The organism is Flavobacterium sp. ENC (assembly GCF_020991415.1).
GTDB lineage: Bacteria > Bacteroidota > Bacteroidia > Flavobacteriales > Flavobacteriaceae > Flavobacterium.
This window is the reverse complement of record NZ_JAJMOY010000002.1, coordinates 1-57671: the sequence shown is the minus strand read 5'-3', so window position 1 is coordinate 57671 and position 57671 is coordinate 1. Positions and strand designations below refer to the sequence as shown.

The window sequence follows — 57671 nt, the reverse complement described above, 5'->3', positions numbered from 1 at the left end:
GTTGCTTTTAAAAACATATTAAAAAAATACAAAGGAAAAACTTTGGTTATCGAAGTTTGGGCTTCCTGGTGTGGTGATTGCGTAAAAGCAATGCCAAAAGTAAAAGAACTGCAAGCGAATAATCCTGATGTTTCTTATCTTTTCCTTTCTGCTGACAAAACCGCTGATAAATGGAAAATCGGAATTGAAAAACACGAATTAAAAGGAGATCATTTTATGATGAATGACGGTATGAAAGGTGTTTTTGGAAAAGCAATCGACTTAGACTGGATTCCAAGATATATTATCGTCGACAAAAAAGGCAAAATTGTTTTATACAGAGCTATCGAAACCGATTTTGATAAAATCAATGCCACTTTACAAGGATTAAAATAAGTGCAATAAAAATTGCCCTTTCACCTAAACAAAAATTAAAAGAATAATAAAAACTACCAAAATGAGAAAAAAGATTGTTGCAGGAAACTGGAAAATGCATAAAAATGCCGCACAAACTGAGGAATTATTAAACGAATTAATTACCAAAATACCAGCACAAACTGCTGCTCAGGTAATTGTTGCACCAACATTCGTAAACTTACAGGCAGCTGTTGCCAAAGTAAAAAACACAACGATTGGTGTTGCTGCTCAAAACGTTCATCAGGCTGAAGGCGGTGCCTTTACAGGAGAAATTTCTGCAGACATGTTAACCAGCATTGGAGTAAACACCGTAATTCTTGGTCACTCTGAGCGCAGAGCTTTTTTTCATGAAACAGATGCTTTAATCGCAAGTAAAGTAGATACTGCGCTGAAACATGATCTAACTGTTATTTTCTGTTTTGGAGAAGAATTAAAAGACCGTCAGTCCGATAACCATTTCAACATTGTTGAAAACCAATTACGTGACGGATTATTTCATATCGCAAAAGAATCATGGTCTAAAATTGTTTTAGCTTACGAGCCGGTTTGGGCAATCGGAACAGGAGAAACTGCTTCTCCGGAGCAAGCACAGGAAATGCACGAATTCATCAGAGAAGTGGTACGTAAAGCTTTTGGAGCTGATATCGCTGACGAAGTTTCTATCTTATATGGTGGTTCTGTAAAACCGGATAACGCTAAGGAAATTTTTGGTAAACCAGACGTAGACGGTGGGTTAATCGGAGGTGCTGCTTTAAAAGCAGAGGACTTCCTAGCTATTGTAACTGCAATATAATTTTAGATTTATATAAAAATCAAAAGCGGTACTTCGGTATCGCTTTTTTTTAGGTCTAAAAATTAATAACGTTCTGCCGGATTTGTAAACAACTTCTGCTTTGGATTCTTACCTTTGCAAAAAAAATCAGTTATGTCGAACATATATTTAGGATACCATTTTACCATTGAACCCAAAGAACCGGGTTCAGAAATTTTAATTGCAGAATTAGGCGAGAAAGCGTTTGAGACTTTTACAGAAACAGAAAACGGAATTTCGGCTTTTGTGAAAAAAGATTTGTGGGATGAGAATATCCTGGATGACATTTATATTTTAGAATCGGAAGAATTTAAAATTGAATATACCATTGAAGAAATCGATCAGGTAAACTGGAACGAAGAATGGGAAAAGAATTTTGAAGCCATTGATGTGGATGGAAAATGCCATGTTCGTGCGCCTTTTCATGAAAAAACCAATGCGGAGTTTGATATTATTATCGAGCCAAAAATGAGTTTCGGAACAGGTCATCACGAAACAACGCATATGATGATTCAGCACTTGCTTGAAACGGATGTGAATGGTTTGAAAACACTGGATATGGGTTGCGGAACTGCGATTTTAGCTATTTTGGCAGAAATGAAAGGGGCTCAGCCTATTGATGCCATTGATATCGACAACTGGTGTTACCTGAATTCAATCGAAAATGCAGAACGCAATAATTGTAAACACATTACCGTTTATGAAGGCGATGCTGCGCTGTTGGCCGGTAAAAAATATGATTTGATCATAGCGAATATCAACCGTAACATTTTGTTAAACGATATGCAGGCTTATGTAGATTGTTTAAATCCAAAAGGGACTTTACTGTTAAGCGGTTTTTATGAGGAAGACATTCCGTTTATTGATGCTTCGTGTACAGAAAAAGGCCTGACATATGTTAAAAAGTTTCAAAGAAACAACTGGGTTTCATTAAAATACGTAAATTAGATAGCTAATTATCTAAAATTTAATTGCCCGCAGATTAGACAGATTAACACCGATTTAGCTTTTTAAAACTGCTGAATTGTAAATCTTTTGATAAAGAAAAATAGTAATTACAACAGTACAAAAACTTAAAAAAAAATGAGTACTAAAGAAAAAGTAAGAGAAAGAGTCCGGGAAAAAGAAGCTACGGCTTTCAATAACGAAATCATTGTTTACAATGATGATGTAAACACTTTTGATCACGTAATCGAGACTTTAATGCGTGTTTGCAGTCATACACCTGAACAGGCGGAACAATGTTCCCTAATCGTACACTACAACGGAAAATGCACTGTAAAGACGGGCCCCATGGACAAATTGAAACCACAGTGCACACAACTTCTCGAAGCCGGGTTAAGCGCCGAAATTGTTTAAACTGAGAATATTTTAAAAAACATTCAATTTTATCTATATTTGATAAAAATTGAATGTTTTTTTTATGGAAGAATATGGAAAAATATTAATTATCGCCACACCTGTTTTTTTAGTATTAATTATAATCGAAAAAATATATGGCATTTACAAAAAGGACGATACTGCACCTTTAATAGACAGCGTATCGAGTATCAGTTCCGGAATTACCAATTCGGTAAAGGATGTTTTAGGATTGAGCCTTACTTTTATTTCCTATGAATGGCTCGTTTCTAAAATTGCGGTTTATCATCTGGAAGCCAACATTCTCTCCTATTGCATTGCCTTTTTTGTGATCGATTTTTATGGCTACTGGAGCCACCGCTTAGCGCATCAGATTAATTTTCTGTGGAACAAACATGCGATACATCACAGCAGCGAAGAATTTAATTTAGCCTGTGCACTGCGACAGCCTATTGCAAGCTTAGTCAATTTATTTACTTTTTTACTGATTCCTGCCGCATTGCTGGGCGTTCCTGCTACTGTCATTGCGATTACCCTTCCGCTTCATTTATTTTTACAATTTTGGTATCATACCAAGCACATCAAAAAAATGGGTTTTATTGAACACATTTTGGTAACTCCCTCCCATCATCGTGTGCATCATGCCATAAATCCGGAATATTTAGACAAAAATCATTCACAAATCTTTATTTTCTGGGATAAGCTTTTTGGGACTTTTCAGGAAGAATTAGATGAAGTTCCGCCTGTCTTCGGAATCACGAGACCCGCCAATACCTGGAACCCGATACGAATTAACTTTCAGCATTTAACTTTACTCATTAAAGACGCCTGGCGTGCTCCAAAATGGAAAGACAAACTTACCATCTGGTTTAAACCAACAGGCTGGCGTCCGGAAAATTTCGAAGAACTATTCCCTGTAAACAAAATCGAGAATGTTTTTGAGTTTGAAAAATACGGCACACAAAATTCCCAAAAACTGGTTTATTGGTCGGTTGCACAGGTCTTAATCACACTTTTGTTTGTCACTTATTTATTTGATAATATTGCCAAAATTGGTTTGCCGAATATCTTTCTTTACGGTTTTTTTATTCTGGTGACCATTTACAGTTACAGTGAACTTATGGACAAAAGTAAGTATGCCCCTTTCTGGGAAGGTTTTCGTTTTGTAACAGCGATTGGAATAATTTCTTATTACGGAGACTGGTTTGGACTGAACACTATTTTTCCATTTGCCAATTATGTTATTATTGCTTATTTGACTTTCTCCTTTTTTGTTTCAGTGTATTTTGTTCTGATTGATTTTAAAACTGCCCAAAATCAACTTATCCATTCATAATCCCCCAAACTATGAAAAATACTTTATTTCTTAAAATCTATATTGGTTTTAGTATTGTTTACCTGCTGATTTTACTTTTAGGATATGAGAGTTTTGATCTTTTCTTAAAACCAATCCTGATTCCTTTACTGGGATTTTCTGTTTATCTTCATAAAAAATTTCCAACCAAAAATATCATTCTAAGCGCCCTGCTATTTTCCTGGATTGGTGATGTCATTTTACTTTTTGCAGATATAGACGAGATTTATTTTATTCTCGGATTGGTTGCTTTTCTTATTTCCCACGTTATTTATTCTGCTCTTTTTAATAAACAAACCAAAATTCGTTCTAAAAAAAACAAAGCCGCTTTTTTAATTGGAAGCCTTGTAATTGCATGTTATCTAATGGGCATGTTATCCCTTTTATTACCGACTTTAGGAGATCTGAAAATTCCTGTAATTGTTTACGCAACCGTAATTTCGTTAATGTTATTATTTGCATTCAATGGATTTTTAACCTGGAAAAGCCCCGGAAATCAGTATGTTTTTATGGGGGCGATCGTCTTTATTGCTTCCGACAGTATTCTGGCAGTAAATAAATTTCACACGCCAATTGAAAAAAGTTCTTTTTATATCATGTTAACCTATCTTGTGGCACAATATCTGATTGTAACTGGTATTTTAAAATTGAATTCAAATGGGAATCTGAAAGCAGAGAATCCGAAGATTTAAAATTTAATTTACGCATTTCAGGTCATAATTTTCTTAATGCAGATTATTTTAAAAATCGTTTTTACCGCTTACATTTGTACTACAAAATACATCATTAACATGAAAAAAACAGCTCTGTTTATCGTTTTGCTTATTTCGGTAACTTCTTGTATCAGCACCAAATCGACTTTGAAAAATGTAGATGACAATGCTCCGGATTTAGTTTTGAAAAAAGACAATACATTTGTCATTACGTTATTCAGCAATGATAAAAAATACGGTTACGATCCGGATTATCCGGTGAATATCTTTTACCGGAATACCAAAGATGAGGCGCTGAACGAAACCCGTTTTTTAAATGCGCTGGCCGGACCAAACGGAGAAAAAATCACCTATACCCGACTGGAAACCTGCTGCCCTTTCCCGACCAAAAGAAGCGATATGGGAGCCGGATTCCTGAATGTTTATGAACTGAAATGGGACGGACAAAAGAAACCCATAAAACTGTACCTGAACATTTATGAAAAAGGAATTTTAATGGTTCCGATGGGATTGCGTCTGAAAAAAGATTAATAATTATTTTTTAGTAAAGGTTTAAAACTGAATAAATATATTAGAAAATCAACGATTTGAAAAAGAAGATCATTGTATTTGGTGTAGTAATTTTACTACTGCTTTTGGGATTCATTAGCGGGGGATTGTACTTGGCAGAAATTGAAGATCATTATGGTGATTTACAGGAAATTTATTTTGATTCAAAAACTGGTGATATTATTATAAATAAACAAACTGGAAAATTTGGACTAATTACAAAAAACTGGAAAAGAGCTTATGTTATAGCAAAAGAAAATGACACTTTAGATCTATATGACTTAATTTATGTAAATCAACACGAAAATAAATATGAAGTTTTAAGAAGTGATAAAGATTTAAAAATTAAAGATTTAAGTTTTGAAAAAATAATCCAGTTAAAAAAAGATAATCTGATAGAAACGATTATAAAGAATTAAAAATTCATCTACGAACAACATCTTACTATTTTCTTTCAATTGATGCCCATTACTATAAAAAGACAAAGCAGGAAATTAACTTAAATTCTCATAATTCCACTAAACTTCAGTCACAATAGAAATGAAAATCATTTTTATTCAGGAAACCCTGTTTTTTCAAGTGAAAAATACCGGAGTAAATCGGTGTTCCGATACGTAACGGAGTCATAAAAAAAACTTAAATCTTCATCTGCGATTCATAAATCATAACTACCTTTGCACAGTCAAAAAAATCATACTATGAACATACAACATATTCCACAAATTAAGCATACTGATAGCGGAAATTTCTTTTTACTAGCCGGGCCTTGCGCCATTGAAGGAGAAGAAATGGCACTTAGAATTGCTGAAAAATTAGTTGGTATTACCGACAAACTTGAGATCCCTTATGTTTTTAAAGGATCCTTTAAAAAAGCAAACCGTTCCCGAATTGATAGTTTTTCCGGAATTGGTGATGAAAAAGCATTAAAAATTTTAAGAAAAGTTTCAGAGACCTTTCATATTCCTACCGTAACAGATATTCATACCAATGAAGATGCTGAAATGGCAGCACAATATGTAGATGTTCTACAAATTCCTGCTTTTCTGGTACGTCAGACAGATTTAGTTGTGGCGGCTGCCAATACAGGAAAAGTGGTAAACCTGAAAAAGGGACAATTCATGAGTCCGGAAAGCATGAAACACGCGGTTCAGAAAGTCTTGGACTGTCATAATGAAAACGTGATCGTTACGGATCGTGGAACGATGTTTGGCTATCAGGACATGATCGTTGATTACAGAGGCATCCCGACGATGCAGCAATATGCTACTACGGTTCTGGATGTTACACATTCTTTACAGCAGCCAAATCAAACGGCTGGTGTTACGGGAGGACGACCTGATATGATTGAAACTGTTGCCAAAGCCGGTATCGCAGTTGGAGTTGACGGTATTTTTATCGAAACTCATTTTGATCCTGCTAACGCGAAAAGTGATGGTGCCAACATGTTACATTTAGACTATTTTGAAGGTTTAATGACCAAATTGGTTGCTATCAGAAAAACAGTTAACGCATTTTAAATTTAATACATAAGTTCATTGAAAACTAAATTTTTATTTTTTGTCCTATTAGGTTTTTCATTAAACACTTTTGCACAAGAAGAAATCGCAGTAGAAAGATACACCGCTCACAACAAAGGTAAATTCTTCGTTTCCTGGGGTGGTAACAGAGACAGTTACACCAAATCTGATGTCAACTTCAGAGGTAAAGATTACAACTTTACGGTGGCAGATATGAAGGCGCATGATAAACCAAAAGGATGGCATATTGATTATGTAAATCCGGCTAATATGACAATTCCGCAGACTAACTTTAGAATGGGATATTTTATTAATGACCATTACAGTGTTTCGATTGGCTGGGACCACATGAAATATGTAATGACTCAGAATCAAACGGCTAATGTGACGGGCTATATTAATTTACCCGCTGATCAGGCCGGATCTTATTATAACGGAGAATATAATAACCAACCTGTAGACATGTCTTTAAATGGTGCTCAGGAAGGTGGTTCTGATGTTCCTCAGGGAAATCCTCCTGCTTTTTTAATGTACGAACATACAGATGGTCTGAATTATGTGAATACCGAGGTTTCCAGGCATGATGATATTTCTAAATTGTTCGGGTTACCGAATACAGATAAATTTCAGATTAATCTAACGGAAGGTTTAGGTGCCGGAGTTTTATATCCTAAAACCAATACCACACTTTTAGGAAAAGAACGTCATGATGATTTTCATGTTTCCGGTTATGGTTTATCTGCAAAAGCAGGTATTAACTTTACGTTTTTCAAATACTTCTATATTCAGGGAGAATTAAAGGGCGGTTATATTGATATGAAGGATATCAGAACTACCACAAGCAGTGAAGATAAAGCTTCCCAGCATTTCCTTTTCTTCCAGCGAATTATTGCTTTCGGAGGAATTTTCAGAATCTAAAACCACTTTACTTTATATTTAAAAAAATAGCTGTCATTTTATTTGGCAGCTATTTTTTTTATTATTTACTTTGTAATTCAAAGTACTTTAATTTATACTTCATGAAATCTAAAAAATATCTATTTCCGTTACTTACATTCCTAATCAGTTTTGGATTAGCATTGTTTATTAGTCTGAAGGTTTTTCCAAACAATCCATTTACGGGAAATAAACTGGAAAAAACGGTATCCGGCAAATACAAAGATGGCGATATAATTTTTCAAACTTCAGAATCTAAACAATGCGAAGCCGTTCGTATCGCTACTAATTCAAAGTTTTCGCATTGTGGAATTATTTACGATATAAACGGAAAATGGTTCGTTTTTGAAGCCATTCAGCCCGTAAAACTTACACCACTTGAAGATTGGATCAAACACGGAAAAGACAGCAAATATGTGGTGAAACGATTGAAAAACGACAGTGTCCTGAAACCTGAAGTACTTCAAAAAATGAAACAGTACAGCCAACAATTCGATGGTAAAGAATATGATGCTTATTTCGAATGGACCGATAACAGGATCTACTGCTCTGAATTGGTCTGGAAAATTTATAAAAATGCAGCAGGAATCGAATTATCAAAACTTAGAGAATTGAAAGATTTTAATCTAGCTGATCCGAGAGTTGGAAAAATATTAAAAGAGCGTTATGGCAATAATATTCCCCTAGAAGAAAAAGTCGTTGCCCCTTCTGACCTTGCCGATTCTAAACTTTTAATAACGATCCTCGATAACTATTAAAATCAAAAAAGCTGATTGAATCTTCATTGGCTTTTTCTTTTACTTATTCACTTTGAAATTCAAAGAACTTTTAAAAAATAACCAACTTATGAAAGACCGGATTATTGAAAAAATATACGAATACAGCAAACAGCCTTACCAAAAGTATTTCAAAAAAAATAAACCGTGGGAAATTGACCAGACTGCCTTATTACACTATCCGGAAGGAAGTTTAGGTTTTGGATTAGGAAACTTTCTTTCTGAAAATGATTTTGATATGCAGCCTAAACTCGAAGACCATGATATCATTCACGTCCTGACCAATACCGGGATTTCGGTACGCGAAGAAATCGGAATGCAGTATTACCTGTGGGGAAATGGTAAAAAAAGCCTGTATTTAATTCTGGTAATTGCTTCCGGAACGCCCTTCTACCTTAAAGAAATCAATTATTTTATGCAACAATACAAAAGAGGCAAAAAAGCATTACCGTTTCATTATCTGGACTTTTCACAAATGTTGTTTACACCCATTCATACGATTCAGAAAACTTTTAATATTTAGACTCATGAAAACTATTGACAAAAAAACTTTCGATGAAACAGCATCCATTGACTTAACGATCGGATCGTTTACAATTAGTACACTGCTGTTTGTCCTGTACATTCTTTCGAATGAAAATTCAAATGTTCTGGTGATAGCAAGTCCGTTTGTGGTTTCGGCCATTGTGCTGAATACGATCATGCTGTTGCACCTGACCGACCTTTTTATACGAATGCCGGAACTGCGAAAAGACATTGGAATTAAAATCCTGATTTTGCTTTCTAATATTCCGGTCACCTTTTTGTATTACTGTATTGTCATGAAAATCTGATTACTTTCGATTACTTCCAAAAAAAAGCTGCAAGTAGGTCACTTGCAGCTTTTATATTTATTTCTGAAATCTTAATTGGCCTTAGGCGCATCGATTCCGTTTTGGTCCATCAGGTACATCAGAGCTGTCATTGTAGCCGCTCCAAGTTCTAATTCTCTTTTGTTGATCGCATCAAATTTATCGTTTGCTGCGTGGTGATAGTCAAAGTAACGTTGTGAATCCGGTTTTAAACCAGCTTTTACAATAGCTTTAGACGTTAAATGATCAATATCCGATCCTGCGTGTCCAATGGTGAAACTGTGCACTAAATAAGGCTCAAAAAAGTCTTTGTATCCTTGTATTTTTTTAACATTGGCATCATCTGCCTGTATTGAAAATCCTCTTGGGCTAAATCCACCGGAATCACTTTCTAAAGCAAAAATATGGTTCTCATTGTTTTTCTTTGAAACTTCCTCGTATTTCGCTCCGCCTTTTCCACCATTCTCTTCGTTCATGAATAACACGACACGAATTGTATTTTTAGGTTTGTAGTTTAAGTTTTTCAGAATACGGATTACTTCCATACTTTGTACTACACCAGCTCCATCATCGTGTGAACCGTCTGCCAGGTCCCAGGAATCCAAATGCCCGCCGACAACCATAATGTTTTCAGGGTGTTCTTTTCCTGTCAGTTCACCAATTACGTTATACGATAAAACGTCCGGTAACGTTTCGCAGGATTGTTTGAAATAGAATTTTAAAGCCGGATTGTTTTTTAGTGTTGTACTTAACAATTCTGCTCCGTTGGTACTAATAGCAGCTGTTGGAATGTACTGCTCTTTTGGTAAATCACCATAGCTTTGCGCTCCAGTATGAGGAAAATCGTCTAAACGTAAGTTCATCGAACGAACAATTGTTCCTACTGCCCCTAATTTTGCAGCTTCTTTTGCTCCTGCAAATCTCTGATCGACGCAAGCTCCGTAAGATTTAAAAGTTTCGATATTTTCAGGATCCATTGGTCTGTTAAAAAACACAATTTTTCCTTTTACCTTATCTGCTCCCAGTTCTCCTAATTCTTTAATTCCCTGTACTTCGATGACTTCAGCGGTAAGCCCTGTTTTTGCCGTTGCCACCGATCCGCCCAAAGCACAAATCGGAACTACTGTTTTGGTTTTATTATCCAGAATATAAGCCGTTTCTTTTTCACCTCGTACCCAATGCGGCACCATTACTTCCTGAAGGTATACTTTATCAAGTCCTAATCTTTCTAATTGTGTTTTGGTATATTGAACTGCCGCTTCAGCAGTTGCAGAGCCGGATAAACGGCTTCCGATATCGTTCGACAAATATTCAAGCCAGGTATAACATTTGGACTCGGTTAAGGCTTTTTTGTAGAATAATTTAATGTTTTTTTCATCGTTTGATTGCGCAAAAGATGTCAATCCGTTTAAAACTAAAACAGTTAAAAGAATCGTTTTTCTCATGGTTTTTATAGCATTTTGGGTTATTTGCCCGCTTTATTTGCGAACAACGCAAAGGAACAAAATTCTTTACAACCCACCCTATTTTTACAAAAGCTTTTCTCAAAAAAAAACGCTGATTAACAACTTTTTTGTTGCAATCAGCGTTTTAAAAAATTCATTCTGTAAAAAATTATTTTACCTCGATAATCTTACCCTTTGTACCGATTCCGTTTTCATTAAAAGGCTCAATGGTAAAGTAATATTTTGTTCCTTTATCCAAACCTCTGAAATCATAAGAACTGTCTGCGTAGACCATTATGCTGTTGTATAATTTATCCGGAGTAATTCCATAGTAAATATTGTAGCCGATCGCATCTGCCTGTTTTTTCCACGAAATCATCGCATTACGGGAATCGGCTGCATTTCTTTTGACTTTAAAATCAGCCACTGACTTTGGTTTTTCTTCTAATCCGTTTCCAAAAACCCTGAAATCTGAAACCGCAAACATTCCCGAAGCATTATGAATGTTTACCATCTTAATATAACGCGCTTTTATGGCTTTTGTCAGCTCCACATAATCGTGGGGCACATCTTTATCATTATTTGATTTATCGACTACCAGAGTCCAGTTTACGGCATCATCGGACATCAGGATTTGATACTGATAATACATGTCCATCGCTTTATTAAACTGTGTGGCTTTATGATCGGCATAATTGACTTGCAGCGCGTTGATTTCCATCTTTCTGCCTAAATCCAGCTGCAGCCACTCGCCTCGTTTATCGGATGTGGCTGACCAGTAGGTCTGAATATTTTCATCGGTTAAGTTGGCCGCATCGTAACATATTTTCTCATATACTTTTTTCCCGCCATGATCCATTCGGTGTGTTTCGACCTCTTTGCATTCTTCAGCAGAAGAAACAGTCACTGGTTTTTTATAAGACAATAACATCCAGCCGGAAGAGGCACCTTTGATCTGATCTCTCTGGGCCGTTGGCAATACAATAGGGAAATCGCCATAAGCCGTAATGGAATACATCACATCGTCTTTATCGAATCCTGCGGGGAACATGTCGATACGGCGTTCGAAGCGGTCTTTGATCGAAATCTTACACGTCCCGGTATTCCAATAATTCCCATAATTGTCGGCAAAAGTATTTCCGTGTCCGGCACCAATCACAAATCCACCGGGTTTATACGACATCGGATTGTGCTTTTGGTAAACGAATGGTCCTAAAGGATTATCCCCCACGTGAACACCATTGGCATAGCCTTTAAACTCGGTAGCCGGAGCTCCGTATTGCATGTAATATTTTCCGTTGTGTTTGGTCATCCACGCTCCTTCGATAAAATTGCCCCAGGGTGCCGGTTCCATATCATTGTTGGGTCCGAAACGTTCCCAACCGTGTGCCGCAGGATCTAAACCTACCACGGCTTTTGCCTGTCCGTAAGGTTTCTGAATGTCCTCTACTTCTGTTGCAGCGTATAATTTGACATAATCGGCCTGATTGCCTTTTGGAAGCCAGGTGTTGTAATCTACTTCGACGCCTACAAGTGGTAATTTTCCGCTTGAACCGTAATACATATATACCTTTTTGTCATCATCCTGAAAAATCGCGGGATCCCAGGTGGGCAGCATGGCCGTGTTCACATGTCTGGTCCATCTTCCTGATTTCGGATCGGCTGTTTTCCAGACCGGATGATCTTTTTTCCAGGTCGAACCTACGTAAAATAAAGTATCATTTACGACCCAGGCTGCGGGTGCGCACTGATCATCATCACCCGGATTTCTCTGGAAACTTCCATAAACGAATTTCCAGTCGGACATGTCCTTGCTCCAGAAAAATCCTGCCTGATTCGTGGCAAACAAATAATAGTCGCCTTTATAAGTAATAATGACAGGATCTGCACTCGACCGTCGGGATTCGGGAATGCCATTGTGATTCTGAGTCGTGTAATTGTATCCGATGTTTATGGGGTTACAATAGGTGGTAGCGGGCTTCGCCGGATCAAACCAAGCTGTTTTTCCGGGAACATTCTGAGCTGAAGTGCTATTTACCAGCCCCAGAAGAAACAGCAAAATCGGTATGGAACACCATTTATTTATTTTCATTTTGATCTTATTTTGTTATGAATACTTTGCATTTTTAGCTAAAAAAAGCCCCTCGGTTAACCAAATCCGAAGGGCTAATTACTAATTAACAAACCAACTATTTAGTTAACTCAAAACTAACTTTCTTATCGGCGTTTGAATTTGTTCCAACGAAAACATCAAACTGCCCCGGTTCTGCTACGAATTGTAAATCAGAATTATAAAATTTTAAATCTTCTACTGTGATCTCAAAAGTCACCATTTGTTTTTCTCCCTTTTTTAAGGCTATTTTCCGGAATCCTTTTAGTTCTCTGACAGGTCTTGTCACTGATCCGACTAAATCCCTGATGTATAACTGAACGGTTTCTTTTCCGTCGAAATTTCCTGTATTGGCAACATCAACGGTCACCTTTACTTTTCCGCTAAAGTTCATTTTATCGGATGAAATTTTCAAATTCGAATACTCAAAAGTGGTATAACTTAAACCAAATCCGAATGGGAATAAAGGTTCGTTTCTTTCATCGATATAATTCGATCTGAATTTTTCAAATTTTCCTTCTGTGTTGGAAAGCGGTCTTCCTGTATTTTTGTGTGCGTAGTAAATCGGCACCTGTCCTACGCTTCTTGGGAAAGTAGCAGTCAGTTTTCCGGATGGATTCACATCTCCAAACAAAACATCTGCGATCGCGTATCCGGCTTCACTTCCGGCGAACCAGGCATTTAAAATAGCCGGAACGGTTGCGTTTTCTTCATTTAATACCAACGGACGACCATCGAATAATACTAAAACTACCGGTTTTCCAGTTTTAATCAACGCCTGCAATAAATCTTTCTGTGCCTGTGGAATTTCCAGATTGGTACGGCTGCTGGATTCTCCGCTCATTTCTGCAGATTCTCCCAGTGCTGCTACAATTACATCAGACTGATTGGCAATTTTAAGCGCCTCTGCTAACAATTCTTCTTTTGAACGGCCGTCACGGTGTAAGGTTTTACCAAACATCGTTGCATTGGTTTCAAAAGTTTCATCGTAATCCAAATTGCTTCCTTTCGCATATAAAACTTTAACGGAAGGTCCTGCCACTTCTTTAATTCCTCTTAAAAGCGATACTGCATTTTCCATTTTTGTAGCGACACTCCAGGTTCCCGGCATGTTTTCTTTTGCATCCGCCAATGGTCCGATCAGTGCAATAGTTCCTGATTTTTTAAGCGGCAATGCCTGATTTTGATTTTTTAATAAAACCAGTGATTGTGCCGAAATTTCACGTGCTTCTTTTCTGCTGGCTGCCGTAAAAATTTCTGTTTTTGCTCTTTTTTCGTCGCAATATTTATAAGGATCTTCAAACAATCCCAGGTCATATTTTGCTTCAAGAATCAGTTTAACCGCATTATCAATTTGCTGGATTGTTACTCTTTTCTCGTCTAATGATTTTTTCAAAGTGCTTAGAAAACCTTCCCCTACCATATCCATTTCAACTCCGGCATTTAAAGCCAAAGCGGATACGTCCTGAAGATTCCCCATTCCGTGCTCGATCATTTCCGGAATTCCGGTAAAATCGGTTACTACGAAACCTTTAAAGCCCCATTGTTTTCTTAAAACATCGGTCATTAACCATTTACTTCCGGTTGCAGGGATTCCATCAACTTCATTAAAAGAAGCCATCACAGAACCTACACCTGCATCAACTGCCGCTTTGTAAGGTGGAAAATAGTCATTGAACATTTTGATATGACTCATGTCAACTGTATTGTAATCACGTCCCGCTTCCGGTGCTCCGTATAACGCAAAGTGTTTTACACAGGCCAGAATGGTATTGTTTTTTGATAAGTCTTTTTGCTGGTATCCGTTAACCATCGCCTTTGCAATCTGGCTTCCTAAGTACGGGTCTTCCCCTGAACCTTCAGAAACTCTTCCCCAGCGCGGGTCACGTGAAATGTCTACCATTGGCGAGAAGGTCCAGTTGATCCCGTCTGCACTTGCTTCCTGAGCGGCAATCTGGGCACTTCTTTCGATTAAATTCATATCCCAGGTACAAGACAATCCTAAAGGAATCGGGAATGTTGTTTCATAACCGTGAATAACATCCATACCAAAAAGCAATGGAATTTTTAAACGGCTTTGTTCAACGGCAATTTTTTGTACTTCCCTGATTTTCTGAACCGATTTTATATTGAACAAACCACCTACTTTTCCTTCAGCAATATTTTTTGCAACATTAGAACTATTAGCTTGTCCTGTAGTAATATCACCGGATGTTGGTAAATTTAACTGTCCCAGTTTTTCGTCTAAAGTCATTTTTGAAATTAACTCGGCTACAAACTCAGATTTCGGTTTAATTTTTACTGCATTTTTAGTGTTCTTTTTTTGGGCATAACCCAAGACAGCACATCCTAAAAACAGTAAGACTAATTTCTTTTTCATTCTATTGTTTTTATTTATTTGTATTTATTTTAATCTGTTTAAACATCCAGCTATAAATTTCAGGGTTATCGTATACACGTGTCCAGCTATCGTGACCGGCATCATCAAAAATGGTCAGTTGAACATCTTTAGCATTACACTTTTTTAGTTCTTTATAAATCGTGACAGCGTAATCTACGTTTACAACATCATCCAGTAAGCCGTGATAAATTCGCGTTGGAATCTGGGCTATTTTACACGCATCTTCCAACTGGATTAAATCGATAAAACCTGAAATCGGCACAATTGCCGCAAACAAATCGGGATGCGAAAGCGCTAAATTCCATGCGGCCCAGCCTCCAGAACTTAAACCTGTGACATAAATTCGGCTGGAATCAATATTATGCTCTTTCTGAACTTTTAAAATCAATTGATAGATGGATTCAATATCCCAGTTTTCATCTTCCTTACATTGCGGTGCCAGAACATAGGCATCCAATGCATGCGATTTCAGATATTTTAAAGGGCCGTTAATTTTGACTTTTTCAAGGTCAGTTCCCTTTTCTCCATCACCGGATATAAAAACGATTAAGGGCTTTTTATCTTTGGTATTGGCCGGTTTGTGCAATACATAACCCAGCTCGCACCTGGTCACCACAACCGTTTTAAAATTTCCCGTTGCCTCGCTTTGTGCAAAACCAATTGCTGAAAAGAGCAGAAATAGGAACGTTATTTTAAATTTCATTTAATGACTGTTAGAATCCGTATTTAGTTGAACTAAATCCAAGTTTGATTAACCCTTGTTTGGTGTCTGACGCATTCATAAACAACTTCCACAACAAACCACTTCTGTAGTTTTCGATCATGGGTGCAATGGTTCCCTGATCGATTGCCAGATAGCGGGCGGTTACCCAATTGTATTGTGGCGAAAAAGCATCGTAAGGACCTGCAATTCCAACATATTTTGATTTATTATCATCGTATAAATAATGCAAAAATTTCATAGACTCTATTGGCGTATATGGAAAAGAAGATAAGGCAGCGGTAGGCGAAATAACCCCGTTATCATTGTTAGGCTGATGCGCTGTATAACCCGTTGTTCCATCAGGATTACGAGTGTAACTTGCTGTTAATCCCCAGCATTTATCTGAATAATCCTTAAAACCTTTTGGATTGGCAACACTGTACTGAACCATTATTTTTGCATGGTTTTGTGTTAATGCCCAATAATCAGCATATTTATCTTTTAGATTAGTTGGATCCAAACCTAAATACGAATAGTGTGACCAGAACATTGGCCCTACATTTCCTGTCGCGCCATTGTAATTTAAAATAACCGGAATTCCGTACTGAGAGCCAGCATTTACAATTGCTCCGCTTCTCGCCCATGCTTTATGATAAGCTTCGGCAGAAATTGGGTGTGTCGGTGAAGAAGCCGCCATTACGTAGGTAATAAGACATTCGTTATAGCCTTCTAATTTAAAGTTCATTTCCCAACCATAATTGGGAGACCAGTGCCAGTATAACGCATCCTGTCCCTGGGTGTACCAGTCCCATTCTACGCCTTTCCAAAGTAAATCGGCTTTGGCTGCCAATTCTTTTTCGGCTGTACTTCCATTTTTAAAATATTCTCTGATGGTAATTAAAGCCTGGCAGACAAAAGAAGTTTCTACTAAATCTCCTCCGTTATCTTTTGTTCCGAACGGAATCACTTTTCCTGCTTTATTATCCATCCAGTGTGGCCATGCACCGTGAAAACGGTCTGCTTTTTCAAGGAAAGTTAAAGCTGTGGCAAGTCTAGAAACAGCTTCGGCCCTTGGCAAAAAACCTCTTTCTACTCCTACTACAATACTCATCAATCCGAAACCGGAACCACCTGTTGTAATAATATTAGATTCAAAATTCGGATCTTCGGTAAGGTATCTTTCACGAGCCAGTTTTGAATTAGGATCAGCATAATCCCAAAAATATTTAATGGCATCTTTTTGAACCTGATCCATTGCTTCAGCATCTGTCAAAGGTTTGGTTGGTAATGTCGGATTTGTTGGTAATGGTGTTCCTCCGCTATTTCCTCCTTCTGGTGAAGAAGAAGAACAGGACATAAAAACACTTAACAAAAGGGGGATATAAAAACTGCTTTTCATTTTTTTAATTGTGATATTAATAGTAAAAAATACACCCGGAATTTTTTCATCCGGGTGTATTATAAAGATTTCTATCTTTTATCTTTTTCAAGTTTATATAAAGCTGAAACCTCACTACTTGCAAGAGCCGAATCATAAATTCTGAATTCATCCATTAACCCTGCGTAACTAGTAGCCCAGTCTTGTTGTGAACCATTGTTTAACGGAGGTGTTGTTTCGAACTGGTGATTTCCAAAAACCACTTTACCATTTGTACCTGTCATTTGGAAAGCACCATATTTCGGAGCATTTTTAACGTTAGCATAAGTACCCGGATCATCAGCATACCATATTGCAGTACCTACAACGCCTTCTGCAGGAGCAAACGGGAAACCTCCAACATTTGCACTTGGTGCACCGTTCGTATAACAATTGATAGTACTGGTTTTAGAATCATAGGCTAAAACAATATGAACCCAGGTATTTAAACTGTTATCAAGGTTTACGATAACACTTTGTCCTTTCCACATTACTCCGGTTCTTCCATTCTCTACTCCAAGTTTTAATCGCAGTCTGTTTGGATTAGCACTATCGGGATTTTCCAAAAACAAATTAATGCCTCCCCAAAATTCAGTTGGTCTGACGATTGAAAAGATACCCTGTGCCCCTTTTCCCTGTCCGGGGCTTCCACCGTCCGGAACTGTATTGGCCGTATTCATCCAGAATGAAATGGTGTAATCATTAAGAGACGTGATTTTTGCAGTAGCATTTCCTACAGCGTAACGGGCAACAGCACTGGAACCCTGATACGCATTTCCTTTTACACCATCCGCGTAAGCTACATTCATCCCTTCAAGACCTGTAATATTGCTTTTGCTATCGTTTAAATTGCCATCAAAACTAAATTTAGAAATCAGGTGAGTTGCAGCAACTTCATCAGAATTCTCATAACCTCCAATTGATTCATACGGAATTGGGGCATTGTCCTTATCTATACTATCTTCGCAGCCCACAAATACTGTTGCAGCCAAAACAAAAGAAAGCAAGAAAATAGATTTATTTTTTTTCATTTTTATGGTCTTAAAAATTAATAATTAGGATTTTGAGCTGATAAGCCATCTGCTTGTTTGATAAAAGAAGCCGGAATCGGAAACACTTCGTTTTTACCTTCCGTAAACACTTTTCCATCAATGGCAAAAGCAGCTTTGGCCTGACCCGTGCGAACCAAATCAAAGAATCTATCGTGCTCAAAAGCCATTTCTACTCTTCTTTCTCTCCAGATTGCCGTTCTGATATCACCCTGCGATGAATAAGTTGTATTCGCTAAACCTGCTCTGTTTCTGATTTGGTTTAATAACGGAATAGCATCCGGTGTCTGACCTAATTCGTTAAGAGCTTCTGCCTTCATTAATAAAACTTCAGCATATCTTATGTATTTAATATCAACATCTGTTTCCCAGGCATCTGTATAGGCAGACGAATAGGCCTTGTAGTTATATCGTTCGTTTTCAACTGTAGTCGGAATTACTCTTCCATCATACAAAGTGGTACCTCTAAAGATAATAGTTGCATTTTTTCTTACATCACCCGGCTCATACGCATTTACTAAACTTTGGGATGGCGTATTGAAACCCCAGCCCCATCCACCGGCACCACGTGCACCTTGTGTGTTTGAATAGCCTTCGATTCCTTTAGCTGGTACTGCACCCTGAGCATAAATTTCGAAAATACTTTCTGAATCGAATTTACCTGCTACCCTAAACATACTTGCATAATCACTAACAATCGAGTAGCCCGTAACTTTATTACAATTGTCTACTACTTTCTGCCAGTTTTTCTGATATAAATTTACTTTTGCTAATAAAGCATAAGCGGCTCCTTTTGAAACTCTTGATCTCTCATTTGCAGCATATGCCCCTTTTTCAGGTAATGCGGCAATAGCATCATTTAAGTCACTTTCGATAAAAGCATAAACCTCTGCACTTGTTTTGCGGGTTAACTGCATAATACGATCAGAATCTGAACCCGGAACCGGTAAGTGATCTACAATTGGAACTCCTCCATAACATTTCACTAAAGTAAAATACATAAAAGCTCTTAAAAACTTCGCTTCACCTGTCAATCTGGCTCTCAGAGCCGGACTTGCTTTATCCAGTTTCGGAAGAATATTCAAAGCCTGATTACATCTGTTTATTCCATCGTAATTAGCGGTAAAAGTACTTTCGGCAGAAGGGTTGGAAGCATTGTACGTTAAAGCATCCAGAACGTCTTTATCGGTTCCGGTATCACCAGGAGATGACCCTTTATCGGCATCGTCAGAGGTAATACTTGACAGACCAATCCAGCCGAATGAGGTCATATCCCAGTTTAGAAATTTGTTATAAATTGAAGTCACAAATTGTGTTGCTCCCGCGTCATTATTGTATAATTCAATATCATCTGTAGAAACCGATTCTGTTTGATCTACATCTAAATAATCGTCTGCACAGCCTGTAAAAAAGAATGCTGATACTACAAACGCTGCTATATATATCTTTTTCATAATTTTAAAATTTTAAGTTAACTCCCATAACAAATGATCTCAAAGTTGGATAAGCATCCAATTCCACTCCCTGAGTTCCGTAAGGATTTCCATCTCCGTTTAATTCCGGAGAGAATCCTGAGAATTTTTGTGTGATAAACGGATTTATAGCATTTACATAAATTCTGCACGAAGTAATAAAACTCTCGCTTTGCAAAGGCAATTTGTATCCTACCGTAATGTTGTTGATTCTAAAGAAATCACCTGATTCCAAATAATACGTAGAAGCAACCGGTACCTGATTGAATGGTGCAGGATTTGAACCTGTTACATTGTTAGAGGTCCAGAAATTACCTGCAAGAGAATCTTCGATGTTTTCTCCTGAAAAACGCTGTGCTTTTTTACCATTGTACACTTTTGCACCGTTTGTTCCGTAACCGTCTACAGAGACATCAAAGTTTTTATAATTAAATCCTAAAGACACTCCATAATTAGATTTTGGCATGCTTGATCCTACATATTTTTTGTCTGTAGTAGCATTTAGTGCATCCTGAGTTACTTTATTACCTGCAGCATTGTAATACAACATTTTTCCATTTGCAGCATCAAAACCTGCATAATCGTAGATATAGAAACTTCCTAACGGCTGACCAATAGTAGTATTATCCAGTAATTTAGTATCTTGTCCGTTGCCTAATCCTCCTCCGATAAGCGGAGATAAAATAACATTTTTCAGACCTGTAAGTTCATTTTTATTATTCGAAAAGTTTCCACCAATAAAATAGCTGAAATCCTCACCAATTTTGTCATCCCAGCGTAAAGAAATTTCATAACCTTTGTTCGAAACCTCTCCTACGTGTGCCGGAGATACATTTGTTATTCCGGATGTAACATATGGTTTTGTATTTAAAATGATGTTATTTGTATTTCTGTCATAAACATCAACAGTTCCCTTTAATTTGCTGTTTAGCAATTCAAAATCTAAACCAACAGAAGTTTCTTCCGTAACTTCCCAGGATAAACTTGGATCAATTTGCGAGTTAATAGTGGTTCCCTCATTTAAGATAGAACCTCCTAAATAAGCGGTTTGACCCGATGTATAGCTTGCTCTGTTTAGTGGTACGTTCTGGTTTCCTAATTTACCCCAGCCTCCTCTTAATTTTAATAAATTAATTGTTTCTGAATTTGCTAAGAAAGACTCTTTGGAAACAACCCATCCCAGACCAAAAGCAGGAAACGTACCCCAACGGTAATCTTTCCCAAAATTTGAAGATCCGTCACGTCTTACCGTTCCGGTAACCAAATATTTATCCATCAATTTATACTGGAAACGGCCTAAATAAGATGCCAGTTTTACTTCATTGAAAACTTCGTCCTTATAGCTCGTGATATTTGCAGCATATTCTACATCTTTCAGAGCCCAGTAGTTCGAATCAGAATTTACATTTTTTCTTTTGATCGTAAGCTTTTCCCTGTTACCTTTCACACTTGTTTCAATACCGGCTACTACTTCAATATCATGAATATCGTTGAACACCTTGTTATAGGTCAGGTAGTTTGCTAAATTCCAATTGTAATAATCTTCTCTTCCTTTGGTTAGTAAATTAATATTAGCATTTGGAAATTCTTTTTCATAATCACTTGCTACTTTATTAGGATTTGCCGCAAGCCAGACATTTTTGGTGTCTTCAAAATTATATTGTTTCCAGGTGTAGTATTCTCCATTAAACTGAGAAGTAAATTTTAAGGATTTTAAAATTTCATAGTCTAATTTCAGACCACCCTGCAGCGTTATACTTTTTTGTTGCTCATCAAAAAAATCAAGTTGTGCCACCGGATTTCCAACATTGTTAAATGCTGATCCTGTTTCGTTTGCAAAACCGTCTGCACCAACTCTTGGCACTCCGTATTTTCCATCAGGAAAAAAAACAGGTACTATTGGTGATTGTTTGTAAGCGTTTGTAAAAGCTCCTAAAGGTTTAGGAGTCGATTTTGTAGACGTAAAACTGAAGTTTTGATTTAACGTCAATTTTTTAGAAATTTTATATTCATTATTATTTCTAAAAGTAGTACGGCCATAACTTAGTCCGTTTAGAATTGCTTTCTCTTCGTAATTTCCCAAACTGAAAAAATACTTCACATTTTCAGAACCTCCCGAAACAGAAATGTTGTTTTGCGTATACGATCCGCTTCTTGTAATTTCATCAAACCAGTCTGTATTTACAGGCTGATCTTGTGAAAAAGTAGTGTTTTGCAAGGCTGCATTGGTATAATAGGCGAACTTATTACTACCCGCCATTTTAACTTTTTTAAGCGGCTCTCTTACACCCGCAAAGCTTTCTATTTCTACAGAAACTTTATTATCACCTTTTCCTTTTTTGGTCGTAATAATAATAACCCCATTTGCTGCCCTTGTACCATAAATAGCAAGTGCAGAAGCATCTTTCAGGATATCGTAAGAAACAATATCGTTTGTATTAATATTATTGATATTCTCGGTTTGCATTCCGTCTACTACATATAATGGAGTTCTTCCCCCTAATGCAGTTCCCAAACCTCTAATGACAACAGACGGTGTACTCCCCGGTAAATCAGAAGAGATAACCTGAACACCGGCCGCTTTACCCTGAATAGCCTGTGAAGCATTCAATACTTTTGTTTTGGTAATTTCTTCCGATTTAATTGAGCTTACTGCAGAAGTATTATCAATTTTCTTTCTGGTACCGTATCCAATCACTACTACTTCTTTTAAGGCAGTATCACCGGATTCTTTTAATGTAATGGTCATCACTCCTGCAGCTGCGGGAACGGAAACAGGCTCAAAACCCAACATGGAGATCTTTAACATCTCTCCTTCTTTGGCATTAATACTAAAATTACCATCGAAATCAGCGTCGGCAGAAGTTCTGGACTGAGGTGCACTGATAACAGCTCCCGGAACTCCCATTCCGCTGCTATCTAATACTTTTCCTTTAATTGTCTGTCCGGACATATAAGCCGGCAACAATAAGAGTGCTAAAAAACTAAAAATAAAATTTTTCATACAGTTTGTAATCGTTTAAGTTAGTAGAGCCAAATTAAACAATTACAACGTTGTAGTACATCAGATACCACTACTACATAGCTACATCACTACATCAAAAATACTTGGTAAACAATTATAAATAAAGACTTTAACTTATTTTAATTTTACGTTAACATAACGTTATGATGTAGTAATGATGTATTGGAATTATATAAAAAAAGAATGAAAAAATTAAACTATGTTTAAAAAACGAATACGAATCTTACACAGTCAATAAAAATTTTGACAGGTTTTCGTCCTGAGTGAGGTTTAATTTCTTTCTTAAGCGATATCTGTGTAATTCTACACCTCGGAAAGAGATGTTCATCATAGGGGCAATTTCTTTGGAAGAGAGGTTCATTTTAAGGTACACACACAGTTTTATATCTTTTGGAGTGAGGCTTGGAAATTTCTTTGTCAGATTAATAATAAACTCATTATGAATCTGGTTCAGATTGGTTTCGAAAGTTTCCCATTCGTGTTTGTTCACTTCGTTGATTTTAATGGCCTTTTTAATTTCGCTTTTCAGTTTATTAAAATCTTTCTCCGAATCTAAGATATTCTGTATGTTTTCAATCATTTCACTTTGCTTGGCTATCGACAAGGATTTTCCGGCAACTTCAGACGATTTTGTCTGTAATTCAAGTTCCAGAATGTGTTTTTCGTATTCCTGAACATTTAATTCATTCTCGGCTTTAAGTTCCATCTCCAGAATTTCTCTTTGATGCTTTAATTCCTCTGCCTGTAATTTTAACTTTTGTGTATATCGGAATTTATTCCATTTATAATAAAAGAACAACACTGTTCCAATCACAAATAAATACAGTAAAATCATCCAAAATGAAAAATACCAGGGCTGAGCCACTTTAAAAGAAAACGCTTCCACTTTTTCATAACTGGCTCCATCATGTTTGTAAATCACAATAGAATGAGTACCACTGCTTAAATTATTCAGTAAAATTACGCCATCAGAAACAGGCGTAAACTCTTTGCTTTTATTTAGTTTATAAAACAAATTGGGTTTACTCGCCCCATAAATCCCGGAGATTACATTTACTTTAAGCTCTTTATTGAATTTAATTTTAGAATTATCCGCAATCAAAACATTATCACTAAAAGCTTCTACCCTCAAGGCTTTATGTTGTTCGTTTTCATATTTTAACTGAAGGGAAATAAATCCATCATCAAGATTTAACAGGTAATGATTGGCGTTTTTAAAGATTCTGAGGTTTTCGTTAATCAGCTTTCCTTTATAATATTTCTCCTGAATAATGTTCCAGAGAAATTTATTGCCGTTTGCATAAATATGATATAAAATCCCGTTCTGAAGTACCATGAAGTGATCTTCGTCTATGCCCACAATATCAGAAACATTACTGAAATTGGCATTAAACAATTCATTTTCTTCCAGTTTATTGGCAATCGAATTATAAGTGTACCAGGAATTATCGATTAGAAAAAGTATTTCGTTTCTAAATTCAAAAATCTTGATACCAAAATCATTTTTTATTTTCGCCTGCTGTGTGACATTTTCTACTTTTTTTGTTTTATAATCATCGTCCAGCAAAACACGATATAAACCACGATAATTATCCGCTGCCCAGATTTCATTTTTTTTATTCTGGGCAACATATTTTATAGGTTTGGTCAGATCCTTTATTATTTTGTAGTGCGACAGGTTTGATAAATCATCATACACCAGGATACCGCTGTAAGTAGACTGAAAATAGGTATTGTTAATACTGCTTTTGGATAAATTCCATCCACCGCTTACCCCATTAATTTTAGTGAGGGAACCATTATCATACGAAAATGTTCCGTCATTATGTCCAATAATATATTTAGTACCGATTTTGGTAATGTTCCAGCCCTGCCCCTGCGTATTGGGCAGCATATTAAACCTGCCGGAGCCAAATTCAAAAATACCATGATTGGAAGCAATAAGATAACCCTTATTGGTGGTTGCTACCGAATAGACAGATCCTAATATGCCTGAGTTATCATAAAAAAAGGATATTGGAGAATTGACCTCAACATGAGCAATTCCGTTATCAAGACCCAGCCATAAATCATCTTCTTTATCAAAACCAATACTCAAAATCGAATTGTTCATTAAAACATTATTACGGTCAATGTTTTTATACAAATTGGAATCTAAGTCTAAAATTATAACGCCCTTATTACCGGTACCGATTATGAGTTTATTGCCCTTAATAAATTTGGCAACATTAATAGTGGTTGACTTTAAGGTTTCGTTCAATGGATTATTCCAGGGCCGTAGTCCATTCTTCTCAACTACAAAAACTCCTTTTTTCTGCGTGAAAATATAAGTTTCGTTTTTGTATTTTTCGATAGCGTGAACTACCGTATTTTTGAGAACATTCCATCCTTTTGGATTTGCAATTCTTTTGCCGTTCATCTTAAAAATACCGTCCTGAACAGAGGCCACGTAAAGGTTTTTGTCTATGAAGAAACAGTAGGATATCAGAAATGGAAATTTTATTTTTTTAATGGTTTTTCCATTATAAATAAAAACATCATTGAAGGATTGAAAATAAAGTGATCCATTGAACCTGAATATTTTCCAGATTTCTTCATTGTCTTTTTCATCAAATAAACGCAGGTTTTTGGTAATCGAAACGTAATGCATTTTGCCTTCTTTACGGTACCAGTACCCAAATTCTTTATAAGAGCCGGAATATATTTTGTCGCCTTCAATTAAAATGGAACGAATAATTGTTTTGTTGGGTAAAGTGTATTTCTCCCATATCACACCATCGTAGCGCAACAGGTAATGATTATTGGCAAAATACATGGCATTATCTTTTCCCTGTGCCACATTCCAGATCTGATTATCGCCCTGATAATCTGATTTACTGTAATTTTCAACAAAGGGAAGTAATTCTTGTGCCTGAATTTGTGAAGCTATGAAAAAGAAAAAAAGTAATTTTAAAAGTATCGATTTCAAAATATTCGGATTTATATTCAAAGATACTGACAAATATTTAATTTTTGAATGTAAAAAAAGCTCCCGACCGGGAGCTTTTTTTACGCATAAAATATTTTTTTTTAGTTCTGAAGCAGTTGGTAAACCTGATTCGCAATTTCATATTCCTCATCTGTCGGAACAACCAAAACTTTAGCTTTAGAATTGGGTTTGTTGATTTCCCTGATTTCTTTCGAACGAACTGCATTTTTTTCATCATCCAGTTCAATTCCGAAATACTCCATATCGGTACAAACCAGTTTACGCATATAGGAAGAGTTTTCTCCAATTCCTGCGGTAAAAATAATCGCATCCAAACCATTTAAAGCAGCGGTGTAAGAGCCAATAGTTTTTTTAATTCGGTACGCATTCATCAGCAAAGCCAATTGACATTCCTTATTTCCTTTTTCAGCTTCCGATTCGATATCGCGCAAATCACTGTAGCCTGTAAGGCCAAGCATACCACTTTGTTTAAGCAAAATAGCATTTACTTCATCAGCCGTATAATTTAGATTCCTGATCAGATAAAAAATTACGGACTGATCTATATCTCCGGCACGGGTTCCCATTATTAAACCATTTGACGGAGAAAAGCCCATCGTCGTATCAATACATTTTCCGTCTTTAATAGCCGCCATGCTGCAGCCATTCCCTAAATGAATGGTAATTATTTTTGAATTGTGCTCTAAAAAACCAATTGCTTTTTCAGAAACATATTTATGACTGGTTCCGTGAAAACCATAAACACGGACTTTATTCTCTGTTAAAAGATAATTCGGAATGGCGTATTTAAAGGCTGTTTCGGGCATTGTCTGATGAAAGGCGGTATCAAAAACAGCAATTTGCTCTGCCGAATTAAAAATTTCTTCGGCCACATTAATTCCTTCTAAATTCGCAGGATTATGTAAAGGTGCCAGCTCAAAAAGCTGTTTGATTTTTAATTTTACTTTCTCATCAATTTTTACGGTATCCGTGAAATCACTTCCGCCGTGAACGACACGATGACCAACAGCAGCAATTTCCGAAGTTGATTTTATAACACCTTTTTCCGGGTCTAAAAGCATTTCGGCAACTTTCTGTAAACCCACTTTATGATTCGGAATCGGAAGTAATTCTTCTAAGGAATCCGACGCTGTTTTAAACGCAATATTTGAAATTTCCAAACCAATTCTGTCAATCATGCCCGAGCAAATTACTTCGTTTTCCGGCATAACCATTAGTTGATATTTGATGGATGAACTTCCTGAATTTATAATTAGTATTTTCATTTTTTTTAGGTGCTAAGGTGCTAAGTTTCTAAGCTGCTGAGTTTTTTTTAAAAATTTTACTTTTACCCTGAGTGAAGTCAAACAAAATGGGGCTTCGACTCCGCTCAGCCTGACATATCTTTTTTAATTTACTGTCACCCTGAGCGAAGTCGAAGGCTGGTCAAACAAAAAGGGGGTCGACTCCGCTCAGCCTGACATATTTTTTTAATTTACTGTCACCCTGAGTGAAGTCGAAGGCTGGTCAAACAAAAAGAGCTTCGACTAAGCTCAGCCTGACATATCTTTTTTAATTTACTGCCAACCTGAGCGAAGTCGAAGGCTGGTCAAACAAAAAGGGCTTCGACTCCGCTCAGCCTGACATATTTTTTTTAAGTAATAAATCATAACGCAAAACTCACAATTTACAACTCATAATTCACAATTAATTAAAGTCCCTGTGCCTGAATGGCAGTAATCACGACTGTGTTTATAATATCATCTACGGTGCAACCACGGCTTAAATCGTTTACGGGCTTGTTTAAGCCCTGTAACATTGGTCCGATGGCCAAAGCTCCGGTCTCTCTCTGAACGGCCTTATATGTATTGTTTCCTGTATTTAAATCCGGAAAAATTAAGACACTCGCCTGACCTGCTACTTCAGAATCCGGCATTTTACTTTTCCCGACGGTAAGGTCAACTGCAGCATCGTACTGAATGGGTCCTTCGATTTTTAAATCAGGGCGTTTGGCTTTTACAATTGCAGTGGCCGCTCTTACTTTATCAACTTCATCACCTTTTCCTGAAGATCCGGAAGAATAAGAAAGCATCGCTATTTTGGGTTCAATTCCGAAAGCCAGGCTTGATTCTGCCGACGAAATTGCAATTTCTGCCAATTGTTCAGCGGTTGGGTTTGGGTTTATGGCACAATCTCCGAAAACGGAAACCCTGTCTTCCAGGCACATGAAAAATACAGAGGAAACTACAGACGAATTCGGTTTTGTTTTGATGAATTGCAATGCCGGTAAAATAGTATGCTGCGTGGTATGTGCGGCTCCTGAAACCATTCCGTCTGCATGGCCTTTGTATACCATCATGGTGCCGAAATAAGAAACGTCTTCCATTAAATCCCTGGCCATTGTGATACTTACGTTTTTCGCTTTTCGAAGTTCGTAATACGTATTGGCATAATCCTCATAACGTTCAGATTCTATCGGATTGATGATATTTACTTTCGAAAAATCAAAAGTAATTCCGAGTTCCGCAACTTTACTTTCAATTTGTTTTTTATCTCCGATAATCGAAATATCTACCACATCCATATCTAATAATCGTGACGCTGCCATAATAATCCGGTCGTCATTTCCTTCCGGCAGGACGATATGCTTGCGATGCTGTTTGGCTCTTTTCACCATATTGTACTGAAACATCTTTGGCGTCATTCCTTCTGCCACAAAAGTGATCAGTCTTTCCGACAAAGCGTCAACTTTTACATATTTTTCGAAAGTACTGATCGATGTTTCAATTTTATGCGTGTTGTTGGCATAGATTTCAGATCTGATGCTTCCAATTTTATTGGTGATGTGGTAGGTTCCTCCGTCAACTGCAATAATTGGAACAACTGCGGAAAGTCCTTCAATAAGCTTTAATATACTTTGCTCGGGAATGATATTTCCGGTCAGGATAATTCCGGAAATCGTCGGATAATTGGCCGACTCGTTTGCCTGTAGTGCTCCTAAGATAATATCCGAGCGGTCACCCGGCGTAATTACCAAAGCATTATCCTGCAGGTGAACCAGATAATTATGCAATTGCATGGCGCCAACACTATAATGCCCGATTTCATTGTTTAAATAAGTTTCTCCAAACAGCACTTTGGCATCCAGTAAATTTACAATTTCCTGCATCGTCGGGTTGTTCAGACTTGAAATCAACGGAATGGTATTTATCAAAACATTCGCCGGCAGGCTTTTTTGCAGGCTTTTGGTTACCAGTTCTATGTTTTCGGGCTGTACTTTATTAGCAAAAACAGAAAGCACCTCAACTTCTTTTACTTTAAAGGAATCGTAAACAAGGTGCAGGCTATCTATTAATTCATCCAGCGTTTTTCCAATACCGGATCCTATAATTATGGTTGGAATTCCGAGATTTTTCGCAATTAAAACGTTGGTATCCAATTCAATTGAAGTGCCTTCTCCGGTAAAGCTGGTTCCTTCAACAAGAACAAAATCAAAGCGTTCTTCCAGCCGTTTGTATTTCTCTATAATCAGGTCCAGGACCTCTCCTATCTTTCCTTTATTTTTCTTTTTGATCAGTTTGCTTTTCGTAATCGCATAAGCGTCTTCGAACTTAATATCAAGGTTAAAATAGGAAAGAACTGTTTCGATATGGTTGTCTACCCCGCCATCGATAAAGTCTTCAACAATGGGCCTGAAATACCCTACCTTGGCCGTTTTTCCGATCAGAATGCTCATTAATCCGAGTGTAATAATCGATTTCCCGCTATTCTGATCACTTGTGGCTATATATATCGCTTTACTCATTATGAATGTTTTGAAGTGTAACAAATGTACTTAAATCGTCGTTTTTATAAAGGCAAACAAACGTTAAAACCAGCGTCTTTTTTTGAAGTAAATAATCAGGGCAATCACCAGCAAAAACATACTTCCCATAACGATAAAATAACCGTTTTTGGAGCGAAGTTCCGGCATATAATCAAAGTTCATCCCGTAAACTCCGACAATAAAAGTCAGCGGAATAAAAATCGCCGAAATGATCGTCAGGGTTTTCATGATTTCATTCATTTTACGGCTTTGTTCCGAAAAATAGAAATTGGAAGCACTTTCCAGTGAACTCATATCGGACTCAATCTGCTCTAAAAGCTCTAAGCTTTTCTGATGTAAACGGATAAAAAAGTTAAAGGTGTCTTTTTGGATCAAAGTACTCGTATCATCGTCTTTTATCGTTTTTAAATAAAATAACGAATCCCGAAGCGGAATTATGGAACGTTTTAAAAAATTAAAATTATCCCTGTGGTTTTCAATCTTTTCCAATATTATCGGATCAGCTCCTTTTTTAGTTAAATTGATTAATTCTTCAATTTTTTCTTCTTCATCTTCTATTGTAATGTAAAAGTTTTCGATAACGGCATCCAACAACAGGTAAAGGAGGTAATCTACTTTTTTCGTTCGCACAATTCCCGCATGCGTGCGAAGTCGCTCCCGGATGTGCGTAAAGAAATCGCTTCGTTTTTCCTGAAATGAAATAAGAATTCCATCCTTCAGAATAAAACTAAGCTGCTCAACACTAAGATTATCCGAATATTCGGAAGGCAGCAACGATTTTATATTAAAGAATAAAACATCCGGCTGTTCTTCCAGTTTCGTTCTTTTCGTAGTATTTAAAATATCGGCCAGTAAAAAATCATTCAGCTTGAAATGTTCCCCAATGGTTTTAAGCAGGCCAATATCATTTAAACCATGAACATTAAGCCAGTTATTCTTTGTATAATCAAAGCAGGAATTTAATGCTGCTACAGTAAACTTTTCATATTCAACAACATCTGCATCATCATATACAAAGAGCTGCATTTCTGTTTCATGCTCTTTATGGGTTCCTGTGTACTCTAAAGTAATGTGTTGCAGCTTGCGCCCTTTCTTATATTTAATCTTTCTCATTCAAAAATATTTACCTAGTAATATTACAAAAAAGAATTTGAAAAGAAATGACAATTGTCAGTTTGATAGAAAATATTCCATAATACTTTTTTTTTAATTTGTAATCTTTTTACTGCTTTTAATTAAATTTGATAGATTCAAAGTCCTTTGAGTTTAACAACAAATAATTATACTCATGCAAATAACCGAACCGCTTGAATTTGGCAACTATTATCACATCTATAATCGCGGAATCAACAGTGAGAATATTTTTAAAGAAAATAGAAATCATGAGTATTTTTTAATGCTTTACAATAAGCATATTGATCCAATTGCAGAAACACTGGCATGGTGTTTATTAAAAAATCATTTTCATCTGTTGGTAAGAATTAGAACTTCTGCGGAAATTCTGGAAAGTCAAAAGGAGGATGAAATCAAAAAAATAATTCCTCCGCACCAGTCTTTTGGCAATTTGTTCAATGCTTACACTAAGTCGATCAATAAAAGTTACAACAGACATGGAGCATTATTTGAGAGACCTTTTAAAAGAAAATTAATTGATAATGATTTCTATTTGCGTTCCGTAATAAAATATATCCATAACAATCCCGTAAATCACGGATTTTGCGAACATCCAATTGAATATCCGTGGAGTTCTTACTTAACTTGTGTTTCAGCAAAGCCAACTAAATTAAAACGCGAAAAAGTAATTTCTTTATTTGAAAATATTGAAAGCCTAAAAGATTTCCATAGTAAAGAGGAAAACTTCAATTCTTTAGAAGATTTTTTAAACTTATGATGAATTTTATTGCTTAATCTAAACGCGAAGAAAACCCGACAGGTTTTCAAAACCTGTCGGGTTTAATACGTTACCAAATAAAATTATATTACTCAATCTAAACGCGAAACAAACCCGACAGGTTTTGAAAACCTGTCGGGTTTAATACGTACCAAATAAAATTATATTACTCAATCTAACTAAACAAAAAACAAAACCCGACAGGTTTTAAAAACCTGTCGGGTTTACCAACGTTAGTATAAAACAAAAAAGCCAAGTCATTTCTGACTCGGCTTTTAATTTATAATCTAAAAAGTAAATTATTTTACTTCTTCGAATTCAACGTCTTCAACATTGTCACCTTGAGACTGCTCTTGTTGAGGAGCCGCTTGTTGACCTTGTTCACCACCTTGAGCGTACATTGCTTCTGTAGCTACTTTCCAGGCTGCATTTACATTGTCTAATCCTTTTTGGATTGCTTCAAGATCTTGAGATTGGTGAGCAAATCTTAATTCTGTCAAAGCAAATTCGATAGCTGTTTTTTGATCGTCAGTAAGCTTATCCCCTAACTCTTTCAACTGAGTTTCAGTTTGGAAGATAGTACTGTCAGCTTCATTTATTTTTTCAGCTTTAGCTTTTAAAACTTTATCAGACTCAGCGTTGGCTTCAGCATCTTGTTTCATTCTTTCGATTTCTTCAGAAGTTAATCCGGAAGAAGCTTCGATACGAATATCGTGAGATTTACCAGTTCCTTTATCAGTAGCAGTTACTTTGATGATACCATTAGCATCAATGTCAAAAGCAACTTCAATTTGAGGAACTCCTCTTGGTGCTGGTGGAATACCATCTAAGTGGAAACGACCGATAGTTTTGTTATCAGCTGCCATTGCTCTCGCTCCCTGAAGAACGTGTAGTTCAACAGATGGCTGAGAATCAGAAGCAGTAGAGAAAACCTGAGATTTTTTAGTTGGAATAGTTGTGTTAGCTTCAATTAATGTAGTCATAACACCACCCATAGTTTCGATACCTAAAGATAAAGGTGTAACGTCAAGTAACAATACATCTTTTACATCTCCGGATAAAACTCCACCCTGAATAGCTGCTCCAATTGCAACAACCTCATCAGGATTAACTCCTTTAGATGCTTTTTTACCAAAGAATTTTTCAACTTCTTCAACAATTCTTGGGATACGTGTAGAACCACCAACCAAGATAACTTCGTCAATATCAGAAATAGATAAACCTGCATTTTTCAACGCTTTAGCAACTGGTGCCATAGAACGTTTTACTAATGAATCAGTTAATTTTTCAAATTGAGCTCTAGTTAATTTTTTAACTAAGTGTTTAGGTCCGGAAGCTGTAGCAGTTACATAAGGTAAGTTGATTTCAGTTTCTGCAGAAGATGACAATTCAATTTTAGCTTTCTCAGCAGCTTCTTTGATACGTTGCAATGACATTGGGTCAAGACGCAAATCGATACCTTCTTCAGCTTTAAATTCGTCAGCTAACCAGTCAATAATTGTATGGTCAAAATCATCTCCTCCTAAGTGAGTGTCTCCATCAGTAGACAATACTTCGAAAACTCCGTCTCCTAATTCAAGAACAGAGATATCAAAAGTACCTCCACCTAAATCGTAAACAGCAATTTTTTGATCCGTTCCTTTTTTATCTAATCCGTAAGCAAGTGCCGCAGCAGTTGGCTCATTGATGATACGCATTACTTTAAGACCAGCAATTTCACCAGCTTCTTTTGTAGCCTGACGTTGTGCATCGTTAAAGTAAGCAGGAACAGTAATAACTGCTTCAGTTACAGTCTGACCTAAATAGTCTTCAGCAGTTTTTTTCATTTTTTGAAGTGTCATTGCTGACAATTCCTGAGCAGTGTATAAACGACCGTCAATATCCACACGTGGTGTATTGTTGTCACCTTTTACAACACTGTAAGGAACTCTTTTTGCCTCTTCCTGAGTCTCAGCAAAAGTGTGTCCCATAAAACGTTTAATAGAAGCAATCGTTTTTGTAGGATTCGTTACTGCTTGTCTTTTTGCAGGATCACCTACTTTAATTTCGCCACCTTCAACAAAAGCGATGATAGATGGAGTTGTTCTTTTTCCTTCTGCGTTAGGAATAACAACTGCTTCGTTACCTTCCATTACAGAAACACAAGAGTTCGTCGTACCTAAGTCAATTCCGATTATTTTACCCATTTTTTATATATTTAATTTTTGATATACATTTTTAACTCAGGTGGCATAAGTCAATCTTTGTGCCAATATAAAAAACCAAAGTAAATTGTCAGTTTTAATGTTGTCATGGTAAAAATCAGCTGACAACATGACATTTTCAAAACCTGACAACCATGGCATATCAGTACTTTAGGTGTCATTTATCAGGAGCTTTTTCCTGCTGTCCCTCCAATCTTTTATGCCGAACCCCGGCACAAAAGGATTTTCCATCCCATCAGGGCTAAAATATTCGTTTTCAAAAGAAGCTTATCTGAATCTCATCAGATAATGTCTTTCCCTATTTTTAATTAAATCCCGAAATACTTACATTAGCAACTTTCTTCAATCAATAGAATTATAAATGGAAAACTACAGCATCATTATATTTATTCTCGCGATCGTCATCGGGCTATCTGCTTTTGCTGACACCATAAAATTACCACAGCCTATTTTACTTGTTATGGTAGGAATCGCAATTGGATTTATTCCAACAATGAATGAAATCGAAATTAATCCGGAAATTATATTCCTGTTATTTCTCCCGCCTTTATTGTATGATGCCTCTTTTAATATTTCCCCTAAAGATTTCAAGACCAATCTGAATACAATTGGTACACTCGCTATTTCATTAGTTTTCCTTACCGCGTTAGGAATTGCAGTCTTAGCACATTTCATAATTCCCGGAATGACCTGGCCGCTGGCTTTTGTACTGGGAGCAATTCTTTCTGCTACAGATGCCGTAGCTGCCATAAGCATTACAAAAGGACTGAAAATAGCACATAAAACGATAACTATTCTTGAAGGTGAAAGCCTGATTAATGATGCTTCGGCACTGGTTGCCTACCGTTTTGCGGTCGCTGCCGTAATGGGATCTGCTTTTGTCATCTGGAAAGCTACCCTTGAATTTCTGCTCTTACTTGGAGGTGGATTTTTAGTAGGTTTTGTGATGGCTAAAATTCTGAGCTTCATACTAACGCGTGTACACAAAAACGTAAATGTAACGATTAGCTTCATGCTGTTAATGCCTTTTGTAACTTATCTTATTGCAGAACATCTGCATGTTTCGGGAGTAATCGCAGTCGTTATTTTGGGACTGGCAATTGCCCGTTTCAGTAAAAAAATATTTCCGGAAAGTTTAAAAAATCAATCCAGAAGCTTTTGGGACATTATCATTTTTCTACTCAACGGATTGATCTTTATTTTAATAGGACTTAATTTTCGTTATATTCTGAAAGATATAGACAACAGCATGATTCTGCCTTATATTGGTTACGCAGCAATCATCACTATTGCAGCTTTATTGATTCGAATGGTCCGAATATTTTTGCAGAAAATTAACCTTCAGAAAGCATTTCAAAATACAAAAAGGAAAAGAAAAGTGAGCGAACATGCACTTTTAGATTTTAATAATAGTGTCATTTTAAGCTGGTCCGGAATGCGGGGAATCGTTTCGCTCGCCATTGCAATCGGTATTCCTAAAGAACTGGAGGACGGGACTCCGTTTCCGGAGCGAACTGTTATTATCTTTATCTCTGTAGCTGTCGTCCTTTTAACACTTATTGGTCAGGGACTTACTTTGCCTTTAATTGTCAAAAAATTTAGTACCAAAGAAAATAACGATCCTAAAGAATAGTTCTAAAATTACAGCGTTTCGTAACTACTACAAACTAAAATTTTACAAATTATGGAAAACAGCATTGCAATTTATGGCGCTTACGGACATACAGGGAAATTTATTGTAGCTGAACTTTCCAGAAAAGGATATAAGAACCTCCTGCTTTCCGGAAGAGATTCCGAAAAATTAACTCTTCTCCATCAGGAATATCCGGATTTAAAAATAAAAGCAGCCGCCATTGATGATCCAAAAGCACTGGATAACGCTTTTTACGGCGCCAAAATTATCATAAATTGTGCAGGGCCTTATTTAGATACTGCAAAACCTATTATTGAAGCTGCTTTGCGTTCAGGCAGTCATTATATCGATTTGAGTGCAGAACAAAAAGCAGTATTAGATGTATTTGAACTTTTTGCTGAACAGGCAAAAAACAGTAAAATTTTAATAATTCCTGCCGCTGCCTTTTACGGCGGGTTAGCAGATCTTCTCAGTACGGCACTAACTCAGGACTGGAACAAAATTGACGAAATAAATGTTTATATAGGTCTGGATTCGTGGCATCCGACCAAAGGAACAAGATTGACCGGAGATCGAAATCACTATAAAAGATTAACATTCAAAGACAATCGTTTACAGGAGCTTGAAGCAGCGGTTCCAAAAGAATGGGATTTCAAAAACCCGATCGGAATTAAGGAAGTTGTGGCTTTACCGCTCTCTGAAATTATTACAATTTCCCGCCATTTAAATGTAAATACCATTAATACCTTTCTTAGCCAGAACTCTTTGAATGATCTTCGAAATAATGACACGCCCGAACCAAAACCGGTTGACATCAAAAACCGGTCGTCTCAGCAATTTTGTGTGGAAGTTATTGCGGTAAAAGGCAATATCAGGAGAATCGTTTCGGCTCAGGGACAGGACATTTATGCCGTTACAGCACCGTTGGTTACAGAAGCTGTCAACAGAATTTTATCAGGCAGCATAAAAAAAACAGGTGTTACAACAATGGGCGAAGTCTTTGACGCTTCTGATTTTTTACAATCCTTACATGAAGATGATATTAAAATAGCAGCCATCGAAGAATCTACATTAAATTAAAAACCTATTGTTCCTTACACAATGCCAAAATTCATATCCTTATTCTTCTTATTATTTCCCATAGCCTTATTGGCGCAAAATGACAATTTCGGTAAAAAAATCACTAAGGTAAGTGGCGATCTGAACCAAGATGGCTTAGCAGACTATGTTCTAGTTTCGCAAGACACTTTAAGCGACAATGCCCCCTATCTACTCGAAATTTATTTTGCTGAATCCAATGGTCATTTCAAGCGCGTTCTTTCGTCAGTAAAAGCTATAGATCCGGCTTTTCCGGAAGGCAGAAAAGGGTATTACAATGGAAATGCTTTTTCGGATATTACCATAAAAAAAGGCATTCTTAGTATCAACAATGAACTTTTGCGGGGTCACTATGAGCATAAATTCAGGTATCAGCATAATAATTTCGAACTCATTGGTTTCTCCGAAGTCTATTCGGACGGACAGGGAACAATGGGAACGATTGACTTTAATTTATCGACCGGAATCCGTATCAAAAAGACAGAACCTTATGGCGAAGATGATTTTCCGGTAACAAAAACTCAAAAGAAAATCATTATCAGGCCGCTTCCAAATCTAAAGGATTTTGCTCCTTTCAAAACGGACTATTTTTAAAAACCAGCGGCAATAGTTCTGTTTTGCAGTAAAAGGTCTGAGTTTTTATTTGTAATTTCGATTTCTCAATAAAATACAAACAAAATGGCTTCATTTATTAAAGAATTATCTTTTCGCTGGTCAGATCTTGATCCAAATTTTCACGTTCGTCATAGTGCTTATTACGATTTTGGAGCACAACATCGTATCGAAATATTAGAACAGTTAGGTTTAACACTACGTGTCATGCAGACACAGGGTTTTGGCCCGGTTTTGTTTAGGGAAGAATGCATCTTCAGAAAAGAATTAAAACTTTCAGATAAGATATTCCTTCACACCAAAACTTCAAAAATGAAAGCCGATGCGTCACGCTGGTCCATCGTTCACGAATTCAGGAAAGAAGATGACACCCTTTGTGCTGTCATCACAGTAGACGGTGCCTGGATGGATACCAAACTGCGTAAATTGGCTTCCCCAACTCCTGAAATTGCAATTGAAGCTTTGAGTATTTTCCCTAAAAGTGATGACTTTGTTGGACTTTAAAAGAAAATCCTAATCTGTTATAATTACAAAAATCCAAAAAGCACCTTCTAAAAAATAGTCGTTTTTTGGATTTTTTTAAACTTACAACTCTATGATTGATTATTTAAAAGACTTTAGGATAGGTGTTTTTATTGCCATTATAGCGATTGTCACTATTGTTCTGGGGGCTATTACCGACAAAGTATTGCGTTATTTTCTGTATCGTAAATTAAGCAATAAAGAATATGACGCTACCGGTTTCCGGTTTTTAAAACATTTAATCATCACCGTAATTTATATTTTGGGATTTGCTTTTGCCTTAATCCAGATTCCGGAATTTAAAATTATCGGACATTCCTTTTTGGCCGGTGCCGGAGTAATTTCATTGGTGGCGGGTCTGGCTTCACAACAAGCTTTGAGTAATATTGTAAGTGGTATTTTCCTGGTGATTTTTAAGCCTTTCCGAATCAATGATAAAATTACCATCAATGGCTTCGTTGGGACAGTAGAAGATATTAATCTGAGACAGGTCGTTTTGAAAGATGCCGAAAACAACCGGATCATTATTCCGAATTCGGTTATCAGCAATCAGATTATCGTAAACACCAATATGCACGATACCAAATGCTGCAAAATAATCGAAATTGGCATCGGGTACGAATCAGATGTCGAAAAAGCATTAGAAATCATGAAGGAGGAAGTGGCCGGACATCCCTTTTTTATTGATACCCGAACAGCCGAAAATAAAAAACAAAAGACACCTCTGGTCACGGCGCGTGTTGTAGCACTTGCAGATTCCGGCGTAACCCTGAAAGCCTGGGCGTGGGCCAAAAATTCTACAGATGGTTTTATTATGTACTGCGATTTATTACAAAGCATCAAAAAACGTTTTGACGAAGCCGATATTGATATTCCGTATCCGCAGCGTGTTGTTACGCTTAAAAAGTAACTATGTACTAAACTTTCGGTTTTTTCTGATAATTTTAAGATTATAATTTTTGCTTTTAAAGCGCTAAGCCTTACTTTTATTATAATTGAAAATAAACACTGTCCGAAAATGAAAAACATACAAATCATATTGCTGCTGCTTCCCTTCCTTTGCCTGGCGCAACAGGAAAACGTAAAAGCACTCGACATCAATTTAACGAATTACGAATATCCATTCCCGGTTCATTTTTTAGAACTGAACAATCAGCGTCAGCCTTTAAAAATGGCTTACATGGATATCAAACCGGAAAATTACAACAACAAAAATATCGTATTGCTTCACGGTAAAAATTTCAACGGCGCGTATTGGGAAACCACAATCAAAGCGCTGACAAAAGAAGGTTTCAGGGTTATTGTGCCGGATCAGATTGGTTTCGGAAAATCTTCAAAACCGGATCATTTTCAATACACTTTTCAACAACTCGCAGAGAATACCAAAAAAGTACTGGATCATTTAGGAATTCAGAAAACAACCATTTTGGGGCATTCCATGGGCGGAATGTTGGCTACGAGATTTGCGTTGATGTATCCCGAAACAGCAGAAAAACTGGTGCTTGAAAATCCGATTGGTTTAGAAGACTGGAAATTGGTCGTTCCTTACAAACCCGTAGAATGGTGGTACGAATCGGAATTGAAACAAAATTACGAAGCCATCAAAAAGTACCAAATGGAAAATTATTACGACGGCAAGTGGAATGCTGATTTTCAAAAATGGGCGGAACTGGGCGCCGGATGGACGACTGCCCCGGATTACTCAAAAGTGGCCTGGAACTCTGCCTTACTCTACGATATGATTTTTACACAACCCGTTTTATACGAATTTAAAAACATTAAAAGTCCGACACTTTTAATCATCGGAACGAGAGACAAAACGGCTTTAGGAAAACAGCTTGTCCCGGAAGAAGTCCGAAAAACAATGGGAAACTATATGGAATTGGGCAAAAAAACACAAAAAGCAATTCCGAATGCAAAATTAGTTGAAGTTCCGAACACGGGACATTTACCACATATTGAATCATTTGATTCCTTTATAAAACCATTAATTGTATTTTTGAAACAATAAAACTTTAACCTTAAAAACGAAATATATGTTTACTATAGAACAAATAAAAGAAGCACACGGCAAAGTAAAAAGCGGTGCTGATTTTCCAAATTATATACAGGATTTAATCATTTTAGGCGTAAAAGGGTACGACACATTTGTACACGACGGCCATGTTGAATATTACGGGGTAAACAATTACAGCGTTACTGCAGATGAAAAATATCCTGAAATTAAAATCTCAGTGGCTGTCAATAAAGAGCTTTTTATCGAATTTCTGGTCAAACACCAGAATGGCGAAACAGATTATCTTACATTTTGTAATCATGCTGCACAATGTGGTATTGCCAAATGGCGTGTAGATATCATCGAAATGACCTGTACTTATTTTGATCTGGCAGGAAACGAAATATTGATTGAAAAAATTCCGGGTTAACATTATTAAAAAGAATTTAATTTTTCATTTAAATGTCCAATACATTTTCACCTCTTATACAGCCTGAAGAATTAGTAAAACTGCAGGAATCCTCAGGAATCATCCTGATTGATGCACGGGCCGGAATTAATGCCGAAGAAAATTATCAGAAAGAACACTTAAAAGGCGCGCGCTATGTTGACCTGAATAAGGACCTGGCAACTGTCGAAAGCGATCCTGCAAAGGGCGGAAGACATCCGCTGCCTTCTTTTCAAAAGTTTTCAGAAGTACTTTCCAGACTTGGAATTCAGCCTTCGGGCCATGTGATCATTTATGATGATAAAAACGGGGCGAATGCCGCGGCCAGATTCTGGTGGATGCTGCGTGCTATTGGCCATGAAAAAGTGCAGGTTTTAAATGGCGGTTTGCAGGCTGCGATAAAAGCCGGGTTTCCGGTCAGTTCGGAAATTGAAATTTTCGAACCCGTTGAAAAATATCCGGTTTCAGCATGGAATTTAGCCTTAGCCGATATAGAAGCAGTCGAAAAAGCCCGAAATAACAATGAAAACATCGTAATCGATGTTAGAGATAAAAATCGTTTTGACGGGCTCACAGAACCACTGGATTTAATCGCAGGACATATTCCCGGTGCGGTCAATGTTCCTTTTAGTGAAAACCTGGACGAAAATGGCTTTTATCATTCTGCTGAAATATTACATCAGAAATACAGCCAAATTTTAGGTGATGTAAAACCTGAAAACACAATTGTACATTGCGGTTCAGGAGTTACGGCCTGCCATACTTTGTTAGCCATGGACTACGCCGGAATTCCGATTCCGAAACTGTACATTGGCTCCTGGAGTGAATGGTCGCGAAACGATCGCGACATGTTTACACAGCAAACAAAATAACCGCGAAGTAAAATTCACAATTATTAGCCACAGATTACCGGATTGAAATGATTTTAAAATCTGTGCTAATCAGTTAATCTGTGGCAAAAACAACTATTAATCTATGTTTTTGTTTGTTAAAGATATACGCAACAGGTAAAAACAATTCTATTAAAAAACAGAAATGCAGCATTGGGATATACTTTTGTCGAATCAGGTAAACAAAAAAGCCTTTATCGATACTTTACTTTCTGGCGAAGCCAAAGGAGAATTAGCCGTTTTTAACAATCAAAAAGGAATACTCTTTTCAGATATTGCCATTGAAAAATTCATCGAAAAAGAATACCAGTACGACATTGTTGAGGCTTCTCCGGATTCCCACAGGCAATTGAGAACCTTTTCTTCCGGTGAACGCAAAAAAGAGTTTTTAAAATACTGTATCAGCCAAAAACCTGACTTTATCATTTTCGATAATCCGTTTGACCATTTAGATCAGGCCTCGCGTGTCATTTTAGCCGAGTCTTTAAAAGATTTAACAGAGCAGATCGCTATTATTCAAATCGTAAACCGCGTTACAGATGTACTTCATTTCGTGCCCAATAAAGCGCAGATCAAAGACAATACCTTTGAATTACATCCTCTTTCAAAAATAGAAAAACTTTATAAAACGCTAAATACAGCGGCAATTCCAAAAGCTTTGGAATCACATTCCTTCGACGAAAATGTTTTAATCAAAATGGAAAATGTTTCCGTAAGCTATGACGACCGAAAAATTGTAGACCAAATTTCATGGACCATAAAACAAGGTGAATTTTGGCAGTTGATCGGCCCAAACGGTTCCGGAAAAAGTACGATTTTATCTTTGATTACCGGAGATAATCCAAAAGGTTTCGGCCAGGATTTACATTTGTTCGGAAGAAAAAAAGGAACCGGGGAAAGCGTCTGGGACATCAAAAAACAAATCGGAATCTTCACGACTTCCATGACCGATCTATTCCAAAAAGGACATACTCTGGAAGAAATGATTCTTTCGGGGTTTTTCGATTCCATAGGTTTATACATTGAGCCTACAACCTTGCAAAAACAAACCGTGGCACAATGGCTTGAAGTAATTGAAATGAGTGATTTGCGCAAAAAACGTTTCATCGATCTTTCTATTGGCCAGCAAAGAGTCGCGTTAATTGTCCGTGCGGTTTTAAAACATCCGCCTTTATTAATTCTGGATGAACCTGTGGAAGGTCTGGACGATGAAAATGTTGATTTGGTTATTCAGTTGATCAATACCATCAAACAGCAAACGAATGTCAGCATTTTATACGTTTCACATCGCATCGAATCAGGCCTCGCTCCTACTTCGGTATTTGAATTGCTTCCGGCTCCCACAGGGTCAATCGGCAAAATCAAATACCACCCGGAACAAAACTAAAAAACAAAATGAAAATTAAATATCCTGTGTTATTAGTCTTATCCCTAATAATCACTTCCTGTTGCGGCACCATTGCCACTACAAAAAAAGAATACAAAATAACTCACGCGGCTGCCCTAAAATCAGACTGGAACTTAAATCCAACAGAATGGTTTCTTGAAAAAGACACTTTAAGGGGAATTGGCGGTCCCATGCATTGGGGTGTCATAGAATCTAAAAAGAGCCTTCCCGAAAATTATGAAATCGATTTTAACGTCAATATGACCAAAGAATCACTGTTTGAAATTATGTTAAACATCGATAAGGAACACTATATCAGAACCTATCTCTACCAAATAGACCAGAATATCGTAATAGGAAGAGGTGTTTACAAAAAAGGAACGGATGAATATGAAAAACGCGGAGGCCCGACTTTATTTAAAAAACCAATGAAATTAGAAAACAACAGATGGTATTCCATAAAAATAAAAGTGCTGCACAACCAATTGTTCTTTTCAGTCGATAACGAAACTGCCTTAGAATGTTCTCTGGAAAAAAGTCTGTTAAGCCAACAAGGCAAGTTAGGTTTCCTAACCAACGGAGAAGCAAAAATCAAGGACTTAACCATTAAAAATATCCCATAAAAAAAAGCTCCGACTGGAGCTTTTTTCAATATCAGGAATTATCTAATTTTCTAATTAAAAAATTATCTAATTAATTTTCCTCTTCTTCCATATTATGCGACTTCCCGTAATTGCGCCATTTCTCGATACAATCCTGGAAATCTTGTGGTAACTCAGTATCAAAACGCATCATTTCTCCGGTATTCGGATGCACAAAGCCAAGTGTTTTAGCATGCAGTGCCTGACGCGGCAAAGCTTTAAAACAATTTTCTATAAACTGTTTGTATTTTGTAAACGTAGTTCCTTTCAGGATCAAATGGCCGCCATAACGTTCGTCATTAAACAACGGATGTCCGATATGCTTCATATGGGCACGAATCTGGTGCGTTCTTCCTGTTTCTAATCGACAGGAAATCAAAGTCACATAACCAAAACGTTCCAATACTTTATAATGTGTAATCGCAGGTTTCCCGATTTCAGGATCAGCAAAAACAGCCATCTGCATGCGGTCTTTCAGGTGTCTGGCAAGATTTCCTTCAATTGTTCCTTCCTCTTCGGCCACATTCCCCCAAACAAGGGCAATATATTCGCGTTCCGAAGTTTTAGCTTCAAACTGTTTGGCCAGATGTGTCATGGCCGCTTCCGTTTTGGCTACCACCAAAAGTCCGGACGTGTCCTTATCGATTCGGTGCACCAAACCAGGTCGCTCGCTGCTGTTCATAGGCAGATTGTCAAAATGATGCGCCAGGGCATTCACCAAAGTTCCGGTGTAATTTCCGTGGCCAGGGTGTACCACCATTCCGGGTTCTTTGTTAATCAGTAACAAGGCATCATCTTCATAGACAATATTCAACGGAAGATCTTCCGGAAGAATATGGTTTTCAAACGGAGGGTGAGTCAGCATTACGGTCACCACATCAAATGGTTTTACTTTATAATTTGATTTTACAGGAATATCATTTACAAAAATGTTTCCTTCAGTGGCTGCGTTCTGAATTTTATTTCGGGTCGCATTCTGAATCAAATTCATTAGGTATTTGTCAATACGCAACAGCGCCTGACCTTTAGGGACTTCAAATCTGAAATGTTCGAATAATTCGTCTTCCAGATCTAAATTTTCATTATTATTGTTCATCTTTTGGGGTTTCAGTTGCCGGCGCAGCTAAACTGTCTGTCGCCTGACTGTCGTCTACATACGATGCTTTTCCGTCTCCTAAAACCAAATCAATTTTAGAAGCTTTGAGCACGCGGTCTCCTACTTTTAAGTTTCTTCCTTTATAACGCATCTCCAGGACCATATCTTTTCCAAGGTTCGGAATATAAGTGATTGTTCCTTCTTCAAGCCCTAATGCTTTTAGGGTCGGAACCGCTTCACGATAGGTTTTTTCGATTAAGTCCGGAATTTTAACGGACGAAAAACCGGATGCATTAATTTTAATATATATTTTTCTTCCTACTTTTACCTTTGTCCCGGGCAATGGATCCTGCTCCACAACACTGTATTTAGGAAATTCACTTCTGTAATCAACACTGTCCAAAAGCACATAGTCCAGGTCTAATTCGTCCAGCTTACTTTCAACTTGTTCTTCTGTCAGTTTAGATAAATTCGGAACGGTTATTTCGTTCCCGTGATCCGTTGTAAAAGTCAGCCAATGCATAAACAAATACCCCAAAACTGCAATAATAGCAGCCGCACCTAATACTTGAAGAAAAAATACACGGCTTGTTAAATACTTACGTAAACTCATAAAATTATTTTTAGTTGTCGCAAAGATAAACCTATTTCGTTTCAAAAAAAATGATAATTTTGTTTAAAACAAGAAAGTATAAGGATTGTTGTCCTGATCGAAGCCGATTGTCATCCTGAGCGAAGCCGTTTGTCATCCTGAGCGAAGTCGAAGGATGATTTTCAGGAGCCATTTCCTGCTGTCCGCTGTATCTTTTATGCCGAACACCGGCACAAAAGGATGCCGCTTCCATCAGGGCTAGAACACTTGTTTTAATAAAACATTTTAAGTTTTGTTTGTCAGGCTGAACGAAACCGGATTGTCAGGCTGAGCGAAGTCGAAGTGTCACACTTATCGAAGTTCAAATTGTCAGGCTGAGCGAAGTCGAAGCCCCCGCAAAGTGATGCAGCAAACGTGGGCTTCGACTTCGCTCAGCCTGACAAAAAGTTTAAATGTCGCTCAGCCTGACAAAAGTGAGAATCACGGTAAAAACCTGAAACAAAGAAAACCTGAAACAAAGAAACAATAACAATAAACAAATAAACGCTTAAACAAATAAACATCAAAAAATGAAAAACATAGCCATTATCATGGGCGGATATTCAAGCGAATATAAAATTTCTCTTATCAGCGGAAACGTCGTACACCAATACCTTGACAAAACAAAATATGCCGGTTTCCGTATTCATATTTTTAAGGAAAAATGGGTCTATGTAGATGAAAACGATGCTGAATTTCCAATTGATAAAAATGATTTCTCCGTTACCGTAAACGGACAAAAAATCACTTTCGACTGCGTTTTCAATGCCATCCACGGAACTCCGGGCGAAGACGGACTCATGCAGGCTTATTTCGAATTATTAAATATCCCACAATCTTCCTGTGATTACTACCAGTCCGCATTGACTTTTAATAAACGTGATTTGCTTTCGGTTTTAAAACCTTACGGAATCAAAACGGCAATTTCCTATTACCTGAACAAAGGTGATGCCATCAATACAGCCGAAATTGTAAAAAAAGTAGGTTTACCCTGTTTCGTTAAACCAAACAAAGCAGGTTCAAGCTTCGGAATTTCAAAAGTAAAAACAGAAGCAGAATTGCCAATTGCTATTGAAGTGGCTTACAAAGAAGACAACGAAATCATCATCGAAAGTTTCCTTGACGGAACAGAAGTTTCGGTTGGTGTTATTAATTATAAAGGAGAAATCAAAGTTTTACCGATTACAGAAATTGTATCAGACAATGATTTCTTTGACTACGAAGCGAAATACGAAGGAAAGTCACAGGAAATAACACCTGCCAGAATTTCAGACGAATTAACTCAAAAAGTGGGAGAAACGGCAAAACGTGCTTACGAAGTGTTGAAAATGAAAGGTTTCTCGAGAAGCGAATTCATTATCGTAGACAACGAGCCATACATGCTTGAAATGAATACCATTCCCGGATTAACAACCGAAAGCCTGATTCCGCAACAAGCCAAAGCAGCCGGAATCTCCCTGGAAGATTTGTTTACCAATGCGATTGAGCTGGCTCTTTCTTAAAAGTTGCTAAGATACTAAGGTTCTGAGATGCTAAGTTAATAAGATCTCGGAACCTTATTTTTTTTTTTACTCTACTATTCTCAGACTGAGCGAAATCGAAGTCCCTTAATGAATTTACGAGGCTTTGTGCCGCTCTGTGGATGCAATTTCTCCTTCGTCGAAATGACACAAAACCATAATTTATGATGCTTCTAGTTGGAACTCGAGATTTGAATGTTCAAAATGGCACACTCCTAAATGAAAAATGCCCGAACTGTAAAAATGAAAACACTTTAAATTTTAGCATTTACAAAAGATATACTTACATTACTTTAATTCCATTATTTCCAGTAGGAAAATATGTAAACATAGAATGTAGTGAATGCAAGGAAGTTTTTGATTACGAAGACTTACCTCAAAATGCTCAGGAGACACTTAAAAATATAAAATTAGGGAGTTCAATTTGGTTGTTTACAGGTTCAATTATAGTCGCTTTGTTTCTTATTTACAGCATTAATAACTATTTGAATAATAAAGATAAAACCAGTGTTTTAATTAAAAACCCAATCGAAGGAGATGTTTATAACGTAAAACTATCCAGCGGATATTATTCAACAATGCGAATTGACAAAGTCACTAAAGACACCATTCAATCTACCCAAAATGATTATAATGCTTATTTACCCTACGAAGTCGACGAGATTGATCAGACAGAAAACTATTCAGATCGTAAAATTAAATACTCCCGAAAAGAATTAAATAAACTTTACGAAGATGGTGATATTATAAAAATCACCCGAAAAAATCTAAATTTAAATAAGCAGGTCTTAGTACCTTAGCTGCTCAGAAACTTAGAACCTCAAAAAAATGAAAGAAATTTTCGAATGGAACAGAATATTTTATAACGATCTCCCGGAGAATTTTGCACTGGAAGTGATTTTTCGATCCACAGTGATGTTTACGATTTTATTACTGACTTTAAAACTTGCCGGAAAAAGGGGTGTAAAACAACTGTCCATTTTCGAAACCGTCATTATTATTGCCTTAGGTTCTGCAGCCGGAGATCCTATGTTTTATGAAGATGTCGGCATTGTTCCTGCAGCCATCGTTTTTACTGTAATTATTGCTTTATACCGTGGCGTAACCTGGCTTACGGGAAAGAGCAAAAAATTTGAGGAATTCATTGAAGGTAAAACCGAATGCTTAATCAATAACGGTAAATTTTCGATTGCCACATTCAAAAAAGAAAGTCTCGCACAGGATGAATTTTTCTCAGAACTACGCATAAAATCCATCGAACATCTTGGACAGGTAAAACATGCCTTTATCGAAACCAGCGGTGAAGTAAGCGTATTTTTTTATGAAGATAATGAGGTAAAATACGGCTTACCCATATTACCCGCCGCATTCAATAAAAAAAGTAAACTGATCGAAAATGAAGGTGTTCATGCCTGTACTTTTTGCGGCCATACCGAAGAACAAAAGCCGGGAACTGCTAAATGCGAAGTGTGCCAAAAAGACGAGTGGGTTCCGGCCATTAAAACACTTAGAATAACGTAATAGAGTTAAATTCCAATTTTTATAGCGATCTGGATAAATTCCAAATTCCAATAAAAACAAATAAAACTTTAGCATGCCTAATTAATATACTTTGAACCTCTGAACCTTAAAAAAAAGCTTTAGCTTGTTTCATTAAAAAACTCTGAACCTTTGTAACTTTGAATCTCTGAACCTTAAATAAACTCTGAACCTTAAAAAATGAGAAAAGCCATATTCCCCGGATCATTTGATCCGATTACGCTGGGACACGAAGATATTATCAAAAGAGGAATTTCCCTGTTTGACGAAATTGTAATTGCGATTGGTGTTAATGCCGAAAAAAAATACATGTTTTCACTGGAAGAGCGAAAACGTTTTATCGAAGAAACCTTTAAAGACGAACCCAAAATTTCGGTGATCACTTATGAAGGACTGACCATAGATCTGGCCAAAAAACTAAAAGCGAATTTCATTTTAAGAGGCTTGCGAAATCCGGCCGATTTCGAATTCGAAAAAGCAATTGCACATACCAACAGACGCCTTTCGAAGATAGAAACGGTATTTCTTTTAACGGCTGCAAAAACATCTTACATCAGCTCCAGCATTGTGCGTGATGTATTGCGTAATAATGGGGAATATGAATTATTGGTACCGGATGCGGTTAGGGTGAAGAAGTAATTCCAGCTAAATTTAACTTAAAAATATAAATTTGGAGAAGTAAGATATATATCTATTTTTGTACAATTAACCAAAACACTAAAAATGGTATTTTATTACGGAACCAAAGCTACGAATCTAAGAAATGGGCAAATTATTAATGTAGATTGTCCCAATTGCAACAGCAATGTGTCAATGATTTACAGCGTATTTGGAAAATATGGTCACTTGTATCTCATCCCTTTTTTCCCAATCAAAAAATTAACTTTTGCCGAATGTAATTCTTGCAAAAAAACATTCGAACAAAAAGAATTACCAGCGCCAATACAGCAAAAACTGGAAAGAGAAAAAGAAAAAAACAAAGTGAAGACTCCGATCTGGATGTTTTCAGGGTTGTTTTTAATTGCTGCTATTATCGGTCTTGTTTCCTACAGTTCACATCAGACAGACTTAGACACGGCAAGCTTTATTAAAGATCCAAAAGCCGGAGATATTTATTATTTAGACTCAGTTGAAGGCTATTATACTACCATAAAAATAAATCAGGTTTCAAAAGACAGTCTGACTGTTTTCCTGAATGATATGGAAATAGGTAGTAAAACAGAGATGGATAAAATTGATATTGACAAAAATTATACAAAGAAATCTAACATATCTAAAAAAGATATGCTGAAACTTTATAATGAAAAGAAAATTTATGAAGTGAAACGCAATTAGCATTTAATCTTCAGGTATAATTTGCGAAACGTAGTATTTAACTCTACTTTCGCCAAAAAATAAGATCATAAAAATGAGCATAGAAAGAGAATTAAACAAACGCAGCGGATCGAAATGTGAACTTTGCGGCGCAACCGAAAACCTTAAAGTATATACGGTTCTGCCCACCCAAAAAGGCGGGATTGACGAAAGCGTAATGGCATGCGGCACTTGTGTAGACCAGATTGAAAATCCGGATAATGTCGATTTAAATCACTGGAGATGCTTAAACGACAGCATGTGGAATGAGAATGTTGCCGTACAGGTTGTGGCCTGGAGAATGTTAAGCCGCCTTCGTGCTGCAGGATGGCCACAGGAATTACTCGATATGATGTACCTGGACGAAGATACGCTGGCCTGGGCAAAAGCAACAGGCGAAGGCGAAGAAGATGAAAACAAACTGATTCACCGTGACAGCAACGGCGTAATTTTAGAACACGGGGATTCTGTTGTTTTAATCAAAGATCTAAAGGTAAAAGGATCAAGCATGGTGGCCAAGCAGGGAACTGCTGTTCGTAACATTCGTCTGGACCATGAAAATGCCGAATACATAGAAGGAAAAGTAGACGGACAACAGATTGTAATTATCACGCAGTACGTGAAGAAGATATAATTTTTAAAGGTACAAAGGTTCAAAGGAACAAAGTTGCAAAGGTTTTATTTTTATAACCTGAAACTAAAAAAACTTTAAACCTGAAACTAAAAAAGGCTATTCAAAATCTGAATAGCCTTTTTTGGTTTTATGCTTGAAAGTAAATTATTTCTGGAATAATTTATTGATCTGATCTTTTACGAATGGCTCAGAAACGCTGCTTGTTGCAGAAGAAGCTTCTTTTGAAGAAACCATGAACTGAACTGTAGCTTTCTCAGGAATAACACTTCCTGTGTAGTGCAACCAGATATAGTTATTAGGCAATTCTAATTTAATATCATACAAAGGGCTTGCAGTAAAACCTCCCATAATAATATTATAAAGGCTTGTGTAATCATTGTTTACGTTTTTAAATGAAAACTTTCTTAAAGCTGAAGAATCGTCATCATTCTGGATGCTAGTATAATAAACAGTATATTCATCTCCAATTTTTTGAATATAATTGTTATTTACTTTTCCCAATTTTTCAACTGGTACAGTTTCAAGAACTTTAATCTGTGCAAACGAAACAAAACTAAAGAGCAAAATGGCAAGGGTAATAATTTTTTTCATAACGAATTTGGGGTTAATTTTTACTAATATTATAAACGCCGAAATTATGAAAAATTACCGCTACAACTGCTATTTTATTAACATTAAATTGTGAATATTAGTTAAAATTCCAAAGCAGCAAAACAAAACGAATGTAACCTTTTAAAAATCAACAAAATAAACTAAAAACAACGGCTTTAAACTTTGTGAATTTTCTCGAAAACTGATCAAAATTCATTGCTTTTATCGCTCTTCTTCCTTTTTAACGACCTTTCTGGCCACTTCAATTTTAAATTTTTTGCCTTTCATTTTCTCGTCCCTGATATTTTTCAGCAACTCTGTTACTTTATTGTATTTTACTGCTGCAAAAGAAATAAAGTCTTTTACTTCAATCAGTCCTAAATCTCCTTTTTCCAGTTTTCCTTTTTGGGAAAAGAAACCTACGATGTCAATTTTATTCAATTTGTTTTTCTTTCCGCCACTAATATAAATGGTTTGAAATTCCGGTGGTTTTGGTAATGTCGTTACGTTATCGACATTCAGGACATCCATTCCGTAGTCAATATAATCCAGTTGTTTTTCACTTTCGTGAATCAGTATATAAGCCGTTCCGGAAGCCTGCATACGTGCTGTACGACCGTTACGGTGTGTAAATTCGTCTTCTTTTAAAGGCAAATGATAATGAATTACATGCTTCATTTCCGGAATATCCAGACCACGGGCAGCAAGATCGGTTGTGATCAGGTAGCTCACGCTTCCGTTTATGAACTGAATCAAAGCACGTTCACGTTCGTCCTGATCCATTCCGCCATGGTAATAAACCGAGTAGATTCCTTTTTCGTTCAGTGTATCGCTAATACGTTCCGCCGCATCACGATGGTTACAGAAAATAATAGCCGATTGTGATTTCAGCGAACAAATCAGATTGAATAAACTTCCCAGCTTATCTTTTGCAGAAGAAACTACCATTTTCATCGACAGATTGGTCTTTTCCTCTTCTTCAGGAATAAAATCCAAAACAGTTGGATTAACGACTCTCGTATATCTCGGAATCTCAACATCGGAAGTCGCCGAAACCAGAACGCGTTTGTTCAGTTTCGTTAATTTCCCAATGATAAAAGACATCTGCTCATGAAAACCCAATTGCAGTGATTTGTCAAATTCATCCAGAATTAGAGTCTGAACTTTATCCAGACGAAAAGTTCCCCTGTCAATATGATCTGCAATTCGTCCCGGAGTTCCGATTAAGACTGCCGGAGGATTGCTTAAGTTTTTGATTTCAGTATCTATCGAGTGACCTCCGTAACAGATATTTACTTTATAATCGGTACCCATTTTTTTCCAGACCTGTTCGATTTGCAGTCCTAATTCACGGGAAGGAACTAAAATTAAACATTGAACGGAAAGAATTTCAGGTTGCAATAATTCTAAAACCGGCAATAAAAAGGCCAAGGTTTTCCCTGATCCTGTCGGGGAAAGTAATAAAACGTTATTGTCGTTAAGAATTGCATCCTGTGCAACTTCCTGCATTTCGTTCAGGCTTTCGATGCCTAAATTCAAAAGTATATTGTTGGAATGGTGTTTTTTATTCATTTTGCAAAAGTAATCAAAAAAAGTGGTTTCAGGTTTTCACGTTTTCTTTCTTTCAAGTTTTTTAACCGCAAAGTTCGCAAGGGTTTACGCAAGGGTTTTTATTCAATCACGCAAAGACGCAAAGCCGCCAAGTTTATTTTCTTTGCGTCTTTGCGTGTATTTACATTTCAACATGAAACCTCAAACAATAGTAACCGCTTAGAATGCACAAAGTTCCTAACGCTGCTTTTACTCAATCACGCAAAGACGCAAAGACGCCAAGTTTTTTTTTATTAAATCACGCAAAGCCGCCAAGTTTATTTTCTTTGCGTCTTTGCGACTTTGCGTGAAATAAATTAGTACTCTTTGCGGTAAAATACAAAAAGGCTTTATTCACATTTCAACCTGAAACCTGAAACCTCAAACAATTGTAATCGCTTAGAATGCACAAAGTTCGTAAAGCTGCTTTTATTCAATCACGCAAAGTCGCAAAGCCGCCAAGTTTATTTTCTTTGCGACTTTGCGTAAAATAAATTAGTACTCTTTGCGGTAAAATACAAAGAGGCTTTATTTACATTTCAACCTGAAACTTGAAATCTCAAACAATTGTAATCGCTTAGAATGCACAAAGTTCGTAAAGCTGCTTTTATTCAATCACGCAAAGTCGCCAAGTTTATTTTCTTTGCGTCTTTGCGACTTTGCGTGAAATAAATTAGTACTCTTTGCGGTAAAATATCAAAAAGGCTTTATTCACATTTCAACCTGAAACCTGAAACAATAAAAACTTTATATTTGACTTTTCTATTAAAAACCCAAATCATGAAACTTTTTACTATTGTCATTTCACTTTTTACACTTACTCTTTTCGCCCAGAACACCAAAAAATACGATACTTTTTTTGAAAAAGGAAATGGAAATCAGGCGGCAGATTATCAAGAAACCATCAACTACTACACGCTATTATCGCATGATTTCCCAACAATCCAGATGCTCGAAATGGGCCTGACAGATTCAGGATATCCTTTACATATGATTACTTTTAATCCGGAGAAAGAATTTGACTTTACTAAAATTCAGAAAAACAAAGCCGTTTTATTAGTGAATAACGGAATACACGCCGGAGAACCGGACGGAATTGACGCTACTATGCAATTGTTCCGCGATCTGGCTTTAGGAAAAATCAAGGCTCCCAAAAATACGGTTATCGTTACCATTCCGGTCTACAATATAGGTGGCGCTTTAAACCGAAATTCCACCACAAGAGCCAATCAGGATGGTCCTGAAATTTATGGCTTTCGCGGTAACGCCAGAAACTACGACCTGAATCGCGATTTCATGAAATCGGATACGCGTAACACCAAGAGTTTTGTTGAGATTTTCCAGAAAGTAAATGCTGATGTTTTCATAGACAATCATGTTAGTAACGGATCTGATTATCAGTACAAACTAACTTACATTATGACACAACACAACAAATTAGGGACTGTTCTCGGTGATTTTATGAATACCCAAATGATGCCTGCTTTGGTAAAAGATTTACAAAATAAAAAAATAGAAACGACTCCTTACGTAGACTCTTTTAAAGATACACCGGACAAAGGTTTCGGTCAGTTTACAGACAGTCCGAGATATACTACCGGTTACACTTCGCTCTACAATACTATTGGATTTGTGGTGGAAACACATATGCTGAAAAAATATGCCGACCGTGTTAAAGTGACTTACGAATACATGAGGTCGACCATTGATTTTATGGACGCCAATTACCTAAAAATCAAAGAACTTCGACTGAAAAACGAAGAACAATATAAACCCAAAAAGACCTATACCTTGAGATGGGAAATGGACAGCACCAAAACGACTCCTTTTTCATTCCTGGGCTATGAAGCGGGTTACAAAAAAAGTGAAGCTACAACCGGAAATCGTTTGTTCTACGATCGCAGCAAGCCTTATAAAAAAGACGTTCCTTATATAAAAGAATTCAAATCTGTAAAAGAAGTTGTGATTCCGACTGCTTATATTATTCCGCGTGGGTATTGGAATATTATTGACCTTTTGAAAAACAATGCCATCACCTACTCTGCCCTAAAAAAGGATACGATAATAGAAGTCGAAAGCTATAAAATTGCAGATTTCAAAACCGCTGCGTCGGCTTATGAAGGGCATTACATTCACAGAAATACGACCATTACTTCTAAAATGGTAAAAGTTGCTTTTGCGAAAGGCGATTACCTGGTTCCAACAAATCAAAAAGGGGTAAAATATCTACTGGAAGCTTTCGAACCGGAAGGTGTTGATTCTTTCTTTAACTGGAATTTCTTCGATCCTATTTTACAGCAAAAAGAACATTATTCGGAGTATGTTTTTGAAGATACCGCGGCGAAACTTTTAAAAGATAATCCAGCCTTAAAATCGGAGCTGGAAAGTAAAAAGCAAAATGATGCCGAATTTGCCAAAAATCCCGAAGCACAATTAGAATGGATTTACAAACATTCGGCTTATTATGAAAAGGCGCATTTGCAATATCCGGTTTATCGTGTTTTGTAGATTTTTCTTAACCGCAAAGTTCGCTAAGGTTTTTTGTTTTTGATTGGGTTGAAAAACGCGAGAGGTCACAAAGCTTTGCGTGTAGATCTGAGCAAATTTCGATTGATTGAACTTAGTAAGCTTTATACTTTAAGTTGTGACAAAATGAAAGCGAATAAAAATTTTGTCACGATTTTTTTGTGACAAAAAAAATAAAACAAAAAAATTTGTCACGGATTTTGTGACAAAAAATAATTTTTAAAAAAAATTGTCACAGTTTTTATGCATAACAATATCAAAAATAAAGTTTATGCTATTTGATAGCGACTTATAACATTTTACATTTTGAATTATTTCTAAGAGTGGAAATCATTTACTTATTACAAACTTTTATGGAAAGTTATTTTGTAAATCATTTTTAGTAAAACCTTTTTTTGTAACATTACAATTGAAAAAAAATGTTTTAATATGAAAGTTTTTTCTTATATTTACAGCTCTTAAATTACGACATTAAGACTAAATAAAATTGCCCTTGTATTATGTGAACGTTAGGAAACGATCGTAAAAGCGCTGTCGTAAGCGTAAAAGAAACACTAAGGTACAAGGGTTTTATTCTTAAATTACGACATTATGAGTACAAACACTTTTTCAAAAGAAGCCGAAAAAAGGCTAATTGATTTTTTTAATCACGCGATAGCCCCGGAAGATATGGCTAAAGTAATCAGGCAGGTAAATTATACACTGGCTTTAGGCGTAATGCGGGAACAGGAAACTCCGCCAAACGGAATAGAATCCAATTTTTATTGGCTCAATGAATTGGCCGAAATTTTAAATCCTTATCTGGAAGCTGAATAAATTTCTTTGATATTTTAAATGTAAACCCCGAACTCAAAAGTTCGGGGTTTATTTATTTTAGGTGTTTGCCAATGCGTACATTCATTAGCGAGTCGCTCGTCCAAGCGTGGAGTTAGTATGGAATCAATAAATTACCTCACCCTTTTGTAGATCAGAAAAAAAATATAAAGTATTAAAGAAAATAACAGTAGAATTGTTGCTACAGGCAAATAGGTAAAGACATAATATGTATCATGAATATTAATATCTAAACAATATTCAGTTGGATAAATGTAACCGTAAATTAGCATCCCAATGCCTAAAATTAAAAAGAGGTAAATAAAATATTTCATAGTCTTGTATAATATTCATCCAAAAAATTACTGCCTAGTTAATCTCATTTTAACCTCAGGAAATAATTGTGCCGCAGCTCCATTTGGACAATCCTTTTCAAGTATAATATCGCGTTGTGGTATTAAAAATAATTCCATTACAGAGTCCGAATTTTTAGTTAGCATAACATAAAGTTCCCCTCTTTGTCCGCAATCAAATTGACGCCCCCCATACAATAAAACAAAAAATGTTTTATCATAATAATAACTTGTAACCACATATCCACTATTATCCGGTTCTGTTCGCGTATCCTCTAAGATTCTGCCACTTGCATCTTTTATTAAGTAACGCATTAGTAATCTGTCTTTAGTATAGCGAACTGGTTTATCTGTAATTTTAGAAAATATCAGTTCATAATTTTTGCCGTCATAAGAGCCTTTCCAGGTTCCGACATATTTATCCCGAATTCCATTAACATCCTTTAAATATGTTACACTTTCTGGAAAGTCCACTTTTGCACGCACATAATCTATCTCTTTTTCGATTGGAAGGATTGATTGGGCTTTGCATGCTGAATTACAAAGTATTATCATGCATAAAAAAAAATATTTTTCATAGTGTTTGTTTTTAATATTTAGGAACAAGGCATTGTTGCTACAGGCAAATAGGGAAAGACATAATATGTATCATGAATATTAATATCTAAACAATATTCAGTTGGATAAATGTAACCGTAAATTAGCATCCCAATGCCTAAAATTAAAAAGAAGTAAATAAAATATTCATAGTCTTGTATAATATTCATCCAAAAATTACTGCCTAGTTAATCTCATTTTAACCTCAGGAAATAATTGTGCCGCAGCCCCATTAGGACAATCCTTTTCAAGTATAATATCGCGTTGGGGTATTAAAAATAATTCCATTACAGAGTCCGAATTTTTAGTTAGCATAACATAAAGTTTTCCTTCTTGTCCGCAATCAAATTGACGTCCTCCATACAATAAAACAAAAAATGTTTTATCATAATAAAGACTTTTTACCACATACCCACTATTATTCGGTTCTGTTCTCGTATCTTCTAAAATTCTGCCATTTGCATCTTTTATTAAGTAACGCATTAGTAATCTGTCTTTAGTATATCGAACTGGTTTATCTGTAATTTTAGAAAATATCAATTCGTAATTTTTGCTGCCATAAGATCCTTTCCAGGTACCGACATATTTATCCCGAATTCCATTTACATCTTTTAAATATGTTACACTTTCTGGAAAGTCCGTTTTTGCACGCACATATTCTATCTCTTTTTCGATTGGAAGTATTGACTGGGCTTTGCATGCTGAAATACTTGCTATTGTCATACCTATAATGATCATCTTTTTCATAGTGTTTGTTTTTAATATTAAGAACATGGTATTGTTGCTATTTTATCATTGTTATTCAATGTTTTTTTAGCACTAGTCCCATTTTTGTTTATTTTGAATAATGAAATACCGTTAATACCAATTTGTTCCTTTATGAATTTTAAAAACCCAACTTCCCTTGAGCTCTTATTATCCTCCATAACTTCTTCATATTTTTCTCTCATATTTATGTCAAAATTTAATCCCATATTAATATCGTTATGGGTTCCTTCAAATCTTAAGGTATAATCACCTTCACTTGAAATCATCATTCCATACACATTATCTAAAGGAATATTATTTCTATGGGCATTATCTAAAAGCGCAATAAATGATTTCACATCTGAAGGTGAAAACATTTTAATCGGTGAGTTTATTGTTGGATCACCATTTGGATCAACAGTTCCAGAATCATAATCATCAATATGTGTGTGCATATAACCAATGGTATTAGGATCTTTGGGCAAGCTCATACTGTCATTACTCAAATTATCCAGAGGCGTAAAGGGGCCATTTTTGCTCTGTGAATAGCCAGTCTCTTTTTTTAGATCCGTTTTCTTTCTTAATTCTTCCTGTTTTGCCAAAAAATTAGCATTAACCATTTGTTGCTTTATTTTATCACAGGGATTTGCAGCCGTTGCAGGAGGAAGACCCGGACTGCTG

At 36.6% G+C, this 57671-nt stretch carries 51 protein-coding genes and 1 pseudogene (1 of these 52 running past the window's edge); 32 read left to right on the top strand and 20 right to left on the bottom strand.

The window, feature by feature from the left end; genetic code table 11:
* The 13 genes from LPB89_RS05110 to LPB89_RS05050 form a co-directional block, all read left to right on the top strand.
* Positions 1–375, top strand: the 3' portion of a protein-coding gene (locus LPB89_RS05110; RefSeq protein WP_230700635.1) for a TlpA disulfide reductase family protein. Its footprint begins 120 nt before the window's first position; only the last 375 of its 495 coding nucleotides appear in the window; the start codon falls outside the window, past its left edge; the stop codon is at positions 373–375.
* 61 nt (positions 376–436) lie between these two features.
* A complete protein-coding gene (gene tpiA, locus LPB89_RS05105) occupies positions 437–1189 on the top strand; it encodes a triose-phosphate isomerase (RefSeq protein ID WP_230700634.1) in 753 nt (250 codons plus the stop codon).
* Between the two features lie 132 nt (positions 1190–1321).
* Entirely contained in the window at positions 1322–2155 is an 834-nt protein-coding gene (gene prmA / locus LPB89_RS05100; RefSeq protein WP_230700633.1) for a 50S ribosomal protein L11 methyltransferase, read from the top strand.
* 135 nt (positions 2156–2290) lie between these two features.
* A complete protein-coding gene (locus LPB89_RS05095; RefSeq protein WP_230700632.1) occupies positions 2291–2566 on the top strand; it encodes an ATP-dependent Clp protease adaptor ClpS in 276 nt (91 codons plus the stop codon).
* A 64-nt stretch (positions 2567–2630) separates the two neighbouring features.
* On the top strand, positions 2631–3902 hold the full coding sequence (locus LPB89_RS05090; protein WP_230700630.1) for a sterol desaturase family protein: 1272 nt from the start codon (positions 2631–2633) through the stop codon (positions 3900–3902).
* A gap of 11 nt (positions 3903–3913) precedes the next feature.
* Positions 3914–4612 carry a lysoplasmalogenase gene (locus tag LPB89_RS05085; RefSeq protein ID WP_230700629.1) on the top strand — a complete coding sequence of 233 codons (699 nt, stop codon included), beginning with the start codon at positions 3914–3916 and terminating at the stop codon, positions 4610–4612.
* A gap of 99 nt (positions 4613–4711) precedes the next feature.
* Positions 4712–5164 carry a 2-dehydro-3-deoxyphosphooctonate aldolase gene (locus LPB89_RS05080; protein ID WP_230700626.1) on the top strand — a complete coding sequence of 151 codons (453 nt, stop codon included), beginning with the start codon at positions 4712–4714 and terminating at the stop codon, positions 5162–5164.
* 56 nt (positions 5165–5220) lie between these two features.
* Positions 5221–5601: a hypothetical protein gene (locus LPB89_RS05075; protein ID WP_230700625.1), complete on the top strand. Its 381-nt coding sequence runs from the start codon at positions 5221–5223 to the stop codon at positions 5599–5601.
* A gap of 279 nt (positions 5602–5880) precedes the next feature.
* The gene (kdsA, locus tag LPB89_RS05070; RefSeq protein WP_230700623.1) at positions 5881–6699 is read left to right on the top strand and encodes a 3-deoxy-8-phosphooctulonate synthase; all 819 of its coding nucleotides are present in this window, start codon (positions 5881–5883) and stop codon (positions 6697–6699) included.
* An 18-nt stretch (positions 6700–6717) separates the two neighbouring features.
* On the top strand, positions 6718–7617 hold the full coding sequence (locus LPB89_RS05065) for a hypothetical protein (RefSeq protein ID WP_230700621.1): 900 nt from the start codon (positions 6718–6720) through the stop codon (positions 7615–7617).
* Between the two features lie 101 nt (positions 7618–7718).
* A complete protein-coding gene (locus tag LPB89_RS05060; RefSeq protein WP_230700619.1) occupies positions 7719–8393 on the top strand; it encodes a YiiX family permuted papain-like enzyme in 675 nt (224 codons plus the stop codon).
* Between the two features lie 88 nt (positions 8394–8481).
* Entirely contained in the window at positions 8482–8934 is a 453-nt protein-coding gene (locus LPB89_RS05055; RefSeq protein WP_230700618.1) for a ubiquinone biosynthesis protein COQ4, read from the top strand.
* A 4-nt stretch (positions 8935–8938) separates the two neighbouring features.
* Complete coding sequence (locus LPB89_RS05050; protein ID WP_230700616.1) at positions 8939–9244, top strand: hypothetical protein; 306 nt, start codon at positions 8939–8941, stop codon at positions 9242–9244.
* A 71-nt stretch (positions 9245–9315) separates the two neighbouring features.
* Here LPB89_RS05050 and LPB89_RS05045 read toward each other — a convergent pair whose 3' ends face one another.
* The 12 genes from LPB89_RS05045 to corA form a co-directional block, all read right to left on the bottom strand.
* Positions 9316–10707 (bottom strand): M20/M25/M40 family metallo-hydrolase, encoded by a 1392-nt coding sequence (locus LPB89_RS05045; RefSeq protein ID WP_230700614.1) that lies wholly within the window; start codon positions 10705–10707, stop codon positions 9316–9318.
* Between the two features lie 169 nt (positions 10708–10876).
* On the bottom strand, positions 10877–12799 hold the full coding sequence (locus tag LPB89_RS05040; protein ID WP_230700613.1) for a discoidin domain-containing protein: 1923 nt from the start codon (positions 12797–12799) through the stop codon (positions 10877–10879).
* 97 nt (positions 12800–12896) lie between these two features.
* Positions 12897–15197: a beta-glucosidase BglX gene (gene bglX / locus LPB89_RS05035; RefSeq protein WP_230700612.1), complete on the bottom strand. Its 2301-nt coding sequence runs from the start codon at positions 15195–15197 to the stop codon at positions 12897–12899.
* A 10-nt stretch (positions 15198–15207) separates the two neighbouring features.
* On the bottom strand, positions 15208–15921 hold the full coding sequence (locus tag LPB89_RS05030) for a prolyl oligopeptidase family serine peptidase (RefSeq protein ID WP_230700610.1): 714 nt from the start codon (positions 15919–15921) through the stop codon (positions 15208–15210).
* Positions 15922–15931: 10 nt separating this feature from the next.
* Positions 15932–17320 carry a glucoamylase family protein gene (locus tag LPB89_RS05025; RefSeq protein WP_230700609.1) on the bottom strand — a complete coding sequence of 463 codons (1389 nt, stop codon included), beginning with the start codon at positions 17318–17320 and terminating at the stop codon, positions 15932–15934.
* Between the two features lie 71 nt (positions 17321–17391).
* Positions 17392–18369 (bottom strand): LamG domain-containing protein, encoded by a 978-nt coding sequence (locus LPB89_RS05020; RefSeq protein WP_230700607.1) that lies wholly within the window; start codon positions 18367–18369, stop codon positions 17392–17394.
* A 17-nt stretch (positions 18370–18386) separates the two neighbouring features.
* A complete protein-coding gene (locus tag LPB89_RS05015; RefSeq protein WP_230700606.1) occupies positions 18387–19841 on the bottom strand; it encodes a RagB/SusD family nutrient uptake outer membrane protein in 1455 nt (484 codons plus the stop codon).
* Between the two features lie 4 nt (positions 19842–19845).
* Positions 19846–22863, bottom strand: coding sequence for a SusC/RagA family TonB-linked outer membrane protein (locus LPB89_RS05010; protein WP_230700604.1), 3018 nt, complete (start codon positions 22861–22863; stop codon positions 19846–19848).
* A gap of 244 nt (positions 22864–23107) precedes the next feature.
* Complete coding sequence (locus LPB89_RS05005; RefSeq protein ID WP_230700602.1) at positions 23108–25852, bottom strand: LuxR C-terminal-related transcriptional regulator; 2745 nt, start codon at positions 25850–25852, stop codon at positions 23108–23110.
* A 101-nt stretch (positions 25853–25953) separates the two neighbouring features.
* Positions 25954–27138: an acetate/propionate family kinase gene (locus tag LPB89_RS05000; RefSeq protein ID WP_230700601.1), complete on the bottom strand. Its 1185-nt coding sequence runs from the start codon at positions 27136–27138 to the stop codon at positions 25954–25956.
* A 425-nt stretch (positions 27139–27563) separates the two neighbouring features.
* Positions 27564–29657 carry a phosphate acetyltransferase gene (gene pta / locus LPB89_RS04995; RefSeq protein ID WP_230700599.1) on the bottom strand — a complete coding sequence of 698 codons (2094 nt, stop codon included), beginning with the start codon at positions 29655–29657 and terminating at the stop codon, positions 27564–27566.
* 63 nt (positions 29658–29720) lie between these two features.
* Complete coding sequence (gene corA, locus LPB89_RS04990) at positions 29721–30791, bottom strand: magnesium/cobalt transporter CorA (RefSeq protein WP_230700597.1); 1071 nt, start codon at positions 30789–30791, stop codon at positions 29721–29723.
* A 175-nt stretch (positions 30792–30966) separates the two neighbouring features.
* Between corA and LPB89_RS04985 the strand changes: the two genes are divergently transcribed.
* Entirely contained in the window at positions 30967–31569 is a 603-nt protein-coding gene (locus tag LPB89_RS04985; RefSeq protein WP_230700595.1) for a transposase, read from the top strand.
* 299 nt (positions 31570–31868) lie between these two features.
* Here LPB89_RS04985 and dnaK read toward each other — a convergent pair whose 3' ends face one another.
* Positions 31869–33755, bottom strand: a complete 1887-nt coding sequence (dnaK, locus tag LPB89_RS04980) for a molecular chaperone DnaK (RefSeq protein ID WP_127337269.1) — start codon at positions 33753–33755, stop codon at positions 31869–31871.
* Between the two features lie 379 nt (positions 33756–34134).
* On the opposite strand from dnaK, the gene LPB89_RS04975 reads away from it, so the two are divergent.
* The 10 genes from LPB89_RS04975 to LPB89_RS04930 all read left to right on the top strand — a co-directional run bounded on the left by LPB89_RS04975 (position 34135) and on the right by LPB89_RS04930 (position 42982).
* Positions 34135–35406, top strand: a complete 1272-nt coding sequence (locus LPB89_RS04975) for a Na+/H+ antiporter (protein WP_230700594.1) — start codon at positions 34135–34137, stop codon at positions 35404–35406.
* Positions 35407–35457: 51 nt separating this feature from the next.
* Complete coding sequence (locus tag LPB89_RS04970; RefSeq protein ID WP_230700592.1) at positions 35458–36486, top strand: trans-acting enoyl reductase family protein; 1029 nt, start codon at positions 35458–35460, stop codon at positions 36484–36486.
* A 21-nt stretch (positions 36487–36507) separates the two neighbouring features.
* The gene (locus LPB89_RS04965; protein WP_230700591.1) at positions 36508–37098 is read left to right on the top strand and encodes a hypothetical protein; all 591 of its coding nucleotides are present in this window, start codon (positions 36508–36510) and stop codon (positions 37096–37098) included.
* Positions 37099–37182: 84 nt separating this feature from the next.
* Complete coding sequence (locus LPB89_RS04960; RefSeq protein WP_154341639.1) at positions 37183–37620, top strand: thioesterase family protein; 438 nt, start codon at positions 37183–37185, stop codon at positions 37618–37620.
* Positions 37621–37711: 91 nt separating this feature from the next.
* Positions 37712–38548: a mechanosensitive ion channel family protein gene (locus LPB89_RS04955; protein ID WP_230700589.1), complete on the top strand. Its 837-nt coding sequence runs from the start codon at positions 37712–37714 to the stop codon at positions 38546–38548.
* 108 nt (positions 38549–38656) lie between these two features.
* Positions 38657–39649 carry an alpha/beta fold hydrolase gene (locus LPB89_RS04950; RefSeq protein WP_230700587.1) on the top strand — a complete coding sequence of 331 codons (993 nt, stop codon included), beginning with the start codon at positions 38657–38659 and terminating at the stop codon, positions 39647–39649.
* Positions 39650–39674: 25 nt separating this feature from the next.
* Positions 39675–40064, top strand: coding sequence for a DUF1398 domain-containing protein (locus LPB89_RS04945; protein WP_230700585.1), 390 nt, complete (start codon positions 39675–39677; stop codon positions 40062–40064).
* A gap of 32 nt (positions 40065–40096) precedes the next feature.
* Positions 40097–40954, top strand: a complete 858-nt coding sequence (locus LPB89_RS04940; RefSeq protein WP_230700584.1) for a sulfurtransferase — start codon at positions 40097–40099, stop codon at positions 40952–40954.
* A 163-nt stretch (positions 40955–41117) separates the two neighbouring features.
* Positions 41118–42359, top strand: a complete 1242-nt coding sequence (locus LPB89_RS04935; RefSeq protein ID WP_230700582.1) for an ATP-binding cassette domain-containing protein — start codon at positions 41118–41120, stop codon at positions 42357–42359.
* Positions 42360–42367: 8 nt separating this feature from the next.
* The gene (locus tag LPB89_RS04930; RefSeq protein WP_230700580.1) at positions 42368–42982 is read left to right on the top strand and encodes a hypothetical protein; all 615 of its coding nucleotides are present in this window, start codon (positions 42368–42370) and stop codon (positions 42980–42982) included.
* A gap of 70 nt (positions 42983–43052) precedes the next feature.
* Here LPB89_RS04930 and LPB89_RS04925 read toward each other — a convergent pair whose 3' ends face one another.
* Positions 43053–44096, bottom strand: a complete 1044-nt coding sequence (locus LPB89_RS04925) for an RluA family pseudouridine synthase (RefSeq protein ID WP_230700578.1) — start codon at positions 44094–44096, stop codon at positions 43053–43055.
* Positions 44086–44709 (bottom strand): PASTA domain-containing protein, encoded by a 624-nt coding sequence (locus LPB89_RS04920; protein WP_230700577.1) that lies wholly within the window; start codon positions 44707–44709, stop codon positions 44086–44088. The genes LPB89_RS04925 and LPB89_RS04920 overlap by 11 nt, the downstream gene beginning before the upstream one ends.
* Positions 44710–45257: 548 nt before the next feature.
* Here LPB89_RS04920 and LPB89_RS04915 point away from each other — a divergent pair.
* The 6 genes from LPB89_RS04915 (at position 45258) to LPB89_RS04890 (ending at position 49773) form a co-directional block, all read left to right on the top strand.
* On the top strand, positions 45258–46229 hold the full coding sequence (locus LPB89_RS04915) for a D-alanine--D-alanine ligase (RefSeq protein WP_230700576.1): 972 nt from the start codon (positions 45258–45260) through the stop codon (positions 46227–46229).
* Between the two features lie 182 nt (positions 46230–46411).
* Complete coding sequence (locus tag LPB89_RS04910; protein ID WP_230700575.1) at positions 46412–47047, top strand: hypothetical protein; 636 nt, start codon at positions 46412–46414, stop codon at positions 47045–47047.
* A 28-nt stretch (positions 47048–47075) separates the two neighbouring features.
* Positions 47076–47768 (top strand): DUF421 domain-containing protein, encoded by a 693-nt coding sequence (locus LPB89_RS04905; protein WP_230700574.1) that lies wholly within the window; start codon positions 47076–47078, stop codon positions 47766–47768.
* 198 nt (positions 47769–47966) lie between these two features.
* Complete coding sequence (gene coaD, locus LPB89_RS04900; RefSeq protein ID WP_127337254.1) at positions 47967–48425, top strand: pantetheine-phosphate adenylyltransferase; 459 nt, start codon at positions 47967–47969, stop codon at positions 48423–48425.
* Positions 48426–48509: 84 nt separating this feature from the next.
* Positions 48510–49121 carry a zinc-ribbon domain-containing protein gene (locus LPB89_RS04895; protein ID WP_230700573.1) on the top strand — a complete coding sequence of 204 codons (612 nt, stop codon included), beginning with the start codon at positions 48510–48512 and terminating at the stop codon, positions 49119–49121.
* A gap of 73 nt (positions 49122–49194) precedes the next feature.
* On the top strand, positions 49195–49773 hold the full coding sequence (locus LPB89_RS04890; RefSeq protein ID WP_230700572.1) for an alkylphosphonate utilization protein: 579 nt from the start codon (positions 49195–49197) through the stop codon (positions 49771–49773).
* A 144-nt stretch (positions 49774–49917) separates the two neighbouring features.
* Here the strand turns inward: LPB89_RS04890 and LPB89_RS04885 are convergent, their stop codons facing one another.
* Both LPB89_RS04885 and LPB89_RS04880 read right to left on the bottom strand, forming a co-directional pair.
* Positions 49918–50364 (bottom strand): hypothetical protein, encoded by a 447-nt coding sequence (locus LPB89_RS04885; RefSeq protein WP_230700571.1) that lies wholly within the window; start codon positions 50362–50364, stop codon positions 49918–49920.
* A 222-nt stretch (positions 50365–50586) separates the two neighbouring features.
* Positions 50587–51936, bottom strand: a complete 1350-nt coding sequence (locus tag LPB89_RS04880; RefSeq protein ID WP_230700570.1) for a DEAD/DEAH box helicase — start codon at positions 51934–51936, stop codon at positions 50587–50589.
* 798 nt (positions 51937–52734) lie between these two features.
* Between LPB89_RS04880 and LPB89_RS04875 the strand changes: the two genes are divergently transcribed.
* Positions 52735–54462, top strand: a complete 1728-nt coding sequence (locus LPB89_RS04875) for a M14 family metallopeptidase (RefSeq protein ID WP_230700568.1) — start codon at positions 52735–52737, stop codon at positions 54460–54462.
* Positions 54463–55071: 609 nt separating this feature from the next.
* On the top strand, positions 55072–55296 hold the full coding sequence (locus LPB89_RS04870) for a hypothetical protein (RefSeq protein ID WP_127337246.1): 225 nt from the start codon (positions 55072–55074) through the stop codon (positions 55294–55296).
* A gap of 359 nt (positions 55297–55655) precedes the next feature.
* On the opposite strand, the gene LPB89_RS04865 is transcribed toward LPB89_RS04870, so the two are convergent.
* The 3 genes and pseudogenes from LPB89_RS04865 to LPB89_RS04855 all read right to left on the bottom strand — a co-directional run.
* Entirely contained in the window at positions 55656–56201 is a 546-nt protein-coding gene (locus LPB89_RS04865) for a hypothetical protein (protein ID WP_230700566.1), read from the bottom strand.
* 219 nt (positions 56202–56420) lie between these two features.
* Positions 56421–56990 (bottom strand): DUF6705 family protein, encoded by a 570-nt coding sequence (locus LPB89_RS04860; RefSeq protein ID WP_230700564.1) that lies wholly within the window; start codon positions 56988–56990, stop codon positions 56421–56423.
* 17 nt (positions 56991–57007) lie between these two features.
* Positions 57008–57671: pseudogene (locus LPB89_RS04855) on the bottom strand (hypothetical protein); the annotation flags it as partial.

Coding starts and splice junctions, on each gene's coding strand:
- tpiA (WP_230700634.1), top strand. CDS start 437: ATGAGAAAAAAGATTGTTGCAGGAAACTGGAAAATGCATAAAAATGCC.
- prmA (WP_230700633.1), top strand. CDS start 1,322: ATGTCGAACATATATTTAGGATACCATTTTACCATTGAACCCAAAGAA.
- LPB89_RS05095 (WP_230700632.1), top strand. CDS start 2,291: ATGAGTACTAAAGAAAAAGTAAGAGAAAGAGTCCGGGAAAAAGAAGCT.
- LPB89_RS05090 (WP_230700630.1), top strand. CDS start 2,631: ATGGAAGAATATGGAAAAATATTAATTATCGCCACACCTGTTTTTTTA.
- LPB89_RS05085 (WP_230700629.1), top strand. CDS start 3,914: ATGAAAAATACTTTATTTCTTAAAATCTATATTGGTTTTAGTATTGTT.
- LPB89_RS05080 (WP_230700626.1), top strand. CDS start 4,712: ATGAAAAAAACAGCTCTGTTTATCGTTTTGCTTATTTCGGTAACTTCT.
- kdsA (WP_230700623.1), top strand. CDS start 5,881: ATGAACATACAACATATTCCACAAATTAAGCATACTGATAGCGGAAAT.
- LPB89_RS05060 (WP_230700619.1), top strand. CDS start 7,719: ATGAAATCTAAAAAATATCTATTTCCGTTACTTACATTCCTAATCAGT.
- LPB89_RS05055 (WP_230700618.1), top strand. CDS start 8,482: ATGAAAGACCGGATTATTGAAAAAATATACGAATACAGCAAACAGCCT.
- LPB89_RS05050 (WP_230700616.1), top strand. CDS start 8,939: ATGAAAACTATTGACAAAAAAACTTTCGATGAAACAGCATCCATTGAC.
- LPB89_RS05045 (WP_230700614.1), bottom strand. CDS start 10,707: ATGAGAAAAACGATTCTTTTAACTGTTTTAGTTTTAAACGGATTGACA.
- LPB89_RS05040 (WP_230700613.1), bottom strand. CDS start 12,799: ATGAAAATAAATAAATGGTGTTCCATACCGATTTTGCTGTTTCTTCTG.
- bglX (WP_230700612.1), bottom strand. CDS start 15,197: ATGAAAAAGAAATTAGTCTTACTGTTTTTAGGATGTGCTGTCTTGGGT.
- LPB89_RS05030 (WP_230700610.1), bottom strand. CDS start 15,921: ATGAAATTTAAAATAACGTTCCTATTTCTGCTCTTTTCAGCAATTGGT.
- LPB89_RS05025 (WP_230700609.1), bottom strand. CDS start 17,320: ATGAAAAGCAGTTTTTATATCCCCCTTTTGTTAAGTGTTTTTATGTCC.
- LPB89_RS05020 (WP_230700607.1), bottom strand. CDS start 18,369: ATGAAAAAAAATAAATCTATTTTCTTGCTTTCTTTTGTTTTGGCTGCA.
- LPB89_RS05015 (WP_230700606.1), bottom strand. CDS start 19,841: ATGAAAAAGATATATATAGCAGCGTTTGTAGTATCAGCATTCTTTTTT.
- LPB89_RS05010 (WP_230700604.1), bottom strand. CDS start 22,863: ATGAAAAATTTTATTTTTAGTTTTTTAGCACTCTTATTGTTGCCGGCT.
- LPB89_RS05000 (WP_230700601.1), bottom strand. CDS start 27,138: ATGAAAATACTAATTATAAATTCAGGAAGTTCATCCATCAAATATCAA.
- pta (WP_230700599.1), bottom strand. CDS start 29,657: ATGAGTAAAGCGATATATATAGCCACAAGTGATCAGAATAGCGGGAAA.
- corA (WP_230700597.1), bottom strand. CDS start 30,791: ATGAGAAAGATTAAATATAAGAAAGGGCGCAAGCTGCAACACATTACT.
- LPB89_RS04985 (WP_230700595.1), top strand. CDS start 30,967: ATGCAAATAACCGAACCGCTTGAATTTGGCAACTATTATCACATCTAT.
- dnaK (WP_127337269.1), bottom strand. CDS start 33,755: ATGGGTAAAATAATCGGAATTGACTTAGGTACGACGAACTCTTGTGTT.
- LPB89_RS04975 (WP_230700594.1), top strand. CDS start 34,135: ATGGAAAACTACAGCATCATTATATTTATTCTCGCGATCGTCATCGGG.
- LPB89_RS04970 (WP_230700592.1), top strand. CDS start 35,458: ATGGAAAACAGCATTGCAATTTATGGCGCTTACGGACATACAGGGAAA.
- LPB89_RS04965 (WP_230700591.1), top strand. CDS start 36,508: ATGCCAAAATTCATATCCTTATTCTTCTTATTATTTCCCATAGCCTTA.
- LPB89_RS04960 (WP_154341639.1), top strand. CDS start 37,183: ATGGCTTCATTTATTAAAGAATTATCTTTTCGCTGGTCAGATCTTGAT.
- LPB89_RS04955 (WP_230700589.1), top strand. CDS start 37,712: ATGATTGATTATTTAAAAGACTTTAGGATAGGTGTTTTTATTGCCATT.
- LPB89_RS04950 (WP_230700587.1), top strand. CDS start 38,657: ATGAAAAACATACAAATCATATTGCTGCTGCTTCCCTTCCTTTGCCTG.
- LPB89_RS04945 (WP_230700585.1), top strand. CDS start 39,675: ATGTTTACTATAGAACAAATAAAAGAAGCACACGGCAAAGTAAAAAGC.
- LPB89_RS04940 (WP_230700584.1), top strand. CDS start 40,097: ATGTCCAATACATTTTCACCTCTTATACAGCCTGAAGAATTAGTAAAA.
- LPB89_RS04935 (WP_230700582.1), top strand. CDS start 41,118: ATGCAGCATTGGGATATACTTTTGTCGAATCAGGTAAACAAAAAAGCC.
- LPB89_RS04930 (WP_230700580.1), top strand. CDS start 42,368: ATGAAAATTAAATATCCTGTGTTATTAGTCTTATCCCTAATAATCACT.
- LPB89_RS04925 (WP_230700578.1), bottom strand. CDS start 44,096: ATGAACAATAATAATGAAAATTTAGATCTGGAAGACGAATTATTCGAA.
- LPB89_RS04920 (WP_230700577.1), bottom strand. CDS start 44,709: ATGAGTTTACGTAAGTATTTAACAAGCCGTGTATTTTTTCTTCAAGTA.
- LPB89_RS04915 (WP_230700576.1), top strand. CDS start 45,258: ATGAAAAACATAGCCATTATCATGGGCGGATATTCAAGCGAATATAAA.
- LPB89_RS04910 (WP_230700575.1), top strand. CDS start 46,412: ATGATGCTTCTAGTTGGAACTCGAGATTTGAATGTTCAAAATGGCACA.
- LPB89_RS04905 (WP_230700574.1), top strand. CDS start 47,076: ATGAAAGAAATTTTCGAATGGAACAGAATATTTTATAACGATCTCCCG.
- coaD (WP_127337254.1), top strand. CDS start 47,967: ATGAGAAAAGCCATATTCCCCGGATCATTTGATCCGATTACGCTGGGA.
- LPB89_RS04895 (WP_230700573.1), top strand. CDS start 48,510: ATGGTATTTTATTACGGAACCAAAGCTACGAATCTAAGAAATGGGCAA.
- LPB89_RS04890 (WP_230700572.1), top strand. CDS start 49,195: ATGAGCATAGAAAGAGAATTAAACAAACGCAGCGGATCGAAATGTGAA.
- LPB89_RS04885 (WP_230700571.1), bottom strand. CDS start 50,364: ATGAAAAAAATTATTACCCTTGCCATTTTGCTCTTTAGTTTTGTTTCG.
- LPB89_RS04880 (WP_230700570.1), bottom strand. CDS start 51,936: ATGAATAAAAAACACCATTCCAACAATATACTTTTGAATTTAGGCATC.
- LPB89_RS04875 (WP_230700568.1), top strand. CDS start 52,735: ATGAAACTTTTTACTATTGTCATTTCACTTTTTACACTTACTCTTTTC.
- LPB89_RS04870 (WP_127337246.1), top strand. CDS start 55,072: ATGAGTACAAACACTTTTTCAAAAGAAGCCGAAAAAAGGCTAATTGAT.
- LPB89_RS04865 (WP_230700566.1), bottom strand. CDS start 56,201: ATGATAATACTTTGTAATTCAGCATGCAAAGCCCAATCAATCCTTCCA.
- LPB89_RS04860 (WP_230700564.1), bottom strand. CDS start 56,990: ATGAAAAAGATGATCATTATAGGTATGACAATAGCAAGTATTTCAGCA.